51 protein-coding genes and 4 pseudogenes (1 of these 55 cut by a window edge) are annotated in these 57205 nt (G+C 60.6%); 37 read left to right on the top strand and 18 right to left on the bottom strand.

All coding sequences use genetic code 11. The features are described 5' to 3' along the window. Positions 1–129, top strand: partial view of a nuclear transport factor 2 family protein gene (locus tag K7H91_RS22055; RefSeq protein WP_230722356.1) — the 3' end only. The gene continues 237 nt to the left of window position 1, outside the view; only the last 129 of its 366 coding nucleotides appear in the window; its start codon lies beyond the left edge, outside the window; it ends in the stop codon at positions 127–129. A gap of 139 nt (positions 130–268) precedes the next feature. Here the strand turns inward: K7H91_RS22055 and K7H91_RS22050 are convergent, their stop codons facing one another. After that, positions 269–1189 carry a LysR family transcriptional regulator gene (locus K7H91_RS22050; protein WP_230722355.1) on the bottom strand — a complete coding sequence of 307 codons (921 nt, stop codon included), beginning with the start codon at positions 1187–1189 and terminating at the stop codon, positions 269–271. A 170-nt stretch (positions 1190–1359) separates the two neighbouring features. On the opposite strand from K7H91_RS22050, the gene K7H91_RS22045 reads away from it, so the two are divergent. The 4 genes from K7H91_RS22045 to K7H91_RS22030 are packed head-to-tail and all read left to right on the top strand — an operon-like array spanning position 1360 to position 5388. Continuing rightward, on the top strand, positions 1360–2406 hold the full coding sequence (locus K7H91_RS22045) for a glutamate cyclase domain-containing protein (RefSeq protein ID WP_230722354.1): 1047 nt from the start codon (positions 1360–1362) through the stop codon (positions 2404–2406). A gap of 60 nt (positions 2407–2466) precedes the next feature. Further along, the gene (locus tag K7H91_RS22040; protein WP_230722353.1) at positions 2467–3549 is read left to right on the top strand and encodes a TRAP transporter substrate-binding protein; all 1083 of its coding nucleotides are present in this window, start codon (positions 2467–2469) and stop codon (positions 3547–3549) included. 5 nt (positions 3550–3554) lie between these two features. Continuing rightward, entirely contained in the window at positions 3555–4106 is a 552-nt protein-coding gene (locus tag K7H91_RS22035; protein WP_230722352.1) for a TRAP transporter small permease subunit, read from the top strand. A 1-nt stretch (position 4107) separates the two neighbouring features. Further along, positions 4108–5388 carry a TRAP transporter large permease gene (locus tag K7H91_RS22030; RefSeq protein ID WP_230722351.1) on the top strand — a complete coding sequence of 427 codons (1281 nt, stop codon included), beginning with the start codon at positions 4108–4110 and terminating at the stop codon, positions 5386–5388. A gap of 236 nt (positions 5389–5624) precedes the next feature. Here K7H91_RS22030 and K7H91_RS22025 read toward each other — a convergent pair whose 3' ends face one another. Further along, a complete protein-coding gene (locus tag K7H91_RS22025; protein WP_230722350.1) occupies positions 5625–6830 on the bottom strand; it encodes an MFS transporter in 1206 nt (401 codons plus the stop codon). 88 nt (positions 6831–6918) lie between these two features. Between K7H91_RS22025 and K7H91_RS22020 the strand changes: the two genes are divergently transcribed. Further along, a complete protein-coding gene (locus tag K7H91_RS22020; RefSeq protein WP_230722349.1) occupies positions 6919–7668 on the top strand; it encodes an AraC family transcriptional regulator in 750 nt (249 codons plus the stop codon). Positions 7669–7976: 308 nt separating this feature from the next. Continuing rightward, a complete protein-coding gene (locus K7H91_RS22015; RefSeq protein WP_330166035.1) occupies positions 7977–8369 on the top strand; it encodes a VOC family protein in 393 nt (130 codons plus the stop codon). Between the two features lie 244 nt (positions 8370–8613). Here K7H91_RS22015 and K7H91_RS22010 read toward each other — a convergent pair whose 3' ends face one another. Together K7H91_RS22010 and K7H91_RS22005 are read right to left on the bottom strand one after the other, a co-directional pair. Further along, positions 8614–9585 carry a ketopantoate reductase family protein gene (locus K7H91_RS22010; RefSeq protein ID WP_111791488.1) on the bottom strand — a complete coding sequence of 324 codons (972 nt, stop codon included), beginning with the start codon at positions 9583–9585 and terminating at the stop codon, positions 8614–8616. A 222-nt stretch (positions 9586–9807) separates the two neighbouring features. Then, a pseudogene (locus K7H91_RS22005) lies at positions 9808–10491 on the bottom strand (IS6 family transposase); the annotation flags it as partial. Between the two features lie 57 nt (positions 10492–10548). Between K7H91_RS22005 and K7H91_RS22000 the strand changes: the two are divergent. Beyond that, positions 10549–10833, top strand: a pseudogene (locus K7H91_RS22000) (transposase domain-containing protein); the annotation flags it as partial. Between the two features lie 261 nt (positions 10834–11094). Here the strand turns inward: K7H91_RS22000 and K7H91_RS21995 are convergent. Then, complete coding sequence (locus tag K7H91_RS21995; RefSeq protein WP_230722347.1) at positions 11095–12012, bottom strand: LysR family transcriptional regulator; 918 nt, start codon at positions 12010–12012, stop codon at positions 11095–11097. Between the two features lie 93 nt (positions 12013–12105). On the opposite strand from K7H91_RS21995, the gene K7H91_RS21990 reads away from it, so the two are divergent. From K7H91_RS21990 to K7H91_RS21965, 6 genes and pseudogenes are all read left to right on the top strand, one after another. Beyond that, positions 12106–12987: a carbohydrate ABC transporter permease gene (locus tag K7H91_RS21990; protein ID WP_230722346.1), complete on the top strand. Its 882-nt coding sequence runs from the start codon at positions 12106–12108 to the stop codon at positions 12985–12987. A gap of 1 nt (position 12988) precedes the next feature. Further along, positions 12989–13810, top strand: coding sequence for a carbohydrate ABC transporter permease (locus K7H91_RS21985; RefSeq protein ID WP_230722345.1), 822 nt, complete (start codon positions 12989–12991; stop codon positions 13808–13810). A gap of 80 nt (positions 13811–13890) precedes the next feature. After that, positions 13891–15204 carry an ABC transporter substrate-binding protein gene (locus K7H91_RS21980; protein ID WP_230722344.1) on the top strand — a complete coding sequence of 438 codons (1314 nt, stop codon included), beginning with the start codon at positions 13891–13893 and terminating at the stop codon, positions 15202–15204. Between the two features lie 77 nt (positions 15205–15281). After that, the gene (locus K7H91_RS21975; protein WP_230722343.1) at positions 15282–16769 is read left to right on the top strand and encodes a sulfatase; all 1488 of its coding nucleotides are present in this window, start codon (positions 15282–15284) and stop codon (positions 16767–16769) included. A gap of 25 nt (positions 16770–16794) precedes the next feature. Further along, positions 16795–17814, top strand: coding sequence for an ABC transporter ATP-binding protein (locus tag K7H91_RS21970; protein ID WP_230722342.1), 1020 nt, complete (start codon positions 16795–16797; stop codon positions 17812–17814). Positions 17815–17920: 106 nt separating this feature from the next. Then, positions 17921–18038: pseudogene (locus K7H91_RS21965) on the top strand (IS6 family transposase); the annotation flags it as partial. A 33-nt stretch (positions 18039–18071) separates the two neighbouring features. Here the strand turns inward: K7H91_RS21965 and K7H91_RS21960 are convergent. Both K7H91_RS21960 and K7H91_RS21955 read right to left on the bottom strand, forming a co-directional pair. Beyond that, positions 18072–19121 (bottom strand): LacI family DNA-binding transcriptional regulator, encoded by a 1050-nt coding sequence (locus K7H91_RS21960; RefSeq protein WP_230722341.1) that lies wholly within the window; start codon positions 19119–19121, stop codon positions 18072–18074. A gap of 22 nt (positions 19122–19143) precedes the next feature. Beyond that, positions 19144–19449 carry a hypothetical protein gene (locus K7H91_RS21955; protein ID WP_230722340.1) on the bottom strand — a complete coding sequence of 102 codons (306 nt, stop codon included), beginning with the start codon at positions 19447–19449 and terminating at the stop codon, positions 19144–19146. Between the two features lie 100 nt (positions 19450–19549). Between K7H91_RS21955 and K7H91_RS21950 the strand changes: the two genes are divergently transcribed. The 7 genes from K7H91_RS21950 to K7H91_RS21920 all read left to right on the top strand — a co-directional run bounded on the left by K7H91_RS21950 (position 19550) and on the right by K7H91_RS21920 (position 26781). Beyond that, positions 19550–20635 carry a sugar ABC transporter substrate-binding protein gene (locus K7H91_RS21950; protein ID WP_230722339.1) on the top strand — a complete coding sequence of 362 codons (1086 nt, stop codon included), beginning with the start codon at positions 19550–19552 and terminating at the stop codon, positions 20633–20635. Positions 20636–20718: 83 nt separating this feature from the next. After that, positions 20719–21726 carry an ABC transporter permease gene (locus tag K7H91_RS21945; protein WP_230722338.1) on the top strand — a complete coding sequence of 336 codons (1008 nt, stop codon included), beginning with the start codon at positions 20719–20721 and terminating at the stop codon, positions 21724–21726. Beyond that, complete coding sequence (locus K7H91_RS21940; protein WP_230722337.1) at positions 21723–23228, top strand: sugar ABC transporter ATP-binding protein; 1506 nt, start codon at positions 21723–21725, stop codon at positions 23226–23228. The genes K7H91_RS21945 and K7H91_RS21940 overlap by 4 nt, the downstream gene beginning before the upstream one ends. Further along, positions 23225–24172 carry an ABC transporter permease gene (locus K7H91_RS21935; protein WP_230722336.1) on the top strand — a complete coding sequence of 316 codons (948 nt, stop codon included), beginning with the start codon at positions 23225–23227 and terminating at the stop codon, positions 24170–24172. The genes K7H91_RS21940 and K7H91_RS21935 overlap by 4 nt, the downstream gene beginning before the upstream one ends. A 24-nt stretch (positions 24173–24196) precedes the next feature. Next, positions 24197–24973: an SDR family NAD(P)-dependent oxidoreductase gene (locus K7H91_RS21930; protein WP_230722335.1), complete on the top strand. Its 777-nt coding sequence runs from the start codon at positions 24197–24199 to the stop codon at positions 24971–24973. A gap of 46 nt (positions 24974–25019) precedes the next feature. Continuing rightward, on the top strand, positions 25020–26069 hold the full coding sequence (locus K7H91_RS21925) for an NAD(P)-dependent alcohol dehydrogenase (RefSeq protein ID WP_230722334.1): 1050 nt from the start codon (positions 25020–25022) through the stop codon (positions 26067–26069). A gap of 76 nt (positions 26070–26145) precedes the next feature. Further along, complete coding sequence (locus K7H91_RS21920; RefSeq protein ID WP_230722333.1) at positions 26146–26781, top strand: nucleoside triphosphate hydrolase; 636 nt, start codon at positions 26146–26148, stop codon at positions 26779–26781. 94 nt (positions 26782–26875) lie between these two features. Here the strand turns inward: K7H91_RS21920 and K7H91_RS21915 are convergent, their stop codons facing one another. Then, complete coding sequence (locus tag K7H91_RS21915; RefSeq protein WP_230722332.1) at positions 26876–27628, bottom strand: SDR family NAD(P)-dependent oxidoreductase; 753 nt, start codon at positions 27626–27628, stop codon at positions 26876–26878. 34 nt (positions 27629–27662) lie between these two features. Then, positions 27663–29183 carry a xylulokinase gene (locus K7H91_RS21910; protein WP_230722331.1) on the bottom strand — a complete coding sequence of 507 codons (1521 nt, stop codon included), beginning with the start codon at positions 29181–29183 and terminating at the stop codon, positions 27663–27665. Between the two features lie 226 nt (positions 29184–29409). Here K7H91_RS21910 and K7H91_RS21905 point away from each other — a divergent pair, with 226 nt between their 5' ends. From K7H91_RS21905 to K7H91_RS21855, 11 genes are all read left to right on the top strand, one after another. After that, positions 29410–30036: a glucose-6-phosphate isomerase gene (locus K7H91_RS21905; protein ID WP_230722330.1), complete on the top strand. Its 627-nt coding sequence runs from the start codon at positions 29410–29412 to the stop codon at positions 30034–30036. 93 nt (positions 30037–30129) lie between these two features. Further along, positions 30130–30774 carry a bifunctional 4-hydroxy-2-oxoglutarate aldolase/2-dehydro-3-deoxy-phosphogluconate aldolase gene (locus K7H91_RS21900; protein WP_230722329.1) on the top strand — a complete coding sequence of 215 codons (645 nt, stop codon included), beginning with the start codon at positions 30130–30132 and terminating at the stop codon, positions 30772–30774. Continuing rightward, entirely contained in the window at positions 30771–31724 is a 954-nt protein-coding gene (locus K7H91_RS21895) for a shikimate dehydrogenase family protein (RefSeq protein WP_230722328.1), read from the top strand. Before K7H91_RS21900 ends, K7H91_RS21895 begins: the two co-directional genes overlap by 4 nt. After that, positions 31721–32653 carry an NAD(P)-dependent oxidoreductase gene (locus K7H91_RS21890; protein ID WP_230722327.1) on the top strand — a complete coding sequence of 311 codons (933 nt, stop codon included), beginning with the start codon at positions 31721–31723 and terminating at the stop codon, positions 32651–32653. The genes K7H91_RS21895 and K7H91_RS21890 overlap by 4 nt, the downstream gene beginning before the upstream one ends. After that, positions 32643–33506: an MBL fold metallo-hydrolase gene (locus K7H91_RS21885; protein WP_230722326.1), complete on the top strand. Its 864-nt coding sequence runs from the start codon at positions 32643–32645 to the stop codon at positions 33504–33506. The genes K7H91_RS21890 and K7H91_RS21885 overlap by 11 nt, the downstream gene beginning before the upstream one ends. Then, positions 33478–34353, top strand: a complete 876-nt coding sequence (locus K7H91_RS21880; protein WP_230722325.1) for a MurR/RpiR family transcriptional regulator — start codon at positions 33478–33480, stop codon at positions 34351–34353. The genes K7H91_RS21885 and K7H91_RS21880 overlap by 29 nt, the downstream gene beginning before the upstream one ends. 140 nt (positions 34354–34493) lie before the next feature. Continuing rightward, positions 34494–35465 (top strand): substrate-binding domain-containing protein, encoded by a 972-nt coding sequence (locus tag K7H91_RS21875; RefSeq protein WP_230722324.1) that lies wholly within the window; start codon positions 34494–34496, stop codon positions 35463–35465. A gap of 51 nt (positions 35466–35516) precedes the next feature. Further along, a complete protein-coding gene (locus K7H91_RS21870) occupies positions 35517–37031 on the top strand; it encodes a sugar ABC transporter ATP-binding protein (RefSeq protein WP_230722323.1) in 1515 nt (504 codons plus the stop codon). A 7-nt stretch (positions 37032–37038) separates the two neighbouring features. Next, positions 37039–38001, top strand: coding sequence for an ABC transporter permease (locus K7H91_RS21865; protein ID WP_419197511.1), 963 nt, complete (start codon positions 37039–37041; stop codon positions 37999–38001). Positions 38002–38012: 11 nt separating this feature from the next. After that, positions 38013–38780 carry an SDR family NAD(P)-dependent oxidoreductase gene (locus K7H91_RS21860; protein WP_230722321.1) on the top strand — a complete coding sequence of 256 codons (768 nt, stop codon included), beginning with the start codon at positions 38013–38015 and terminating at the stop codon, positions 38778–38780. Continuing rightward, entirely contained in the window at positions 38767–39843 is a 1077-nt protein-coding gene (locus tag K7H91_RS21855; RefSeq protein WP_230722320.1) for a glycerol dehydrogenase, read from the top strand. The genes K7H91_RS21860 and K7H91_RS21855 overlap by 14 nt, the downstream gene beginning before the upstream one ends. A gap of 442 nt (positions 39844–40285) precedes the next feature. Here K7H91_RS21855 and K7H91_RS21850 read toward each other — a convergent pair whose 3' ends face one another. From K7H91_RS21850 to K7H91_RS21820, 7 genes are all read right to left on the bottom strand, one after another. Next, a complete protein-coding gene (locus K7H91_RS21850; RefSeq protein WP_230722319.1) occupies positions 40286–43126 on the bottom strand; it encodes an NHLP bacteriocin export ABC transporter permease/ATPase subunit in 2841 nt (946 codons plus the stop codon). Between the two features lie 12 nt (positions 43127–43138). Further along, a complete protein-coding gene (locus K7H91_RS21845) occupies positions 43139–45325 on the bottom strand; it encodes an NHLP family bacteriocin export ABC transporter peptidase/permease/ATPase subunit (RefSeq protein WP_230722318.1) in 2187 nt (728 codons plus the stop codon). 16 nt (positions 45326–45341) lie between these two features. Beyond that, positions 45342–46619 (bottom strand): NHLP bacteriocin system secretion protein, encoded by a 1278-nt coding sequence (locus tag K7H91_RS21840; protein WP_230722317.1) that lies wholly within the window; start codon positions 46617–46619, stop codon positions 45342–45344. A 435-nt stretch (positions 46620–47054) separates the two neighbouring features. Beyond that, positions 47055–47495, bottom strand: coding sequence for a hypothetical protein (locus K7H91_RS21835; protein ID WP_157624480.1), 441 nt, complete (start codon positions 47493–47495; stop codon positions 47055–47057). A gap of 263 nt (positions 47496–47758) precedes the next feature. Then, the gene (locus K7H91_RS21830) at positions 47759–48187 is read right to left on the bottom strand and encodes a hypothetical protein (protein WP_230722316.1); all 429 of its coding nucleotides are present in this window, start codon (positions 48185–48187) and stop codon (positions 47759–47761) included. 152 nt (positions 48188–48339) lie between these two features. Further along, positions 48340–48660 carry a hypothetical protein gene (locus tag K7H91_RS21825; RefSeq protein ID WP_230722315.1) on the bottom strand — a complete coding sequence of 107 codons (321 nt, stop codon included), beginning with the start codon at positions 48658–48660 and terminating at the stop codon, positions 48340–48342. Between the two features lie 483 nt (positions 48661–49143). Then, positions 49144–51213 carry a sensor histidine kinase gene (locus K7H91_RS21820; RefSeq protein WP_230722314.1) on the bottom strand — a complete coding sequence of 690 codons (2070 nt, stop codon included), beginning with the start codon at positions 51211–51213 and terminating at the stop codon, positions 49144–49146. Between the two features lie 67 nt (positions 51214–51280). Between K7H91_RS21820 and K7H91_RS21815 the strand changes: the two genes are divergently transcribed. After that, a complete protein-coding gene (locus K7H91_RS21815) occupies positions 51281–52039 on the top strand; it encodes a response regulator transcription factor (RefSeq protein WP_230722313.1) in 759 nt (252 codons plus the stop codon). A 143-nt stretch (positions 52040–52182) separates the two neighbouring features. Next, the gene (locus tag K7H91_RS21810; protein WP_230722312.1) at positions 52183–52566 is read left to right on the top strand and encodes a hypothetical protein; all 384 of its coding nucleotides are present in this window, start codon (positions 52183–52185) and stop codon (positions 52564–52566) included. A gap of 9 nt (positions 52567–52575) precedes the next feature. On the opposite strand, the gene K7H91_RS21805 is transcribed toward K7H91_RS21810, so the two are convergent. After that, positions 52576–53571 carry an alpha/beta fold hydrolase gene (locus tag K7H91_RS21805; RefSeq protein ID WP_230722311.1) on the bottom strand — a complete coding sequence of 332 codons (996 nt, stop codon included), beginning with the start codon at positions 53569–53571 and terminating at the stop codon, positions 52576–52578. Positions 53572–53636: 65 nt separating this feature from the next. Here K7H91_RS21805 and K7H91_RS21800 point away from each other — a divergent pair, with 65 nt between their 5' ends. Beyond that, entirely contained in the window at positions 53637–54230 is a 594-nt protein-coding gene (locus K7H91_RS21800) for a cupin domain-containing protein (RefSeq protein ID WP_230722310.1), read from the top strand. A 118-nt stretch (positions 54231–54348) separates the two neighbouring features. Then, the gene (locus K7H91_RS21795; protein WP_230722309.1) at positions 54349–55128 is read left to right on the top strand and encodes an aminotransferase class IV; all 780 of its coding nucleotides are present in this window, start codon (positions 54349–54351) and stop codon (positions 55126–55128) included. Between the two features lie 150 nt (positions 55129–55278). Here K7H91_RS21795 and K7H91_RS21790 read toward each other — a convergent pair whose 3' ends face one another. Further along, positions 55279–56187 (bottom strand): DMT family transporter, encoded by a 909-nt coding sequence (locus tag K7H91_RS21790; RefSeq protein WP_230722308.1) that lies wholly within the window; start codon positions 56185–56187, stop codon positions 55279–55281. A 169-nt stretch (positions 56188–56356) separates the two neighbouring features. Here K7H91_RS21790 and K7H91_RS21785 point away from each other — a divergent pair. Next, positions 56357–56731, top strand: a pseudogene (locus K7H91_RS21785) (IS66 family transposase zinc-finger binding domain-containing protein); the annotation flags it as partial. Between the last annotated feature and the right edge of the window lie 474 nt (positions 56732–57205).

The raw sequence follows: 57205 nt of genomic DNA, 5'->3' as shown, positions 1-57205 counted from the left end.
CCGGTAGTCAGCCACGAACGGGTGGATGACATCCAGTTTCGAGACGGAACGAAAGCCGAAGGCAAGTTCATTGCCATCTTCACGCTCCGCGATGGCAGGATCGTCGATTTTATCGACTTTGAGTCCTGATAGAACGGCCTCTCAGCGATCCTGATATTGCAGCTCGGACTGCGTGCGTGGTCGTGGCGCTGCCGTGACGTATCTGCCCCATAGTGCTTCCTTCCATTCCATGGAAAACATCGCACCATCAAACTCTGGGATCAAACGCCTAATTCCGGAACAGATTTTCGACGTCTGCGATCTGATCTTTGACGACGTCGAAGAACACTTGTGAAAACAGCTCCGCTCCCTGTGTCTTGGCAATCGGCGGAAAGATAGCGGAGAAGCGAAACTCGATCTCCGGCGCGAACGGCTTCACAGCGATCTTTTCCAGGTCGATCGCCATGACGGAGAAGATATCGGCGACAGAAATGCCGAGCCCGGCGGAAACGTAGCTTGGAACGGTGTTGGAATAGAGCGTCTGCACCGTCCTGCCGGGTTGAATGCCCGCAGCCTCCATCGCGGCTTCGATCTGCATCCGAAGCAGGCTGCTCACGCCGAGCGAAATGAACGGCTGCCTGGCGAGGTCCTCGACGGTGACAATGTCCTTTGCCACCAGTTCATGCTCTCTCGGCAGCAGGCAGATCGCTGATGAAACGGGCATCTCCAGATGGTCGATATCCGTGCGCTCCGGCGGCACGCGACACAGGCCCACCGAAAATTCGTCGCGCTGCAGGGCGTCCAGGATATGCACCGAATTATCGGAATGGATGAAGAAATCGGTTTCGTGCTGCCTGACCCGAAACCGCCTGATGGCCTCGGGCAAGGCACCGGACGAAAGCGTCGACATGGCGGCAATCCTCAACCGTCCATCCTGCTGCTCGCGCATTTGCCGGGCATTGTCGCGAATGCGCTCCATGGCATCAAAGTATTTTTCCACCTCGCGGAACAGCGCGACGGCTTCGGTGGTCGGGCGGACGCTCGACCATTTGCGGGCGAACAGGGTGATACCGAGATCGGCTTCCAGGTCGCGCACCAACCGGGTCACAGCCGGCTGGCTGATGTGCAGGATGCGGCCAGCGGCCGTCATGCTGCCGCTGAGCATCACGGCGCGAAAGGCCAGCATCTGGCGGTGATTGAGCGATCGCAACCTCGTCTCCTTGAACCGGAAATGGCCCCAATGCAGGCAAACATGAATGAACGTTTTCAGCAATGGCATAACATTTCCTGATGCTGTATTCCAAAATTCGATTCGCCACACCGCGCAGCGCTTCACTACGATCAGCGCAAAGTACTGCTGAACAATAAGAAGGAAGCACTGTGCCGGATATCATTGGTGAATATGTCGACCGCCTGGTGACTGTCGAAATGCGCAACCGCGGCATGAACCACAATATCATTGCGCCGATCTACAACGAGGCGCGACGCGAGGGCGGCGGTCGTCCGATCACCGCGCGCGCTGCCGAGGCACTCGTCGAGCATGTCGGTGAAGGCGATGTCGTGCTGATCGTGACCGGCGCGGGTTATATGCCCGAAGTGCCCCATGGCGAAAGCGACGGCCCGCCCGGCGCCGTTTCGCTTGCCCGCGCGCTGTATTGGGGGCTGAAGGCCGTGCCGGTCTATGTTTCGGAAGTCTGTCACGCCCCGCCAATCAAGGCCTCGTCAGAGGCGGCGGGTCTAATGGTGCGTGACTATGATCTGGCCAAGGGCCGCCGGATGGGGGCAGCGCAGGTGACGGCGCCGGAGGACCAGGCAGAGATCGACGGCTGGGCGAGCGAGCTTCTTGCAAAGATGCAGCCGAAGGCGATCATCGCGATCGAGCGACTGGGCCCGAACGAAAGCGGCATCGTGCATTATTCGACGGGCGTGGCGCCCAAGAACTGCGTCAACATCGCGCCGTTGTTCGATCAGGCCGCGGCCCAGAATGTGCTGAGCATCGGCATCGGCGACAATGGCAATGAGATCGGCTTCGGCCGTATCCATTCCTTCATGCAGGACTTTCATCCCTATGGTCGCGAAACCCAGACTGACGAGCCGGGCGGCGCGATCACGGTGACGGCGACGGATATCTTCCTGCCCGCCTCGATCTCGAACTGGGGCGCCTACGGCGTCGCGGCGATGCTGGGCTTCCTGTTGAAGGACAAGGAACTGGTTCAGGACCCCAAGACCGAAGAACGCGTGATCCGCGCCTGCCTCGATGCCGGCGGCTGGGAAATGCGCTACTGCACCTCGCGTTTCATCGTCGACGGCGCGGAAGGCGAAAGCTCGATGGCCATCGTTCAATTGCTGCGCGACATGGTGCGGCTCAATATTGCTCCACCTGACCGTGGGCTGTCCCACGGCAAGATGAAAGAAGCGGCGCGATAAGCCGCCAAATCGGCCTTGCTTCGGCGAGGCCGCCCTCAGACCAACAGAGAGAGAACCCACATGCATACATCCCACAAGTTTGTCGCCGCCGCAGCCATTGTCGGGCTGCTGCCTCTTGCAGGCTTTGCACAGGATCTGCCGAAAACGGAACTGTCTGTCATCGGTTCGCCCGTCAACTCGCCGAACTGGACCAATGTTCTGCAGCCGTTCTGGAATGAAACCATTCCTGCCGACAGCAACGGTCAGGTCACTGCCGACGCCGTCAGCATGACCGACCTGGGCGTCAAGGGCCCCGAGTTGATGCGGCTTGCCGCCTCTGGCGTTGCCGATATCATTGCGGGCAGCACGACGCTGATTTCCGGCGAACTGGCCGAAAACGACTCGATCGACCTTGCCGGGCTGGCACAGGATATCGACACGTTGCAGCAGGTCATCGAAGTCTACCGCCCGGTGCTTGAGGAACGTTATCGCGAACGCCTGGACGTGGTGCCGCTCGGCTTCTGGCCGACGGGCGCGCAGGTGCTGTGGTGCGCCACTCCGGTTACGAGCCTGGATGACCTGACCGGCAAGAAGGTTCGCGTGTTTTCGACCACGACCTCATCGCTGACGGCCGCGCTCGGCGCCACACCCGTGACCATGGCCTTCAACGAAGTCGTGCCCGCCTTGCAGCGCGGCGTGATCGATTGCGCCTTTACCGGCTCCAATTCCGGCAATAACGCCAAGTGGACCGATGTCGCGACCCACCTTGTCGACCTCACGGTCGGCTGGGGCGTCAACTTCATCGTCGCCAATTCCGCGACATGGGATGGACTTGACCCCGCCGTGCAGGAATTCCTGCGCTCGGAGATCCGCGAGAAACTCGAACCTGCCGGCTGGGAGATGGCCCGTGTCGCGACCCAGCAGGGCATCTGGTGCTCGGTCGGCGATGACCGCTGCGAGCCCGAGGCGACCGCGCCGCGCAACCTGACCAAATCCGATCTGACGCTGGTCGAACTCACCGCCGCCGAAAACGAACGTCTTCGCGCGATTGTCGCTGAAAATGTGATGCCCGAATTCACGCAGGCTTGCGGCGCCGATTGCGTTCAGCGCTGGAACGAAACGGTCGGCGAGGTCGTCGACATCGAGCTCGAGCCGGCGAGGTAAGGGGATTGGAAAACACCCTTATCTCTCGCAAACTGGCACGTCTCGCCCGTTTCGCGGCCATCGGCAGCGGCTTGCTGCTGCTGGGGTCCGCAGGGTTGATGACGGCAGAAATCCTGGCGCGGAGGCTGTTTCACCACAGCCTCGTCGGCGTCGACGAACTGGCCGGCTACGCCTTTGCCATTGCCATGGCCTGGGGTTTTGCGCAGGCGCTGTTCATGCGCGCCCATATCCGCGTCGATCTGGTCTATCTCCGCATGCCGGCCGGGGTGCAGCGCTTGCTGGACGTGCTGGCGCTGGCCGCCTTTGCCGGAATCATCGGCATTGTCGTTTTTCATGCCTGGGGCACGCTGGCGGAATCGCTGCGCCTTGGCGCGCGCGCCAGCACCCCGCTCGCCACGCCGCTATGGATACCGCAGGCGCTATGGCTGGCGGGGCTGATCTTCTTTCTGATCTGTCTGATCGCGCTGCTGTTTGATCTCGTGCGTGCCCTGGTGCGCGGCGAAAAGGCGCTTGCGGCCGAACTGGGCGCGTCGGAATCGGCGCTGCGGAGACTTTGACATGGGCATAGCGTTAATTCTTCTGTTCCTGCTGATCGCCCTCGGCTTGCCGATTGCCGCGGTTCTTGGTTGGCTGGCGGTGCTGCTGGACTGGCTACTGACGCCGCTGCCGCTGCAGCGCGCCTTCGGGGAGATCGCATGGTCGCACAGCATCGAATTCACCCTGATCGCGATTCCCATGTTCATCATGATGGGCGAGATCCTGCTGCGCTCCGGGATCGCCGACCGGATGTATAGCGGCGTTTCGGCCTGGCTCGGCTGGCTGCCGGGCGGGCTGATGCACGCCAATATCGGTGCCAGCGCGCTGTTTGCCGCGACATCGGGATCGAGCGTCGCCACGGCCGCGACCATCGGCACCACAGCGATGCCGCAGGTCGATCGCCACGGCTACAGCGAGCGCCTGTTTCTGGGCAGCCTGGCGGCCGGCGGCACGCTGGGTATTCTGATCCCGCCTTCGATCAACATGATCATCTACGGCTTTCTGACGGATACCTCCGTGCCGCGGCTGTTCATGGCGGGTCTGGTCCCCGGCATCGTGCTGGCGTTGATCTTTTCGCTGACCATTCTGGTTTTGTGCGTCGTCAAGCCGTCGCTGGATGGCGACCGTGCGCCCATCACGGCCAGGGCCTTGCTGCACAGCCTATCCGATCTCGCCCCACCGCTCGGGCTCTTTGCCGTGGTGATCGGGTCTATCTATGCAGGCTGGGCGACGCCGACCGAGGCCGCGTCGATCGGCGTGATTGCCTCGTTGGTGCTGACGGCGCTTTCCAGAAGGTTGAGTTGGTCGATGATGGTCGAGGTGTTCATCGGCACGGTTCGCACCTCGTCGATGATGATCCTGATCACGCTGCTGGCCTTCCTGCTGAACTTCGTCATCGGCGCAACCGGCATGGCGGGCACGGTGAATGATCTTGTTCGCGGGTTGAACTGGAGCCCGCTGGCCACGATGCTGCTCATCCTCGCGGTCTATCTGGTGCTCGGCATGTTCATGGATACGCTGGCGATGATCGTGCTGACCATCCCGATCGTCACGCCGATCGTCGTTGGCCTTGGCTATGACCCGATCTGGTTCGGGGTGATGATGGTGCTGGTCGCCGAGACCTCGGTGCTGACGCCGCCCATCGGCATGCTGTGCTATGTCGTGCATGGCGTGCGGGGAAGGGGTGATTTGACCGACGTCTTCATCGGAGTCACTCCCTTCATTATTGCGCTGATGGCAATGATCGCCCTGATGCTGGCCGCGCCCCAACTTGCCCTGTGGTTGCCCAATCTGTTGTTTTAGCACGGTTTCGGTTGTGTCGTTCGCAGGGGCCGGCTGCGAACGGCCAACAAAAGGTCATTGATCGAACATCGGCTTTCTGGAACTCTCAACCAGGATCGGACAGTCAGCAGACGGCCCCATTTCTGCCGGTCCGCAAAGCGCCGCCTATTCGGTCATGAGACTGGATTTGGCGAACGCGGAAAAGCCGACATTAATTGGAGCAACGCTTGCTCTTATAGCCAGGAAACCTACAGACGTCACCCCGCGTCGGGCCTGGAATTGCGGAGTAGAACCGTCAGGACACCGGCCAGTGGCAGCCAGGCCGACCAGACGAAGATGGCGTGGACGCTGGTGGCGTCTGCCAGCCAGCCGAATACGGCAGAGGCGAGGCCGCCGACACCGAAAGCCGTGCCGTAGAACAGGCCGGAGATCATTCCTATACGTGCCGGCACAAGACTTTGGGCGTGAACAATGATCGCGGGAAAGGCCGAGGCAATGACCGCAGCCGCCGTGATTGCGGCCACTATCGCCCCGACCTGCCCCAAATAGGGAAAAGCCAGTGCGAAGGGCGCTGCCCCCCAAAACGAAAAGGCTATGACGCGAGCCGTACCGAGCCGATCGCTGAAGGCGCCACCTATAAGGCCTCCCCCCGCAACCGCCGCATGAAAGCCAAACAGGACGATAAGTCCCTTCGAAGCCGGAAAGCCGAGTGCCGCCTCCAGATAGAAAACCAGGAAGCTACTGAAGCAAACGATATAAATGTATTTCGCGCAGACGAGAGCAAAGAGAAGCGCGAGTTGACCTGCCGGATGCGCGACGGATGATGTTTGCTGACCGGCAGGGACGCGGAAAGGTCGCGTCGCTGCATGAGTTATCTGATCCGGCTCGGCTGCAGTGATCCATACTGTCAGAAATACGCCGATCAAGGCAACGAGCAGGAACCATGTGATCGAGCCCTGACCATAGGGGAGTACGATCGCCGCTGTCAGCAATGGTCCCGCCATGGTGCCGAGACTGCCACCGAGCTGGAAGAGTGATTGGCCCAGGCCAACTTTTTCGCGTGCCCATTTGCGCGCAAGCCGAGCCGCTTCGGGATGAAAGACCGCAGACCCGAGGCCGAGGAACAGGCTGGAAATCAGGAGATGGATGTAACTCCCGGCCAACCCGAGCATGAGGATGCCAACGCCGCTCAGCGCCATTCCGAAAGCGAGGCTCCATCGCTGCGCACGACGATCCGTCAGCGCGCCGACAATCGGTTGAAGTACCGAAGCTGTGACCTGATAAGTCAGGCTGAGCATGCCGATCTGCAGAAAGTCGAGGGAAAGCTCCGTGCGCAATAGCGGATAGCTTGCGATCAGCAAAGCCTGCATCAGATCGTTCAGAAAGTGAGAGGTGGCGATACCGGAAAACCGGAGCTGGCCTTCATCATGTCTCCGTACGGAGACCGTGGTTTGACTGGACATTGGAAACTCCCGTTGGTTCCCAGTGTTCTTGCCCGTGCCCGTTTTGCAATGATATCTATCATGAGCCAAAAAACATCGCGAGTGAGCCATGACCGAAGACATTACCGGACCAGAGGATATTATTGCTCTCGGACGGCGATATGCCGATGGCAGCCATTTGGAAGAGCATCGTCATGAACGCTCGCAACTCCTCTACGGACTGACTGGAACCGCGATCGTGACCACACAGTCTGGCCTGTGGATGATGCCACCCGATGCAGCGCTCTGGATTCCGGATGAGACACCACACGAAGTCACGATGGTTGGCGAGGTGAATATGCGCAGTCTCTACCTGAAGCCCGCGCTCTTGCCTCAGATGCCTCGACATTGCGTTGTTCTTGAAGTGGGAACGCTTCTCAGGGCCTTACTTGATGCGCTTGCGGAGACGAACGGGACTGGAGATAACAGGCGCAGACTGATGTCTGCATTGGTATTGCTGGAAATCGCAAGCCAGCCGATTGTTCCTCTGACGCTTCCATTGCCGCCGGCCGGCCCGTTGAGGAACCACTGCATGGCTTTCAGCGCTGCGCCGAATGTCCACGCAAAACTAGACGACTGGTGTGCAGCCCTGAATATGAGCAGGCGCAATTTCACCCGGGTGTTTCGCGCAGGCACCGGCCTGAGCTTCGTGGAATGGCGTAGCAGGGCTTGTGTACTGGCAGCCATTTCCCGGCTATCAGCAGGTCACCAGGTGACCCGCATTGCATTCGACCTCGGCTATGACAGTTCCGCCTCATTCGCTGTAATGTTTCGCCGTGCAACAGGCGGCGTCCCATCCCGCTACAGGCAAAAGCAATAAGGAGCCGAATCGGCGTGGGCAGTCCCAATCACATTAGCTGATCAGGATAGCGAAAGCCGAGGACCAACTTAGCGCGGATATGCGCCCCCATATAGGACGTTCGGGGCTCTCGCGGTCAGACGTCTGCTTATGAGCCCAAACCGGTCATCTGCCCTCGGCGAAATGGTTGTGAATCCTGAATTTGGCGGCCTCTCGTCCGATGCCAGTGGTTCGGCAAAGTTTGCGGTATGGTGGAGAGGTGATTCAGATAGAGCGAGGAGCCAAGATGTCCGCAGATATCATCGTCGAACTTTCTTTGTTTGTTGAACATGGGCGGGAGAGAGGCCGCTAATTTCTATGCCGCCGCCTTTGGTGCGCAGGAAGAGAACACCAATGACATCGATGGCGCTCTGGCGGCTGTCGAAATGCGGTTCGGGAACCTGCCTGTGTGGGTCGCCGGCTCTAATCCCAATCGCGAAAAGTCTCCATCCTACGGTGGCCCTTTCTTTCCGAAAGAACCAGGGGCGGTCAGCACGATTTTCCAGCTCATGGTTGGCAACATTGAAGGTGTAATGCAGCGCGCCCTTTCAGCCGGAGCTGTGATCCGAGACGAAATCCAGACTGACGTGATAGGCCGCCGCGTGGCCTCGGTCTTCGATCCGTTCGGCCACATTTGGGCGCTCGTGGAGCGTAAGGCCGAGGGCATGTCACTCGCAGCTTAAATCTATCGCAAATGTCTGTCGCGAAACTTCGACTTTTGAGAGCGAGTTTCGCGACGAAAATTCCCTTTACTTTTCAGGGCTGGAGGATTTGTTTGATATGTTAGGATATTTGCGACGCTTTTTGCGTTAGGAGCAGCCGGTGGAACAGGTCCGTTCGATCACATAATGAAGCCGCTCTTGCACCTTCTGTCATTGGGTGCCTTCGACCACCGGCTGCACACAGATGTTGATCAAACCCGATACTCTAAGCGAGAGACAGCGCCCGCTTGACCTCGTCCAGCGGAATCGTTCCGGGCCGCAGTTTTTCTCGTACCATGCGGGCAGCGAGTTCGCAGAACCAGGTATTGGCAGGAGTGGGGACACCATGCAGCCGCCCCAGTAGAACGACTTCACCGTTGAGATAATCGGTCTCGATAGATCCCGTGGAGCGGGCAAGGCTTTGCATGGAGGAGCTCCCCGCACGGCTGAAACCTGCGATCGATGCCATCTTCATCAGCCTTCCACGGTTGGGATCGGTTTCACCGACGCTCTGCCATTGCACGCCCGAAGCGGCGAAAACCACCTCTGCCTCTTCGCGGAGAAGGTCGACGATTGGCGCGATATCGCCCTGGTCGGCGCATGCGGCCTCGACGATGTTGTGAAGGTTTAAGAGCAGCTTTCCATATTTGTTCTTCATCACGTCCGGAACCACAAAGGCTGGCAGGCCTGACGCCGTGAGCGCCTGCGCGACGGCTTCATCGACACTGTCGAAACCTTGCGGATACCGGCCAAGATAGAAATAGCCGGAGTGAGGTGATCCGAAGGCGAGGATCTCGCCAGGCGTGACATAGTCCGCCGGCAGTATGACGCTCACGCCATGTACATTGGCAAAACGCCGCAAAGCGGTGCGTTCGTTCTCGACACCGTTCTGGAAGCAGAAGATCGACTGGTCCTGAAGGCCAGCCGCCGCGAGTTGCTCGATCACTGCACCCATGTGTTGGGTCTTCGTACAGACCAGCACCACATCGTCAGGAAGAAGCGCGATCGCGCTCGGCGATTCCACGCATTCGAAGTGACAGGTCTCGGTTCCCCTGGGAGTCCGCAATGTCAGCCCCTTCGCTTTGATCGCCTTTAGCTGCTCGCCGCGCGCGATCCCGATGACCTTCTGACTGGCCGAAGCAAGCGAGACCGCAATCGTGCCGCCGATGGCACCCACACCATGAATTATGAAGCGCATTTTCAAACACCTTGTGCAAGCGATCCGGACAGGCCCGGTTCCATCTTGTAATTTTAAAAGACTTGGGAGGAAGACAACGAACGTCCAGATAATATTTGCGATTCCGGCCGCATTAAAGATCGACAGCGCTTCGCCAGACCAACCCTTCGATGGTGATGTCAGGTTAACGGAGGCGAGTTGGGATTCGACCGGCTCGAAGTGATCATGCGGCGATCCCGGCCATGCCTTCCAATGTGCGAGCGCCCTGAGACGATGCAGGTGGACGTCGATGGCGGTCTTTTTCAGGTGGGTTGGGACGAAGAGATTTCGGACTGCGGAGAAGACGCTGGTGAAACGTTGCACTGCGCCTGCCGAACGGAACCGCTGCATCACCCGCTCCCGTTTTCGCAGCGGCAGGTGCGAGTTTTCGGCTCGATTGTTCAGCCCCTTGTGCGATCGATGCTCGACCGCCGGCATGATCTGGCGCCTCGCAGCACCATAGGAGCCAAGCTTGTCTGTGACGATGCGCTTGGGTACGCCTCCCTGCTTCGACATCAGCCGGGTCAAAAGACGCTTGGCAGCCTTGGTGTTCCGGCGTACCTGGACGATCTCGTCGAGCACATAGCCGTCCTGGTCGACGGCCCGCCAGAGCCAGTGTTTGCGGCCGCCGATTGTCACCACGACCTCGTCCAGATGCCATACATCCGTTGGGTTCGGCGCTTTGCGACGCAGACGGCGAGCATAGACTGGCCCGAACTTCTTTGCCCAGCAGCGGATCGTCTCATAGGAAACGATGATACCGCGCTCCAACAGCATCTCCTCTACCAGACGCAGGCTCAGTGGAAACCGGAAATACAGCCAGACCGCATGGGCGATCACAGATGATGGGAAACGATGGCGCTTGTAGCTGACAGGACTTTGGCTCATGACCGCTAGATATCTGCAAATCTTTCAGCTGCGGTTAACCTGACATCACCGACTGCGCGCCGCGCCATCTTTGAGCGCTTGCTGACCGATGGCCGCGTCGAGCTCGACTCGAACATCGTTGAACGGGCAACCCGGCCGCAGGCCATAACGCGGAAGAATTCACTGTTTGCCGGCAGCGACGGCGGCGGAAGAAGCTGGGCAACGATCGCCACGCTGCTGCAGACGGCAAAAATGAACAATGTCGATCCGAATAGCTGGCTTACCCAGACCCTCGAGCGCATCGCCAACGGTTGGCCAAGCAGTGGAATCGAAGCGCTTATGCCGTGGAATTACCACGCCTGAACGGGCTCGGTTTGCCGCTTACACCTGACTTAGCTCGCCGCAAATTCCTGCTGGCCGGGGAATATACCTAACTCATGAGCGGAAAAGCCTAGGGTGTCACTCTGCCCCCAGCCGAAACCGACCCCAATTACAGATTCCCATCCTAAGCAGCAGCAAAAGAACTTGGGCGTCTACATCGACCGAGTTCATCTGCAAGCAGCGGGCTCGAGCCAAAAAATCAACCTAAACCCAACCATCAAAAACTGGAACTTAACCTCTGAGTTAATAGTGCTTCTGTAACGGTCCGGTGAAGTGGTCTGAAACAGTCTCGATAAACTGCTTCTCGCACCAGTTCTTGAACAGCTTGGCCGCCTGCCCGAGCTCAACCTCCGCCAGTGTGTGCAGACCCGATATATGGCGGTATGTTTCAGGGTCGGGACATAGCATCGTCACCCCATGGCGCGCGAACAGAGCGGCATTTATCTCGGATGTTGACATCAGCAGTTCCGTCTGCCTGATAAGCTCCAGGGAGCTCAGCGTCGTGTTTGTGCTGAGGGCATAGCGCCGGCCGATGCTTTGCCATCTGGCCGGATCGTGATCGTATTCGAACTTATGTTTCAGCCAACCACAGGACAGAAGCTCCTCGGCCGTAGGCGAGCGCCCCAGCGCGCGCAGCGGGTGCTTCTGCGATGCGTAGACGATATAAGGCGCTTCCATCATCGGCTTGAACCGCAGCTTTCCGGTCGCCTCGTGGCGCGGCAACAATATGCCATAAGATAGCTCGTAATTTCCGGCCGAAAGCCCGGCCATGCGCTCGTCGCTGCCGACGATGTCAAGTCTGACGTCGATCTCAGGATGGGCCCTGGTAAACGCGGCGACAATGGCGGGCAAGATCGCGTTACCCCAAGAGTCGCCGGCGCATATGCTGAGCGAAAGTGAGCCGCCGACCCCTTCATAATCGATTCTCTCTTCCGCGCTATGCAACAAGTTCAATGCACGACTTGCATGGTCGTAAAGAATACGACCGGCGCCGGTCAGTTCCATCTTTCCGTTCCGCCGGACAAAGAGTGTGGTGCGAAAACGCCGCTCAAGCAGAAAAATTGACCGAGAAAGGGCTGGTTGCGACAGATTCAGAGTCTCAGCCGCACGCGAGACGTTGCCGATATCGGCTACTGCGAGGAATCTCAAAAATTCATTCATGGAGCCCACTATGCAAATTTGTAATGATGCATCTGAAATGGATATTGGACCTGACGTGGTCGTTGCGTCAAGTTTCGAGCAAGGGAGGAAAAGATGACTACACGTGGATTTAACGGTTACGGTGCCTATGTCGCCCCGACGTTCCTGCTTCTGGGGACGATCACGGTCGTGCCGCTGATCATCACCTTCATTATCAGCCTGTTCTATCTGGACGTCACCTCAGGCGCGGCGCCCGAATATCAGGGCTTCTATAATTACATCTCCCTGTTTTCCGACTCGCGATTTCTCAATTCGCTCAAGGTAACGGCGGCGCTGATTTTCATTCCGGTCGCCCTGCAGATTTTGTTCGGTCTGACGCTTGCCATCGCGCTGCGCGAAAAGCTGACGGGTACGCGCTGGATGCGGCTGCTGTTCCTGCTGCCTGCTGTGATTCCGCCGGCGGTCAGCGGCCTGGTCTGGAAGCTCTTCGTCATTCCCGGCGCCGGCGGACTGAGCTATCTGGCGGCGCTCACCGGCGCGAGCCTGGAGGCGGATCTGCTCAGCATGCCGCTCACGGCGCTTGGGGTGGTGATCGCGGCCTCAACCTGGGTCGGCACGCCCTTCGTGGCATTGTTGCTCCTGTCCGGCCTCGAAACCATCAGCAAGGATCAATACGAATCCGCCACGATCGACGGCGCGACATGGATGCAGTGCCATCGTTTCATTTCGGTGCCGACAATCATGCCGATCATCAGAACCGTCATGGTGTTCCGCATTCTCGAGGCGCTCGCGATTTTCCCGATCATTTTCGTGCTGACCGGGGGCGGACCTGCCGGGGCGACATCACCGATCAACTTCTACGCCTATGTCACCGGCTTCGATTATTTGCAGATCGACTACGCGGCCTCGATCATCGTGATGTTCTTTCTGGTCATGATGACGCTGTGCACGCCGTTCCTGGTGCAGATCGCCAAATCCACTTCGAAAGGCGCCTGATATGCATCTGAGCCGCCCCGAAAAGATCTTCTGCTACGCAGTTACCTATATCTTCGCCCTGTTCCTGCTGGCGCCGGTGATCTGGATGCTGTCGACATCGTTCAAGTCGCAGCTCGAGATTTTCAGCCAGCCCCCGCGTCTGATCGCCTCGCTTACCCTTGCCAATTATGCGGCGGTGTTGACCGACCAGGCCTTCACGCATGCATTCATGAACTCTATCATCGTCTCCTCCGGCACGGTGCTGATATCGATCCTGTTCGCGGTGCCGGCAGCCTACGGCCTGTCTCATCTGACCGGCGGACGGCGTGCGGGGCTGCTGTCCTGGGTTCTGATCGTTCGCGCCGCGCCGGGGATGATCTACGTCATCCCATACTACATGGCCTACAGCCAGGTGGGGCTGATCGACACATATTCCGGTCTGATCCTGATCAATTCGGTTTTCACCATCCCTCTCGCGATCTGGATCGTGATCCCGTTCTTCGATGCGGTGCCGCGCGAGATCGAGGAGGCCGGCATCGTCGACGGCGCCAACCGTTTTCAGGTGCTGACCAGGATTGCGATCCCGCTGGCGGCGCCCGGCATCGCATCGACCGCGATCCTTGTGTTCATCTTCGCTTGGAACGAGTTCCTGTTCGCCCTGATCCTGACGCGGGTCGAGGCGCGAACCGCAGCCGTCTCCATCCTCAATTACATGGCTTACGAGGGGACCGAGTGGGGCAAGGTTGCCGCAGCGGGCACGCTGATACTGCTGCCTGTTCTGTGCTTCGCCGTGCTCATTCGCAAATATCTCGTCCAGACCACGGCCGGAGGCGTGAAGGGATGAGGGCGCAATCGCGCAGGAGGAAGAGTGACCATCGCTCGACTGAGAGCATTTTTCATCATTATCCAAAAGGGAGGACTATCATGAAACAGCTAACAGCAATTGCAGCCATTGCCGTATTGGCGGCCAGCGCCGGAGGGGCCGCAGCGCAGGACAAGCCATTCGAAGGCGTCACCCTGCGCGTTCTGGGCACCCAGCAGCCCTGGGAAATCGAGCTGCAGAAGCGTGCCGCGGAATTCACCGAAATGACGGGGGCGGAAGTCCAGTTCGATCTTTTTTCGCTGACGCAGGGCATTCAGAAGGTCACGGTCGAGTTGTCGTCGCGCTCGCCGGCCTATGACCTGGTATTCGTGGAAGCCTCCGAGGTCGTGCGCTTTGCGCCGGCAGGGCTGCTAGAGCCGCTGAACCCCTACATTGAGGCTGCCGGCGATGTCGATATCGACGACTTCCTGCCGGCCACCATCGAAGCCAATACCATTGACGGCGAAATCTATGCATTGCCCCATTTCGCGGCAACGCAGATGCTCTACTGGCGTCCGGATATCTTCGAGGAGGCCGGGCTGGACGGTCCGCCCGAGACATTCGCGGAAATGATGGAGCAGTGCCGGACGATCGAGGAGAAGGTGGACATCACCTGCACCGCCATGCGCGGCAAACCCTCGACCTCGGAAAACATCTGGTACTGGACCCAGATCCTCAAGGGCATGGGCGGCTCCTATGTCACCTCATGGCCGGACGACCTGACCCCCGCGATCAACTCGCCCGAGGCCATCGAGGCGGCTGAATATTATGCCGAACTGATGAACGAGCATGCGATACCCGGATCGGTCTCCGCCAGCTATGACGAGGTTGTCATCGCCATGCAGCAGGGCAATATCGCCATGACGATCGAGGGCGCGCCGCTTGCGGGCCGCATCCTCGATCCCGAATTGTCCAAGGTATCGGGCAAGCTCGGTTTTGCCGTTCCTCCGGGCGGTCCGGCAGGCACTTTCGCGCCGTTCACCAGCCAGGCCTATGGCGTCAACGCCGCCTCGCGCAATAAGGAAGCCGCCGCGGCCTTCCTGATCTGGGCGACCGGCACTGACAATATGCTCGATATCGCCAGCAACTCGTCCTTCGTTGCGGTTACCCGCAATTCGGTGTGGGAAGACCCAGCCTTCATCGAGAGCCACGGCTACGACTTCGGCGCTGGCAGCTTCACGCAGGCCTATCGGGATACGCTCGCGGCGGCCGATCCGTTCTACCGATTGCCGATCGCCGAATTCCGTCCCGCGGCCGATCGTGTCGGCATCGCGCTGCAGGAAGTCGTCACCGGCCAATCCAGTGCCGAAGACGCGCTCAATGCCGCCAATAGTGACATGGAACGGACCTTCCGACGGGCGCGCCTGCTGCCCTGATAGGGCCTTCGCCAGATCCAGAATCCAAATGCAACTTTCTTCCCCGCCGCTGGCGGGGAACCAAGGAGAGACCGTTCATGACACAACCAAATATCCTCTGGATCTGCACCGACCAGCAGCGCTGGGACACGATCTCGGCGCTTGGCTTCAAGGGACTGCGGACGCCGAATATCGACAGTCTCGGGAAGGATGGCGTCGCTTTCCGCAATACCTACACGCAAAGCCCGATCTGCACGCCGAGCCGCGCAACCTTTCTGACCGGCATGTATCCCGCAGCTCACAAGGTGCAGCGCAATGGCTGCGATGCCTTTCCTGACGGGCTGGAACTGTTGCCGCACGTGTTCCGCGATGCCGGCTATCACACCGGACTTATCGGCAAGCTGCATCTTGCCGCGGCCCAGAACCGAATCGAAAAACGCGCCGATGACGGCTATGAAGAGTTTTACTGGAGCCAGTATCCTTACCCCGAAAAGCACGCCACGCCGGAGGTAAAGAAGGCTCATGATTATCACAACTGGCTGATCGAGCGGGGCGTCGATCCCGATGAAGCCTACTCGTTCGTCGGCGAGGCGCTGACAGAGGGCGTGCCGAGCGAGTATCACCAGACCACCTGGGCGGGCGAGCGTGCACGCCGGTTCATCAACGCCCACAAGGACAAGCCCTGGTTCCTGTCGATCAACCTGTTCGATCCGCATCCACCGTTCGATCCGCCGGCCGAATATGTCGACCGCATCGATCCGGCCGCCGTGCCGATGCCGGCGTTCCGCGAGAGCGACCTGGAGCACCACAAGCGGTTCCGCGACGTGGATCAGCAGACAGTGAACCCGGTCGATCCGCGCATCGTTCCGCAAACCGGTGCCGGTACCGCGGTGCCGGAAGGGCGCGAAAGCCACGACACGCCGCCCGACAGCTATGATGCTCGCAAGATCAAGGTCGCCTATTTCGCGATGATCGAACTGATCGACGACATGGTGGGCGCGCTTCTCCGGACGCTTAAGGAAACCGGGCAGGACCGCGATACGCTGGTTCTGTTCATGTCCGACCACGGTGAGATGCTGGGCGACCACGGACTCCTCTACAAGGGATGCCGCTTTTACGAGGGGCTGGTGCATGTGCCGATGTTGATTTCGTGGCCTGGACGCACGGTTGCAGGCATTTCGGATGCGCTGGTTGAACTGGTTGATCTGCCTGCGACCCTCTGCGATGCGGCTAAAGTACCGCGGATGTATCAGGATCAGGGCAAGTCGTTGTTCCCGCTGCTGACCGGGAAAGCGCCGCTCAATACCCACAAGGATCGCGTTCTGAGCGAATTCTGGGATGCGATCAGCTTCCCGGGCAGTCGCGGATCGCGCGGGAGCATGTATTTCGACGGGCGCTATAAGCTGAACATCTATCACGATGTCGGTGAGGGCGAGCTTTTCGACCTTGAGACGGACCCCGACGAGTTTGTTGACCTGTGGAACGATCCTGATCACGCGGCACTTCGGGCCCGCCTGACCGAACGGGCTTTCTCCGAGATGATGCTCGTCACCGGGATCGGGCCCGAGCGCGTCGCCGATTTCTGAATACGGGTCAGAGGGAGCAGTTTCCATGTCACATGTCAGTCTCAAAAACGCGAAGAAGGCGTTCGGAGCAAGCGTGGTCATCCCCGATCTCTCACTTGAGATCGAGGACGGATCTTTCACAGTGCTTATCGGGCCGTCCGGCTGTGGCAAGTCCACACTGCTCAGGATGGTTGCAGGCTTGGAAAAGTTTAGCGAAGGCCGGCTTGAAATCGGTGGCCGTGATGTGACGGAGCTGGCGCCTTCTAAACGCGGCATCGCCATGGTGTTCCAATCTTATGCGCTCTATCCGCACATGACCGTGCGCGACAATGTCAGCTTCGGGCTGCGCCTGGCCAAGACCCCGAAAGCCGAAATCGATGAAAAGGTGGCGCGCGCGGCGCGTATCCTGCAGCTTGAGCCGCTTCTGGACCGTAAACCTGCCGAACTTTCGGGCGGACAGCGCCAGCGGGTCGCGATCGGGCGGTCGATCGTGCGCGATCCTGATATCTTTCTATTCGACGAGCCGCTATCCAATCTCGACGCCGCGCTGCGCAGCCAGATGCGCGTCGAACTGATGGAATTGCATCGCGAGATCGATGCGACCATGATCTATGTGACACATGATCAGGTCGAGGCAATGACCATGGCCGACCAGATCGTGGTGATGAACGCCGGCAGTATCGAACAGGTCGGCAGTCCGCTCGACCTTTACGATCGCCCGGCGACACCGTTCGTTGCCGGTTTCATCGGATCGCCCAGGATCAATTTTTTCCAAGACGAACAGGCTAAAGAGGCAGGTGGCGACCTTCTGGGCGTGCGTCCCGAAGACCTGCGCATCGTGACAGGACAAGGGCGATGGCACGGCAAGGTTCGTCTCCTGGAGCAGCTCGGGTCCGACACCCTGGTCCACGTTGTGCTGGATGACGGAAACGACGCGGTGGTGCGCACAGACCGGGCTGGTCCCGAACTGCGCGACCAGGAGGTTTCGCTGGATGCCGATCCCGCAAGCTTTCACGTTTTCTGTAATGGCGTTCGCATGGAGGCTCTGTTGCAAAAAATCGATTGAAGGCCGAAAGACGGGTGTTGTCACATTAACTTTGCCTAGCCGAGAAGGGCCTGGTGGGAATCGTCAACTTCACGGAATGTGGTACTTGGTGCGCGAATTACGGGTTATGACAGACCGTGATCCACGATTTCGCCGCATCGCTTCCCCCTGAAGTCATTGCCCACGCTGTGTGGCTCTATTTCCGGTTTCCTCTTAGCCTACGAATGGTCGAGGACTGCTGGCTGCTGGACGATCCATTCCACGACGAGTCCGCTGGATCAATTGCGCCTTGAGTTGATACCGCCTGTGAGCGGCGGTAGCAACAGGCCCGAAGCGGATGAAGAGCGTACGACCAGTTCTCCGAGAACCGGAAACTCGCCGGATTCTGGCATGGGCACATCGGAATACAAATTTTCGAGTATCGAGATCGCGCAGGCGACCATATTTTCCTCGTCCTGGCGCATGGTGGAAAGGTCGTAGGGCGCCCACGTGGCCTGCGGAATATCGTCGAAACCGACAATCCGCAATGTCGCCGGAGCGTGAAGCGTCGGCGTTTTCCAGAGCGCATCGATCGCGCCCATGGCGATCAGATCGTCTCCGCAGAATACGCCGTCCGGCGGGTTCTCGCTGGCGAACACCCGGAGGGCCTGGCGCGCGCCGCCCGCGAAGCTGAATTCGTCATTCGATATCACCGGATTGAAGCCTTGCTTCTGAGCCTCTTCGGCAAAGCCGCGGCAGCGATCGGCATTGGCCGGGTTGTTGGTCGGTCCGCCCATGTAGCCGAGCCGGGATGCGCCCTGCTCAATCAGATGTCGGGCCACCTGCCTGCCGGCCAGAACATTGTCACAGCTTATGGTGTAGAGGCCCTTGCGGCGCAGATGGGTGTTGAACGAGATCACCGGCACGCCGAGATCTGTCAGTTGCCGCGAGGCGGCCTCCGTCATCACCGAAAGCGCCGAGACCACGGCATCGACGCGATAACCGGAAAGACGTGGCACGACGGCATCAAGCGCATCGTCGCTATCGACGTGGCACAGCATCACCTGACAGCCGATTTCCTGCAGTCGTTCGGTAAAATGTTCCAGCACGCGGGAATAGAAGGGGTTGTGCAACCCGCCAAAAACGAGCGCCACAATCTTGGATTGCTGGGTCAGCATGATCCGGGGGAGAAGGTTGGGTCTGTAACCGAGTTCCTCGGCCGCCGCCTCCACCCGGGCCCGAACCTCGTTCGAGACATGGATGTCGCCGCGAAACGTCCGGGAGACCGTCGATTGCGAAACGCCGGCACGCCTGGCAACATCGGTCGATGATGCGTATCGTTTCCGCAAATGGGTTCTCCTCAAATTGGGTTCAGTCGCGTTGGTTGGCAGCGGAGGACGCTCGCAACGCTTGCGCCTCCGGTGACCCGCGACCCCTGTCTACCGTACCTGCATATCCGAACGCCAACAGCGTTTGCAACTGATCCGTAACCGCCCCGTGCCGGTGGCGGATGCTTCCGGGACCACGAATGAAGCGCGCCTCGGTGGCAGATGGCATGCTGTGGCTGTTGATCATCCGTTTCGCGTCGTATTCCAGATATTCGCCACGTGATGCCGACCGTTTGCCGACATCCAGAAGCGGCGGCATCAAGCCGTACTTGCTTACTTTGCCTGCCAAAAATCGACTCCCGGAAATTTCCCGTTGACGCTTATAAATGACTATGCATAGTTAGTCATGCACAATGAATAGCAAGTCAAGTGCCATTTGGGAGGATATCATGACACCGCTTTCTCGTCTCGCGCCGACTCGTCGCGCATTCTTGGGCTCGCTCGCATCGGCGGGCGTGCTGGCCACGGTTCCGTTCGCACGCCAGGTTTTCGCGCAAGGCGCTGAAAAGCCGCTTCTGGTAAATTCCATCCGTTCGCTTTCCAATCCCTATCATGCTGCTTGGAATGCCGGCGGCGAAGCCTATGCCAAATCCGTCGGCCTCGACTATGTGACGCTCGTCACCGAGGGCGACAGTGAAAAGGGCGTGGCCGACATCCGCGGCATCCTGGCACGCACAGGCGGCAACGCGGTGGTCAATGTCGACCCCAATGATGCTGCCGACGCGCGCCCGATCGTCGAAGCCTGCGTCGATGCCGGTGCCCACGTCTTTACCCAGTGGAACAAGCCTGCTGATCTGCACCCGTGGGATGTCGGGCCCAATTACGTGGCCCATATGAGCTTCAACGGCGAACAGTATGGCCGTGTGACTGCGGAGAAGGTCATTGAGGCCATGGGCGGCAAGGGCGGCCTGCTGGCGCTTGGCGGCATCCTGTCGAACACGGTCGCGATCCAGCGTCGCGCCGGCCTCGAGGAAGCGGTCAAGGCCGCGCCCGACGTCGAGCTCCTCGACTACCAGGTCGGCGACTGGCAGGCTTCCAAGGCCTATGACATCGTCAATACTTGGCTGACGCGCTTCCCCTCGAAGTTCCAGGGGATCTGGTGCGCCAATGACGACATGGCCATCGGCGCGCTCGAAGCGCTGCGCATGAACGCGATGTCCGGCCAGGTCGCGATTTCGGGCATCGACGGCATCGAGACCGCGGTGCAGGCGGTGGTTGATGGAGAACTGGTGACGACGGTCTCCTGGGACCCCTTCTGGCAGGGCTCCTATGGCCTTGCGCTCCCGCTCATGGCCCGCCTCGGCAAGGTTGACGTCGAGACGCTCGGCAAGGACAAGCGCGAATTCTACGCCGAGGGCGTGGTGGTCGACGACGGCAACGCCGCCGAGTTCTTCGAGGCCAATTTCGTCGCAGAACCCGAGCTTGATGTGGACGATCTCTGGTCCCGTTACGCCGGGCCTATCGAGCAGTCCTGACATCTGCTCGATGCCGCGTCCGCCCTTGTCGGGCGCGGCTCTCTTTTCTCACTTAAGAATTTCAGGTTCAGGGAGTTCTCTGTATGGCTACCGAAGCCGCTGGACAGGCGAGGCCTTTGTGGCGCCGGCTGGGATGGCCGCATTCCAGTTCGCCGCTCGCGCGTCTGGCTCCGACCTTCATCGCCCTGATCGTCGCGGTCGCCGCGATCTCGATCTACAATCCGCTGTTCCTGAGTGGCGCCAATATGGGGCGTCTGGCAACACTCTCCGCCATACCGGTGCTGCTTTCCGTGGGTGCGACATTCGTCATCCTGATGGGCAGCATCGACCTTTCGGTGCAGGGCGTGATCGCGCTTTCGGCGACCATCGCGGCGATGGTTCTGCGGTTCGACCCCGGACCTTTCGGTAGCGTGATGGCTGTTTTGGCGGCAGTCTTCGTCGGGTTCGCGACCGGAGCGGTTTCAGGTCTTCTCCATACGCTCCTGCGCATTCCTTCCTTCATGGTCACGCTCGGCATGTGGTTCGTCTCCGCGGGACTTGCGACGCTGCTCCTCGGCGGCGGAACCATTGCGGTTCGCAATGCCGATATCCGCACGCTGATCGTGACCCGTATTCTCGGCCTTCCGCTGTCCGTCTGGATCACGATCCTGATCATCGCGCTTGCCGCTCTGGTGCAGGCGCGCACCCGGTTCGGCCGGCATGTGATGGCGATCGGTGGCAATGAGGCGATTGCGGTGATGGCCGGGCTGCCCATCCTGCGCACCCGGGCAATGGTGTTCGCGATCGCCGGCGCGTTCTATGGCCTGGCGGCAGCCCTTGCGGTAGCCCAGCTCGGCCAGGGCAATGTCGATATCGGCGAGGGCCGTCTGTTCACCACGATCACGGCCGTCGTGCTCGGCGGTACCAGCCTCAGCGGCGGCGTCGGCGGGGTCTTGAACTCTGTCCTCGGCGTCTTGCTCGTCACGGTTCTAAGCAATGGCATGATCCTTCTCGGCGTGCCGCCCTATCTGCAGCAGGCCGTACTCGGCGCGCTGATCATCATCGCTGTCGCATCGTCGACCGCGCGCAAGCGGGAGGGAATCTGCAAATGACCATCCGCCTTGAAAACATTACCAAAACCTACGGTCCTGTCACCGCGATCGCCCGCGCCAGCATCGAGATCCGCCCCGGCGAGGTCATCGGTCTGGTCGGCGAGAATGGTGCCGGCAAATCGACGCTGATGCGCATTCTGTCCGGCGGCGCGCGGCCGACATCGGGCGATTACACGATTGACGGCAAGCCGGTACAGTTTTCCGGCCCGCTCGATGCCAATGCCGCGGGCATTGCCATGGTCTATCAGGAGCAGTCGCTGATCCTGACGCTGTCGGTGGCCGAAAACATCTATCTCGGCCAGGAATGGCGGTTCATGAAATATGGCCTGGTTGACCACGCCGCCATGCGCAAGGCAGCCCAGCGCAACCTTGAAAAGGTCGAGCTCGATATCAATCCGGCGATGATTGCAGGCGAGCTGAGTTTCGCCCAGCGCCAGATGGTGGAGCTTGCCAAGGCGCTGACCCTTGAGGAGCGCAATACGGAGCGGCTGGTGATTCTGCTCGATGAGCCGACATCCGTGCTGGAACAGGCCGAAATCGACGTGCTGTTCGCCCGCATCCGCGCGCTCAAAAGCCGGGCAAGCTTCATCTTCGTCTCGCACCGGCTGGATGAGGTTCTGGAGATATCGGACCGCATCTATGTCATGAAGGATGCCGAGGTGGTGGCCGAAATACCGGTGGGCGAAGCGCACGAGACCAAACTGCACGAGATCATGGTCGGCCGTGCCCTCGAGCACAATTTCTACCTTGAGGACAGGCAGTTCCCACCGCGCGAAACGGTTGCGCTCGAGCTGAAGAAGCTTGGCCGTGGCAAGGAATTCCAAGACATCGACCTTACGCTGCATGAGGGCGAGGTGCTGGGAATTGCCGGCGTCATCGGTTCAGGCCGTGAGGCGCTGGTGCGTTCCGTGTTCGGCATGGAACGCGCGGAGACCGGCGAGATATGGGTCCAGGGCAGAAAGGTCGATGTTACCGACCCGTCCGTGGCTGTGAAGCTCGGCATCGGTTTCGTGCCGTCCGAGCGCGCGACCGAAGGCATGGTACCCATGCTGCCGATCTCGGAAAATATCTCCCTTGCCAATCTCGACAGCGTGGTCGGCTCGCTCGGGCTGAACCGAGCGAAGGAAACCGGGCTTGCGAGGCGCTGGATCGAGCGGCTCAACATTCGCGCGCCGGGACCGGAAGCGCCGATCCGCTCGCTTTCCGGCGGCAACCAGCAGAAGGTCGTGATCGCGAAATGGCTGAATGCGCGATCGCGCATTCTCATCCTCGATCATCCGACGCGCGGCGTCGATGTCGGGGCCAAGCACGAGGTCTTCAGCCTCATCCGTGATCTGTGCGAGGAAGGCTTCGCGATCCTGCTTCTGGCGGACACGCTGGCCGAGACCATCGGCCTGTCGCATCGCGTTATGGTGATGCGCGACGGCCGGATGCAGGCGGAGATCGCGGCGCCTGCCGACGACAAACCCTCCCAGACACGCATTGTGGAGCATATGGTATGAGCATCCTGTCTCGACGGCAACTTCTTGCCGCAGCGCCGACGCTGTTCCTCATCATTATGACAGTGCTGATCATCATAACTTCGCCGGGCTTTTTCCGCGGCAGCACAATTCTGGTGATCCTGGCGGATTCGGTGGTTCTGTTTACTTTGGCGGCAGGGCTTTCCTTCGTCATCCTGTTGGGATCGATCGACCTCTCGGTGCCCGCCGTCGCCTCCCTTGGCGGTGTGATCGTGGCGTTGACGATCCCATCCCTGTCCTATGCCGCGTTCCCGGTTGCTATCCTTGCCGGGGCTGCGGCGGGGCTGATGTCGGGCGTCGTGCATGTGGTCCTGCGCGTGCCGTCCTTCATCGCGACGCTTGCCACTGGCGGCGTTGTGTCCGGCCTGGCGTTGTTCATTTCCTCGTCGCGCACGGTGACGATCGCGGGCGAATACCGCTACGTGCTGACGCCGGTTATCGGCACCACCTTCGGCATTCCGAACATCATCCTGATCGGCGCGGTGATTGGGCTGATCGGGGTCTATATTCAGCGTTACACCAAGTTCGGCCGGGCGATCCGGGCAATCGGCGCCAATGAAAGTGCTGTGCGCGCCTCCGGCATCCATGTCGGCCGCAGTAAGCTCATCGCATTCACCATCGCCGGCGCCTTCGCAGCCGCCGGCGGCGCATTGCTTGCAGCGCGAATGACCAGTGGCAATCCGTCGGGCGCCGAACAGCTTCTTCTGCCGGCAATCGCGGCCGTTCTGGTGGGCGGGACCGCGATCACGGGCGGCACTGGCGGCGTCGCGCACACGGTGATCGGCACGCTGATCGTCATCGTCATGCGCATCGGCATGACCTTTATGGGCGTTGACGCCTTCGCGCAGCAAATCTTGTTCGGCACGGTTCTTATCTGCGCGATCGCGCTGACCCTCAATCGTGGCCTTCTTCAGGTCGTCAAATAGCATTCAAGCATTCTGGAGTAAGAAATGAATCTCAATCTCAAGGGCAAGGTCGCCGTCATCACCGGCGCTTCGGCGGGCATCGGACTTGCCGTGGCAGAAGGGCTGGCCGCCGAGGGCGTACGCGTCCTGGTCAACGGCCGTCGGGCTGACAAGGTGCAGGAAGCTTGCGAGCGGATAGGCGAACTGGCAATTCCCGCCGTCGGCGATGTCGCGACGGAAGAAGGCGTTGCGGCCGTGGTTGCCGTCGCTGAAGAAGCCGGCGGCGCCGATATTCTGATCAACAATGCCGGAACCGGCTCCAACGAAACCATCATGGAAGCCCCCGACGAGAAGTGGCAGGCTTATTGGGATCTCCACGTCATGGCGGCGATCCGGCTTTCGCGCGGTCTGGTGCCGCAGATGGAGAAGAAGGGCGGCGGCATCGTGCTCAACACCGGATCGATCTGCGCCGTCCAGCCGCTCTGGTACGAGCCGATCTATAACGTGACCAAGGCCGCGCTGATGATGTTCTCGCGCACGCTCGCAACCGAGGTGGTCGGCAAGAATATCCGCGTCAACTGCGTCAATCCTGGCTTGGTGCAGACGCCCGACTGGGAAAAGACCGCGCGCGAACTGACGGCGGACAAGGGCGGTGACTGGCAGGCCTATCTTCAGGAGGTTGCCGACGAGCACGCTCCGATCAAGCGGTTCTGCTCGCCCGCGGAGCTTGCCGATTTCTACGTCTTCCTGTGCTCCGATCGCGCGAGCTACTCCGTCGGCTCGACCTATTATGTCGATGGCGGCATGAAGATGACGGTCTAGCGCGGCGCGCGCCAACCGCTTCTGGAAACCGCGACTGGAGGAAAACATGCGTGCACTTGTTCTTGAACGAAAGGGCGAACTTGCCCTTCGCGATATTGATCTGCCGAACGAGCCTGGCCCGGACGATGTCCGGATCGCGGTTCACACCGTGGGCGTCTGCGGCAGCGATGTTCACTATTATACCCATGGCCGCATAGGCGATTATATCGTGCGCGAACCGATGGTGCTGGGGCATGAGGGCTCGGGCACCGTGGTCGAAGTCGGCGCGAATGTGAAGAACCTCAAGGTCGGCGACCGGGTCTGCATGGAGCCGGGCATCCCGGATCTTTCCTCGCGCGCTTCCAAGCTCGGCATCTACAACGTCGACCCTTCGGTCCGATTTTGGGCGACGCCGCCCGATCACGGCATTCTGGCGCCCTACACGGTTCATCCCGCAGCCTTCACCTATCGACTTGCCGACAATGTAAACTTTGCCGAAGGCGCGCTCGTCGAGCCCTTTGCCATCGGCATGCAGGCGGCAGCCCGCGCGCGGATTAAGCCGGGCGACGTCGCCGTCGTCATCGGATCGGGAACGATCGGGATCATGGTCGCGCTTGCAGCTCTTGCCGGCGGCTGCGCCAAGGTCATCATCTCGGATATTTCCGACGCCAAGCTGGCGATCGCAGCCGGCTATCCCGGCATCGCGCCGGTCAACGTGGCCAACGAGGACCTCGCCGCTTTCGTCTCGGCCCAGACGGATGGTTGGGGCGCCGATGTCGTGTTCGAGGCGTCGGGCAATCCGCGCGTCTACGACGACATGATCAAGGCCGTCCGTCCCGGCGGGGCGCTGGTGCTCGTCGGCCTGCCGCCGGACCGCGTGCCTTTCAATGTGAACAACGCCATCGCCAAGGAAATCCGGGTCGAAACCGTGTTCCGCTATGCCAATGTGTTCGACCGGGCGCTTGAGCTGATTGCTTCCGGCAAGGTCGATCTGAAACCTCTCGTCTCGACAACCTATCCCTTCGAAGAGAGCATCGCCGCCTTCGAGCGCGCCGCCGAGGGGCGTCCAGCGGACATCAAGATCCAGATCATTGTCGATAAGGGCGCGACGGGTTAAGGGTGTTTCGCTGTCGGGCGCATCGGGCTGATGTCCGCGAGAATGCGCGGCATGAAATGCGTCGCGGGAGGGACCATTGCCGAAGACGATAACCAGGGTCGAGGACCTTCTCGATGCGCTTGCCGCCTTGCAAGGAGGCGCGCGCCGTCTCGTCGCGATCGCCGGGGCGCCGGGCAGCGGTAAATCCACACTGGCCGAAGACCTCGTTGAGCACCTCAATCGGCAGCTGCCGGGTTCGGCCGCTGTCATCCCGATGGACGGGTTCCACCTTGACGACGGATTGTTGAAAGCGCGGGAAACTCTGTCTCGCAAGGGCGCGCCCTATACCTTTGATGTCGGCGGTCTGGGGGTGATGCTTCGCCGCCTCAGCGCCAATGAAGAGGACGAGGTCATCGTTCCGCTGTTCGACCGCAACCTGGAGATTTCCCGGGCAGGGGCGCGCGCCGTTCCCAATTCGATTCCGCTGTTGGTGGTGGAGGGCAATTATCTGCTGCTTGACGCGCCCGGCTGGCGTGATCTCCGCGATATTTTTGACCTTACCATCAGTCTCGATGTTCCGTTTGACGTTCTGGAACGCCGGCTTTTGCAGCGCTGGACGGACATGGGCTTTACGCCGGAGGCCGCCCACGCCAAGGCGCATCAAAACGACCTCCCCAATGCGAAGACGGTCATCGAGAGCAGCCGTGCCGCGGATATCGTGTTTCAAACGTAGGTATTCGGGATATTCGCCGGATGCATCAAGCATGGGAGGTCTATCGGGTCCGCATTCCTGCGAAATGCGGACCCGATCTTTTCTCAACTGTGCTCTAGAATGTCCCGGTATGAAATCCGCCGTCGACGGGTAGCGTCACGCCGGTGACGAAGGCGGCGGCGTCGCTGCACAGGAACACGATCGGACCGACGAGATCCTCGGCTTCGCCCCAGCGCTTCAGCGCCGCGCGGTCGGCGATGACCTTTTCGGACGGCGGATTGCTCCAGAGCGCCCTGGTCATGTCTGTACGGTGGTAGCCGGGCGCAACCGCGTTGACGCGAATGCCGTCAGGGCCGAAGCGGTGCGCAAGCGCCCGCGCCAGTCCCATGATGCCGGTCTTGGAAGCGGTATAGGCCGGCACCTCGACATCGGCGAGATAGCTCAGCATGGAAGCGACGAGGATCACCGATCCCTTGCTCGCCTTGAGTTTCGGCAGCGCCGCCATTGTCAGGCCGAATGCGGAGGTCATGTTGACGTCGACCACCTCGTCAAACGTCTCAGCCTCCCATTCCGCTTCCGGCCGGGCGATGCCCTGGGCATTGATCAGGATATCGATCGTTTCCTGCGCGGCCATGAAGGCGGCAACCGCCGCCCGGTCCTTCACGTCGAGCTGCGCGAACGTGATGTCCGGGGCAGAGGCCTTCGCCGCCTTAAGGCGCGCGGATGAGGACCCGCACGCTGTCACCGAGGCGCCAAGGGCGGCGAAACCCTGCGCGATCGCAAGGCCGATGCCGCTGGTGCCGCCGGCGACGATGACATGTTTGCCGGCGAGAAATTCCGGAGCGAATGGTTGCAGGTGGGCGTCCATCTGTTTTGCCTTTCCGCGCGAAAACGCGCATTCATCAATTCATCAGAGCGTCGAGATCGTCATAGATGTGCTGAGCATTGTCATAGAGTCGATTGTAGATCGGCATCATCCGGTCGTAGAGGTCGCGTTCGGCAGGATCCGGCATGATCTCGCCGGTATAGCGGATCATTTTCGCCGCCGCCTCGCCAAGGCCGCCTTCATTCCCGCTTCCGGCGGCCATCAGCACAGCCGCGCCCATAACGCCGCATTCGAGTTCCTCGGGCACGAGATAGGGCACGTCGTACATGCTGGCCTTGATCTGCAGCCAGAGCGCGTTCTTCGCGCCGCCGCTGGCCGCGACGATACGGTCCGGCTTGCCGCCGAGGTCTTCGATCCGTTCCAGCTTCTGGCGCACGGAAAAGGCGACGCCCTCAAGCACCGCGCGGTGCAGCTCTGCCAGCCCGTGCTCGGCCTTGAGCCCGAAGAACTGGGCGCGGGAGTTGCGTTTTCTCGCAAACCGCTCGCCGCTGAGATAGGGCAGGAAGAACAGGCCGTTCGCGCCTGCCTCCGCCTTCTCGGCGTCTTCGGCGACGCTGGCATAGCTGCGTTCATTGTTGTGGAAGGCCCGTCTGGCCCAGCGCACGGCATCTCCGCCGGCATCGAGCAGGGTCATCGCGCCCCAGGTTCCGTCCGCGCTGATGACATTCGAGATTTCGGGATCGAGCAGCGGCTTGTCGATGGTCACGGTGATGATTGACGACGTACCGGTGACATCCGAGCCCATGCCCGGTCCGATAACGCCCGATCCCAGAAGCGCCATCGGGTAATCGCCGGCCCCCACGAGGACGGGAATGTCTGGGGAAAGGCCAAGCTCTGCCGCGACATCGGGCAGCAGCGGGCCGAGCACGTCCGAAGGCGTCAGCAATTCGGGCAGGAGCGCACGGGGAACGCCCGTCATCGCGCAGAGCTCGTCCGACCATTGCCGGGACCGCCAGTCCATCAGGAAGCTCAGCGAGGCCTCGGTGATATCCTGGGCGCGTCTGCCGGTGAGGCGGAAATTGATCCAGTCCTTCGGCATCAGCAACGTCGCGCTTCTGGCAAAGGCCTCGGGGTCGTTCTTAGCGATCCACGCTAGCTTGAAGGCGGGCCATGCGGGCGCGGGCAGGTTGGCGGCAAGCGCCAGCGCCTTCTCGTTACTGATCGTTTTCGCGAAGGCCTCGACGAGCGCGACGTTGCGCTTGTCGTTCCAAAGCAGCGCCGCCTCACGGGTCAGATTGCCGTCATCATCAATCAGTACCGAGCCGTGCATCTGTCCGCAGGCGCAGATGGCGGCAACGCGGTCGGCGGCGTTATCGACCTTCTCCAGCACCTCGCCGATCGTCGCGCAGGTGCCTTCCCACCAGTCAGCGGGGCGTTGTTCGGACCAGCCGAAGCGCGGCACGATCTGTTCGTGCTCCTTATGGCTGAAGGCGAGGATGCGACCGGTCCTGTCCACCAGCGCACTGCGAAGCCCGCCGGTGCCGACGTCGATTGCAAGATAGAGATCGCGCATTGATTCCTCATAGAGATCGCGCATTGATTCCTCCGAAGGTCGGCCCTGACGCGTGCCCGGCCGGCTCTTTTATATGCTTTGGAGCATGCGGCAGCTAGGCCGCAGTTTCAAGCCGAAAATGTAATTAAACTACATTTGTGCGACGAATATCGTAGAAAATTTACGAGAAATGGCGATGTTTTGCCCTTTTACCCCTTTCATCGGCAGCAAATTTGGTTCTATATGTAGCTTAACTACCTTGAGGAGTGACATGTATCAGACCCCGACGTCGCACGTCATCGACCCGCTGAGCGGCGTGATGACAGGTGCCACCGGCCGCTATGAAAAGAAGCTGTCGGAGCTTTCCGGAATCTATCTCGACACCGCCGCCTATGAGGCCGAATGCGCACGGCGCGGCGATGATGTCGTCTACACCGTTCACGAGGCGCGGCCTCGCCAGGATCATGGCGATCTTATCTTCGGTACGACCTTTATGGAACCGGGACGGATCGGCAATGAGTTCTTCGTCACGCGCGGCCATATTCACGCCGTCGCCAACCGACCGGAGACCTATTATGGCGAAAGCGGATCGGGGTTGATGCTGCTGGAATCGCCCGAGGGAGAAACGAAAATCCTGCCGCTCGATCCTTGCGTCCTCGTCTATGTGCCGCCTATGTGGATCCATCGCACCGTCAATATCGGCACCGAACCGCTGGTGCTGAGCTTCTGCTATCCCTGCGATTCCGGCCAGGACTACGGCATCATCGCCAAGTCCGGCGGCATGGAGACGCGTATCGTCGCCGATGGCGATGGCTGGAAGGCGATCCGCAACCCCAACTACCGGCCGAGAACCGAAGCAGAAGTGCGCCGCATCCTTGCGACCGCCGACCAGCAATGAGGCAGCCCCGGCAGGGAGACCCCTGCCGGTATTGCGCAAATCAGACTGCATTCCCTTCCGCTGAAGAAGTGGAAGGTACGAACGGGAGAAATCATGGATATTTTCGAAACCCTCTCGGGCTATGGCGTTGTGCCGGTGATTGCGATCGATGATGCCAAGGATGCATTGCCGCTCGCTGATGCCCTGATTGCCGGTGGGTTGCCGGTCGCCGAAATTACCTTTCGCACCGATGCCGCGCGTGCGGCGATCGCCGCCATCGCGAAGGCGCGGCCCGACATGTATCTCGGCGCGGGCACTGTTATCACGGAAGAGCAGGTGAATGCCGCCAGCGACGCCGGCGCCAAGTTTGCGCTCTCTCCCGGGATCGATGCCGACATCCTGGCCCACGCGAAACGCCGAGGTCTGCCCTTCGCCCCCGGCATCATGACGCCGAGCGAATTGCAACTGGCGCTGAAGGCCGGTTGCCGCATGGTCAAGTTCTTTCCGGCAACGCCCGCCGGCGGGCCGAACATGCTGAAGAACATCGCCGCGCCCTACAAACACACAGGCATCGGTTTCAATCCGACCGGCGGGGTGAGCCTTTCCAATCTCGGCGATTGGCTGGCGCTCGGCGAAGTGCGCGCCGTTGGCGGGACCTGGATTGCCACCAAGGCTGACATCGCCGCCGGCAACTGGAACACGATCACCGAAAACGCCCGGGCGGCAGTGGCCAGCGTCAAGGAACTGAGAAAAGCATGATCGAGCTCAAGCCAGCTACGCGGCCGACCTTTTACTTCATCGGCGTCACCACGGGGAAATCTTCGATCATGAAGGTTTTTCCGAAATGGGCGCGTCATCTCGGGATCGACGCCGACATTGCGGGTATCGACCTCGTCCCGCATGACAGCGTCGAGAATTATCGCGCCGTGGTCGATTTCATCAAGAATGATCCGCTTTCGCTCGGCGCGCTGGTCACGACCCACAAGCTCGACCTTTATGCCGCAGCCAGAGACATGTTTGACGAGATCGGGCCTCATGCCCGGCTGATGAGCGAGACAAGCTGCCTTTCCAAGCGCGACGGCAAGCTGATATGCGATGCCAAGGATCCGATCTCCTCCGGCCTCGCCCTCGATGGCTTCCTGCCGCCGGATCATTTCGCCAGAACCGGCGCTGCTGTGTTTTCGATGGGCGCTGGCGGTTCGACGATCGCGTTGACCTGGCACCTGATGCAGCGCGCACGCGGCGAAAACCGTCCCTCTCGGATCATCGTCTCCAACCGCTCGGCCGCGCGCCTCGACCATATCCGCGAGATTCACGAGGAAATCGATACCGGGGTTGTCTGCGAATATCACCTTGCGCCGGAGCCTGCGGCAAACGACGCGATCCTTGCAGCGCTTCCCGCCGGCAGTCTCGTCATCAACGCCACGGGACTTGGCAAGGATGCACCGGGCTCGCCGCTTTCCGATGCCGCGCAGTTTCCGCAAAACGGAATTGTCTGGGAACTCAATTATCGCGGCGACCTGATCTTTCTCGACCAGGCAAATGCGGAGCGGGATGGGAAGAAGCTGCAGATCGAGGATGGCTGGACCTATTTCATCCACGGCTGGACGCAGGTGATCGCCGAGGTTTTCGATATCGAGATACCGGTCTCCGGCCCCTCTTTCGAAGAAATTTCGCGCATTGCGGCGGAGGCGACAGGGCGGTCATGAGCGGACGCATTCTGATCACGCCCCGGTCGCTGTCGAAGGGCGATCATCCGGAGCTTACCCCGCTCACGCGGGCAGGCTTTGAACTCGTCTGCCCGACTCCGGGCAAGATGCCGGGAGAGGCTGATCTGATCGAAAACATTGCCGGCTGCGTTGGCTGGCTTGCTGGCGTCGAGGCGGTTTCGCCCGCCGTCATCGAAGCGGCGCGCGATCTTCGGGTCATCAGCCGCAACGGCACCGGGGTCGATAATTTGCCGATGCCGGAAATCGAGGCGAGGGGCATCGCCGTCCAGCGCGCCGCCGGCGCAAATGCCCGCGGCGTTGCAGAATTGGCGCTGGCCTTTGCGCTTGCCGGGCTCAGGGATCTCGTTCCCACGCATATGGGCGTGGCGGCGGGTCACTGGCCGCGCCGGATCGGACGCGAAATTCATGGGGCCGAAGTTGCCGTGGTCGGTCTTGGCGCGATCGGCGTCGCGTTTGCGGAGTTCTGCCTCGCGCTTGGCGCCAATGTGCGCGGTTACGATCCCTTTGCGCCGGACGATCGTCTCGTCCATCCGGCCTTTCGACGCTGCGATCTCAACGCGGCGCTTCTCGACGCCGAGATCGTCAGTCTGCATGTTCCCGCGCAGGCGGAGCCGATCATTGGCGCTGGCGAGATCGAACGGCTTGCGCCGGGCGTGGTCATCGTCAATACCGCGCGTGAGAAGCTGATAGCGCCCGATGCCATGATGGCCGCACTCGAAAGCGGGCAGGTTGCCGCCTATGCCACCGATGCCTTCGACCGCGAGCCGCCGGAGCTGACGCCGCTTCTGCGCCATCCCCGGGTGATGCTGACGAGCCATATCGGCGGCTTTACGGTGGAATCGGTCGCGCGCGCGACGCAGGGCGCGGTCGCCGGACTTCTGGAGGTTCTGGTTCATCATGAGGCTTGAAGCGGTTTCGGGATTTCCGCAGAGAGGATCGCCGGGGCTTTTCTGGCTCGGCCAGGCGGGGTTCTGGATCGAGACCGGCGCACACCGGGTCCTGATCGATCCCTATCTTTCGGATTCCCTGGCGATGAAATATGCCGGCGCCAAGAATGATCACAAGCGCATGGCTGCGCCGCCGATCCTTGTGGAGGACCTGCCGCGCCCGGATCTGGTGTTGGTTACCCACGCCCATACCGATCATATGGATCCCGGAACGCTCGCGCCGCTCGCCGCACGCTTTCCCGACCTTGCCTTCGTTGTTCCGGCGGCGCGCGCAAGCGTTGCCCGCGAGCGGATAGGCGAGGGGGCCAATCTCGTGCCGGTCGATGCCGGCGAGGTGTTCGAGCCGCTGCCAGGGTTGGAACTGACCGTCTTCCCCGCCGCGCACGAAGCCCTGGAGCGTGACGAAGCGGGGCGTCATGTCTTCCTTGGTTACGGCATCGCTTCCGGGCGGCTCAGGATTTACCATTCGGGCGACAGCATTCCGTTCGAGGGGCTCGACGCCGCCCTTGCCGCCTTCGCGCCTGATATTGCGCTGCTGCCGGTGAACGGCCGCGATGCCAGGCGCCTGGCTGCTGGCATTCCGGGCAACTTCCACCTGGACGAGGCGGTTGCGCTTGCCCGCCATACCCCCTACCTCGTGCCGCATCATTTTGGTATGTTCGCGTTCAACACGCTCGATCCGCAGAAAATCGACGCGGCCGCGCGGGTGACGCCTCGCCCCGCCATCGTGAAGCCCGCCCTTGGGAAGACGCTCCGGATCGTGCCCGGCCACGAAGGAGCACGCCATGGATCAGAGGGCATCCCACACGGATGACAACCTGCTGGAGTTGATCGTCCGCGCCAAACCCGGACTGCGGAAGTCAGACAGCAGGGTTGCCGATATCGTCCTCGATCGTCCTGCCGAGGCGGTGAACATGACGCTCGCCAACCTTGCCGAAGCGGCAGGCGTCAGCGAGCCGACCGTCATTCGCTTCTGCACGGCGATCGGGTGCAAGGGATATCGCGACATGCGCGCCTGGCTTGCCCGTTCGCTCGCCTTCGCCCGCACCACCTCGCATACGGCGATATCGTCGGAGGACGATCTGGCGACCATCATCACCAAGGTGTTCGACTACAATCTTTCCAATCTGAACTGGGCGCAGGGCCGGCTGAAAGCCGAGCATGTCGAAGCAGCGGTGAAGCTGCTCTCGGACGCCAGGAGAATCGAGTTCTTCGGCGTCGGTGCTTCCGGTATCGTCGCGCTGGACGCGCAGCAGAAATTTCCGCTGTTTGGCTGTCCCTGCGGCGCGCCGACTGATGCCCACCAGATGTTCATGACCGCCGACATGCTGGGTGCCGGCGATGTCGCGGTTGCTATTTCCAACACCGGTAACACCCGTGAGGTTCGCGAGGCGCTGATGGTTGCGCGCGCGCGGGGCGCAAGCACGATCGCGCTCACGGGGCACGAAACCTCCATGCTCGAGCATTGCGACGTCGTGCTCATGGTCGAAACGCTTGAAAATACAGACCTCTACACGCCCACAGTATCAAGGCTTTCCCACCTCGTCGTCATCGACATCCTGGCAACCGCGGTCAGCCTGCGGCGCGATGGCGCGCATCATGAGCGCCTGCGTCAGATGAAGGCCACCCTTGCGCGGCTTCGGAGCGGCAGAATCGATTGATTTGGTAGTTTTACTAGCCAATTTGCCCATAATTTCCTCGAATATGTAGCGCATCCGCTTGACGATGCCGAATTTATGTAATTTAACTACATATATGGGAGCGCCGTGAGGACGGGGCCCTTTATGTCAGGAGGAAATCAATGAAGACGTTCAATCTCGCTCTTTTGGCGACTGCGGCCATGGCTGCGCTTGCCGGTTCCGCACAGGCGCAGGACGACTGCCTGATCGGCATTTCGATGAAGACGCTCGGCGCGCCCTACTTTGCCGCCCAGGAGCAGTATGCTCGTGAATATGCCGAGGAAATCGGCTGCAAGACCGTGTCGGCCGATGCCGGCGATGACCTCAACAAGCAGGTTGCCGATGTCGAGGATATGGTCGCGCAGGGCGTTGATGCACTGATCATCAATGTGCGCGACAGCCAGGGCCTTGTACCTGCCGTTAACGCCGCCGCCGCCGCCGGCGTCAAAGTGATCGCGATCGACTCCACCATCGATCCGTCGGCCAATATCGTCACCCTGGTGCAGTCGTCCAATACCCAGAACGGCCAGCTCGTCGGCCAGTGGCTCGCCGACCAGACCAAGGGCGAGGACCTGAAGATCGCGTTACTTTCCGGCGATCAGGGCAATGAAGTCGGCCAGGAGCGTCGTCTCGGCGTGCTCGCCGGCCTGATTGAAGGCCAACTGCGCAATGGCGGCAAGGCGAGCTTCGAAATCGTCGGCCAGGGCTGGGGCAACTGGGGCAATGAGGGTGGCCTCACCGCCATGGAAGACATCCTGACGGCCAATCCGGACGTCAATGTCGTGCTCGGCGAAAACGATTCCATGCTGCTTGGCGCCCGCAATGCCCTGCGCGCCCAGGGGCTGGAAAACGATGTGCTGCTGGTTGCGGCCGCCGACGGCCAGCGCGAGGCGCTCGAACTGATCAAGGAAGGCGAATATGGCGCCACCGGCCTCAACAGCCCGCGCGTCGTCGCCACCACCGCCGTCGATATCGCCAAGCAGGCCATTGACGGTTCGCTGGATGAAAATACGCCGAAGGTGACCTATACCACGCCGGCCGCCATCACCCAGGACAATGTCGACCAGTATTACGACGAAAACTCGGTATTCTGAGTTCGCTCCGGAGGGCGGTCTCCGCCCTCCGGCCACGTGAAGGGGAAAGTGATGACGGATGTCGTTGCGCTCAACGGTATTCACAAACACTTCGGCGGACTGAAGGCGCTCGAGGGGGTGGACTTCACGCTCCGGACGGGCGAGATTCACGCGTTGCTGGGTGAAAACGGAGCGGGAAAATCCACGCTCATCCGCGTTCTGGGCGGTGAGCACATACCGACCCATGGCGAGATCGCGATTGATGGCGAGACGGTTCACTTCAGCCGTCCGCAGGATGCCATCGAAAAAGGCATCACCATCATCCACCAGGAGATGGCGCTTGCGGGCGACCTCACAGTCGCCGAGAACATTTTTCTGGGCGAGCTTCCGGGCTTCATCCGGTGGGGCGATATCAACAAACGGGCGGCGAAGCTGATCGCCGATCTCGGGTTTGATATCAGGCCGGATGCCCGGGCCGGGTCGCTCTCGGTTGCCCATCAGCAGATCGTCGAGATCGCCAAGGCGCTGTCGAAGAAGGCACGCGTCATGGTTTTCGATGAACCGACGGCCGTGCTTTCGGTGCAGGATGCACAGCGTCTGCTTGCCATTATCGGAGAACTGCGCGACCGCGGCGTTTCGATCATATACATTTCCCACCGGCTCGATGAGGTCATGCAGATTTCCGATCGGATGACCGTTCTGAAGGATGGCGCAAGCGTCGCGACCGTCGAGCGCGGCGATGTCGATACCGACGGGCTGATCCGCATGATGGTGGGCCGCCCGCTGTCCGATCTTTTCGGCGCCGATGTTGAGCGCCCGGTGGGCGAGGAGATCCTGCGCGTCGAAGGCCTCGGCCGGACTGGCGCTGTCTCCGACGCGAATTTCTCCGTTCACGCCGGCGAAATTGTCGGCATTGGCGGCCTTGTGGGCGCCGGCCGCACCGAACTGGTTCGGCTGATCTATGGCGCCGACCGGCACGATAGCGGCGCAATCTACATGAAGGGCAAGCGCCTCCGGCTCGGCCAGCCGAAGGACGCGGTTGCCGCCGGCATCGGGCTTGCGCCGGAAAGCCGCAAGGATCAGGGCGTGCTGCTCGACATGGCGATCCGGGTCAACGCCACGATGGCGCGGCTGTCGCCGCTCACCACGGCGCTTGGGATCATCCGCCGCAAGGCGGAGCGTGATACGGTGCTGGAACTCGCCCGCCGCATCCGCCTCAAATCCGACGGCCCGGATGCGCCGGTTTCCAGCCTGTCGGGCGGCAATCAGCAAAAGGTCGTGCTGGCCAAATGGTTTCACGCCGATGTGGAATTGCTGATCTTCGACGAGCCAACGCGCGGCGTCGATGTCGGCGCCAAATCCGAAATCTACGCGTTGATCAAGCAACTCGCCGCCGAAGGCCGGGCGGTGCTGGTGGTATCCTCGGAGCACCACGAACTGTTCGGACTTTGCGATCGCATCCTGGTGATGCGCGAAGGCGTGATGACCGGTGAATTGTTCCCGGACGACTTTTCAGAAGAAAACCTCCTCAAACTCGCGATGTCGGGCGCTGCTCAAGGTGTCGCGCCTGCCCAAACGACCGTGTGAGCCGATGATACAAGAAAAAACCTCTCCCATTGCCCGGTTCTCGGCGCTTCTCCACAGCATCGGCCCCGCGCTGATGCTGGTCGTGCTGCTGATCTTTGCGACATCGATGTCCGACGTCTTTCTCAGCCAGCGCAACCTTTTCAACGTGTTGCGCCAGGTCTCCGGCATCGGTCTGATCTCGGTCGGCATGCTGTTTGTGATCCTGACCCGCGGCATCGACCTTTCTGTCGGTTCGGTGGCGGCCTTGGGCAGCGTGACATCGGCCATCATCGTGCAGCAATACGGAACGGGCGCGGCAATCGGCATGGTGATCATCGTTGGCGCCGCCTGCGGCCTGTTATCCGGCCTGCTGGTCGCCCTCCTGCGCCTGCCGCCCTTCGTTACCACGCTTGCGGTCATGACGATCGCGCGCGGCGCGGCGCTGATCGCGTCGAACGGCCAGCCGATCCGCATGGGCTCGGCAGGCGACTTGATCACCGGCTTCGGCGTCGGCAGCCTTGCCGGCGTTCCCTATCCGGTAATCCTGATGGTGGCTGTGTTCGTGATCGCGGGGCTGGTGCTGACCTATACCCGCTTCGGCCGCATGGTCAAAGCGGTTGGCTCCAACGCGGAGGCCGTTCGTCTGTCGGGCATTTCGATCGCGCGCTATGAGGTTTCGGTCTACGTCATTTCCGGTATTCTGGCGGCGCTGGCGGGCGTCATCTCCTCCAGCCGCACCGGAATCGGCTCGGCCACCATTTCGGTCGGCGCGGAGCTTGATGCGATCGCCGCCGTGGTGATCGGCGGCGCAAGCCTGCTTGGCGGACGCGGCGGGGCAATCAACACCTTCATCGGTGTATGCATCCTCGGCGTGATCTCGAACCTCATGAACCTTGCCCATGTGCCCGGCTATCACCAGCAGGTCTTCATGGGCGTCATCATCATCATCGCCATGCTTCTGCAGTATGGCACAGCAGCCCTTCGCCGTTGAGAGTAACCGAAATGTATATGGATCGTTTTTCATTGAAGGGCCGCAGGGCCCTCGTCACTGGGGCCGCGCGCGGCATCGGTGCCGCTATCGCCGAGGCTCTGGCCGAGGCCGGCGCCCATGTGATCCTGACCGATCTTGGCTCCGCCGCGGAGCCGATGGCGAAAACGCTTTCGGAGAAGGGCTTTTCAGCCGAGGCAATGGCGCTTGATGTTGCCGATCCGCGCGCCGTGGATGCCGCGGCTCAGGCCGTGGCGGCATCCGGTGGTCTCGACATCCTGGTCAACAATGCCGGGATCGCGATTTCCAACGAGCCCGCAGAAACCATGTCGGACGAGACCTGGAACAAGGTCATCGACGTCAATCTCAACGGCCTGTTTTGGTGCTGCCGCGCCTTTGGGCGCGAGATGCTGGAGAACAAGAAGGGCTCGATCGTCAATGTTGGGTCGATGTCGGCCGTAATCGTCAATCGTCCGCAGGAACAGGCAAACTACAATGCCTCGAAGGCCGGCGTTCATCACCTGACGCGCTCGCTGGCGGCCGAATGGGGCGCGCGCGGCGTTCGTGTCAACGCGGTCGCCCCGACCTATATCGAGACCGAAATGAACGCCTATGTCTATGAGGACGAAGTGATGTATCGGCACTGGATCGGCGGCACGCCGATGGGCCGGATGGGCCGCCCCGACGAAGTGGCCTCCGTCGTTCTTTTTCTGGCGAGCGATGCCGCAAGCCTGATGACCGGTTCAATCGTATTGGCGGATGGTGGCTATGTCTGCTGGTAACGTGCTCAAAGGTATCCGCTTTCCCGGCCGCTATATCCAGGGACCGGGCGCGCTGGAACGTCTCGATCGAGAGATCGAGGGTTTTGCGCCGCATGCGTTGATCCTGCTGGATGCCGGCGTCTATGACCGGTTCGCTCCCGAACTGCGGTCGCATCTTGCCAAAGGGCGGGCCACGCTTGTCCGCTTCGCCGGCGAGTGCTCGCTGGATGCGATTGCCGAGGCAGGGGCGCAGGCGCGGGAGGTTTCGGCCGGCGTCATCGTCGGCATGGGCGGCGGCAAGGCGCTTGATACCGCCAAGTCGGTCGCCGACGATCTGTCGTTGCCGGTGATGATCGTGCCCACGATCGCCGCCTCGGATGCGCCCTGTTCCGCACTTTCGGTGGTCTACAATCCCGATGGCTCGGTTTCTCATGACCGCTTCCTGCCGCGCAATCCCGATCTGGTTCTGGTGGATACCGCGATCATCGCCAAGGCGCCGCCGCGCTTTCTTGCGGCAGGTATCGCTGATGCGCTGGCGACCTGGTACGAGGCCGCTTCCTGCGAAAGGAGCGGCGCCAACAATTGCCTCGGTCTGCCTGGGATTTCGCTTGCCTACACCATCGCCGCGACCTGCCGCGAGACGATCATGACCTGTGGGGTGGAGGCGCTGGCGGATTGCGCGCGCGGCGAGGTCAGCCCGGCGCTTGAGAGCATTGTCGAGGCCAATATCCTATTGTCCGGGCTGGGCTTCGAATCCGGCGGCGTGGCCACCGCCCATGCTGTCCATCATGGCCTGAGCCAGCTCGATGAGGTCCACCACTACCTGCATGGCGAGAAGGTTGCGATCGGCATTTTGACGGGACTTCTAATGCAAGGAGACATGGATGAGTATGACCGCGTGCGGACATTCATGCTGCGGGCAGGTCTGCCGACGCACCTTGCCGAGATCGGCATCGCGGACGTGACGCCCGAAAAGTTGTCTATCATTGCCGAGCGCGCCTGCCGACCGGGAGAGATCATCTATAACGAACCGGGGCCGGTGACGCGAGAGATGGTCATCCGTGCGCTGGAGCAGCTTGTTTAAATCACGGACAGTGTCGTGCAATGCCCCATTCTCTCGACTCTCGCACAGCCGAGCTCAGTGTCCCTCGCCTTCAAACGATACTGATTGACGGTTGACCGCTACTCCCGGATACCGTCGCGGAGGGATTCTACACTAAGTCTTTGTTTCGCTGACATACTGACGACCAATATTTTGACCGGTCGGTTGTTCGTACCCGTTCAAGACCGCACATTCTTTCCAGTTAATATACGCCGCCTGACTGATCTCCAACCCTGCAGCAGATCTCGGCCACGGCACGCCGTGATCGCCCTGCTTCAGAATAAACGCTTTCTTGTCGTCCGAGAATCTTCGTTGTCTTAACCTCTTCCTCTCGTGCTTCCAAACGGGAAATCACAGCGGAAAAGCCCAATACCAAACGATCCAGTCTTCAAGCGCACAACAAAAGAAATCCACTTGGCGCTAGTCAAACCAACTGACGGTTGGCCAGCGCGGTGAAAGCGCCATCCTGCGCGAGCAGTTCGTCATAGCTCCCGCTCTCGACGATCCGGCCGTTTTCGAGAACATAAATGCGGTCGGCATGGCGGATTGTTGAAAGCCGATGCGCTATGATGATGCGCGTCGCCTTCATGCGTTCCAGCGCGGCGCTGACCTCGGCCTGGGTGACATTGTCGAGCGCGCTGGTCGCCTCGTCGAACAGAACGATGCGCGGCTTGCGCACCAGGGCGCGCGCGATCAGCAGCCTTTGCTTCTGCCCGCCCGAAAAGGTTGCCGCCCCTTCGCCGACCGGCGTCTGCAGGCCCATCGGCATCGCCCTGATATCCCGCTCGAGGCCGGAATCCCTGACGGCCTGCCAGATATCGGCCTCGGTGTAGATGCCGTTGGCGGTGATGTTGTCGCGAATGCTGCCGGTCAGGAGCTTGCCATCCTGAAGGACCACGCCAATCTGCCGGCGCAGCGCGGCGGGATCGAGCTTTTCGAGATCATGGCCGTCATAGGCAACGCCGCCCTTCTGGGGCGTCGCGAAGCCCAGCAGCAAGCGCAGCAGCGTCGACTTGCCGCTGCCCGACGGCCCCACGACCGCCACGAACTCGCCGGGCCGGATATCCATGCTCACATCGTCGAGGATCGGCCGGCCGGCCGCCTCATAGGCGAAGCTGGCATGGGCGATGACGATCCGGCCGCTCAACTCGCCGGGGTCGATTTTAGCGCCGGAAACCTCCGGCTCGCCCGCCAGAATGGGCTCGGTGCGTTCATAGAGCGGCTTCAGCGACATCAGCGTGACGAACGCGCCGGCAAAGCCGGAGAGCCCGCCGTAAAACTGCCCGAAGGCCGTGTTGAACGCGATGAAGGTACCGGTCGATACGTCCTCGACATAGAAGGCGAACACCGCCAGCGCGACGATATGGAAGACGATGAGGACCCCGCTCGTCAACAGCCCCTCGCTGTAGGACAGCACGTTGGAGCGCAGCCGGAAATGCATGTCGCGGGCAAAGCGCTCGGTCCAGTCGGCAAACGCAAGCCGTTCCGCACCGTTCACCTTCAGCGTGGCAATGCCGGACACGAACTGGAAGGTTCTGGCGGACAGTTTTCCGCGCAGTTCGTATTGTTCGCGCTGGTATAGCAGTTGCAGATAGGCAAAAGCCGAACTGATCAGAATGACGAACACCACGAAGCCCACGGCAATGCCGGCTAGCATGGGCTGATAATAGACCATCATAGCCAGGCTCACGGTGGAGAACAAGCCGCTGAACAGCACCGAAAGGGTCGAGCCGCTGAGCGCCCGGCTGAGGGCGTTGATCCCGGATGCCCGGTTCGCCAGATCACCGACCTCGTATTGCTGGAAGAAGGAGGCCGGCAGGCGCAGCAGCCGGTCCCAGACCGCGCTCTGCACCACCGCGTCGATCCGGCCGCGCATCCGCAATTGCGTCAACGCCCGCGCCGTACCGAAGCCGAGCGTGGCAAACGCCGCCGCCACCAGAACGATGGTGACCTGGCGCAACTGGTCGTATTCGGCCTTCGGGATGATCGTATCGAAGATATGGCCGGACACCAGCGGCGTGAGCAGCGCCAGCAGCGCCGCGCAGGCCGACGCGATCAGGATGGTGGCGAAGGCACGGACATTGTTGCGGAACACGAAGCCGAGCAGCATGCGCGACGTCACCTTGCCGTCCGGCAGCGGCCGATAGAAGATATAGGCTTCCGGCGCGAGCGTTTCGGCAAACTGCCTGCCGACCTTGCGCTCGCGGCCCTCGGGATCGATATGGCGATAACCGAAGCGGCCGGGGATGAGGCAGGCGGGTTCGCCGCTTTCGGTGAATGCCAGGAACGCGCCGTGATCGCCGCGCCACCATTCCTCTGGCAGCCGCGCGCGCCTGGAGCGCACATGGTTGGCCCGGGCGATCGCCGCGATCGCCTCGCCGCGCTCCCCTTTAACAAGAGACCGTTGGGCCTTCAGCCGGATACCATCCGCCGCCGCCACGCGGGCCGCGCAGCGCGCCAGCGCATCGGGCTCCAGCGTGCCCGCTGGCTGTTTCGCCCGGTGATCGAGAAGCGCCGCCACCTCGCCGGAGGCGGCCTTCAGGCGCAGCTCCGCCGCCTGGTCGCGGCGCGAGACGTCGTCCCGGCCGTCGAGGCGATTTGTGGCCAGCGTCGTTGCGATGCCTGCGAGCGCGACGCGCAACGCTTCCGCGCGCCCGCGTTGCAGCCATCCCGCCTCGGCAAGGGCTGCGCTATCATGGACCCGCGCCGTGACCGGGGCCTGCGCCTGGACCCAGAAATCCGCCGTCAACGGCGCCAGACCCGGCCCGAGCTCGCGCCCGTCGCCTGACTTGAGAACGCCATCCGTCTCAAGCCAGAGCAATGCGCCGGCGGCGCAGACCGCCGCTCCTTCCGGTATCGAGACATGCTGCCCGGCGCGCAACGGCGCGATGCCGCGCGGCGGCAGCGCGGATGGGCACGCTGCCAGCAGGCGGCCGATCCAGGCGTCGATGCCCGCGCCGGACGGCCCTTCTTCGGTGGCGGCGAGGCGGCAACCGGGTGCCGGGACAACGATGATATCGGGCGCGCCGCCGTCCCAGACGACATCGGCCAGCCCGGTGAATGCGTCGCCGCCTGCAAGGCGCATGAGATGATGCAGCGGCCCGTAGATCTGCGTATCGGGGTCGACCGCGAATACGTCGGCAGCGCCCTCTTCGACAACGAAGACGCCATCAACCTCATTGAGCGGGATGGCACGTGGCATCCGGGCGGCGTCGCGGGCCTTGCGAAGCGCCGGTGGCAGGTCTGTTTGCGGGCTGTCGGTCATCCGGTCTGCTTCTCAGTGAGCGGCCACAAGGCGGGCATAGTGCCCGTCCGGCTCAGCTATCAATCGATCATGCGTGCCGCGCTGGACGATCCGGCCCTGATCGAGAACGATGATCTCGTCGCTGTCGCGGATGGTCGAGAGCCGCTGGGCGACGATCAGGCAGGCGCAGCCGCGCCGTCTAAGGTTCATGTCGACGGTCTGCTCGGTAACGGGGTCGAGCGCCGACGTCGCCTCGTCCATGATCAGCACCGACGGATCGCGCGCCAGAGCGCGGGCAATCTCGAGCCGTTGGCGCTCGCCGCCGCTCAGGTTGCGCCCTGCTTCCGACAAGGCGGCATCGATCCCCTGCTCGCGCACCAGCGGCAATTGATCGAGGCAGGCATCGGCGACCGCGCGGCTGATCGCGGGTTCGGGGATCGATGTATCCCAGAGCGTGATATTGTCCCGCAATGTCCCGCTGAAGACATTGATATCCTGGCTGACCACGCCGAGAGACGAGGTCAGCGTCAGACGGTCGATCTGTTGCAGGGGGATGTCATCGAAGAATATCTCGCCCTGCCATGGCCGGTAAAGCCCGGCAACCAGCTTGCCGACGGTCGACTTTCCCGAGCCGCTGGCGCCGACGAGCGCGATCCGCATGCCCGGTTGCAACAGCAGCGAAAAGTCGTCGAGCAACGGCTTTTCAAGCCGGCTGTATCCGAAGGTGACATTGCGAAGCCCGACCTTGCCGACAAGTCTGGCTGCGGCGGTGACGGACTGCGGCCGCGGCACCACTTCCGGCTCGGCGGAACCGTAATTGATGACATCGTCGAGACGGTTGAGATCAACCTGCGTCGTCTGCAATGACGAACCCAGTCCCACGAGCCCCGAAATCGGCCCGTTGAAACTGCCGACCAGAACCTGAAACGCGACAAGGTCGCCAACGGTCAGCCGACCGTCCAGAACGAACAGGGCGCCGAGGCTAAGAATCGCGATATGCCCCAGCGCTGAAAGAGTTCCCGGCAGCAGGCCGAGCAGGTTGTTTTGCCGCCCGATGGTCTGCGACAGCGAGACGAGCTGGGCCTGAAGGCCGCCCCAGCGGGAAAACAAATCATCCTCGAGCCCGGCGGCCTTGACCGTCTCGATCGCCGACAGGCCGCTCATGATCGCCGAGGCCTGCTCCGCCCCGTTCTTGGCCAGTAGATGGCGCGCATTCTCCAGCCGCAGCCAGACGACCCGCGCCATGATCAGGTTGATGAAGGCCATGGTGACGACGAGCGAGGCCAGCGGCACGCTGTAGGAAAACATCAGAGCGCCATAGACGACGATCGAGATCATGCCGACGATGCTGAACGCCAGCGGACCGGAGATCATCGACGCCACCCGGCCGGCGGAACCAAGCCGGCTCGAAATATCCCCGGCAAAACGCTGGCTGAAAAAGTCCATCGGCAGATGCAGCAGACGCCACAGCACCTTGCGCGTCATGTCGATGCTGACCCTGGCGGAAAACCGCATCAGGTAGTGCTTCTGCAGCCAGCTCAGAAGCAGGCTCAACCCGCCGGCCACGACATAGGCCGCAAGCAGCGGCCTGACCCAGTCCTCCTGTCCTCCCACAAGGAAGCCATCGACATAGATCTTGCTGAGCGCCGGTATCACGATGCCGGGAATGACCATCAGGAGCGTTACCAGCAATATGAAGGCGAATGGTCCTGCCGTCCCGCGCGAAAGCTGCCTCAACTCGCGCAGCACCGATGGTTTCTCGCCGCCGGTCGTAAAATCCGGCCCGGGCTCGACGGTCACCACGATGCCCGTGAAATCCCTATCCATCTCCGACCAGGCGACGCGCCTGCGCCCCTGCGCCGGGTCATTGATCTGGGCGCCCTTGCGGTCGATCTTTTCCAGCACGACGAAGTGATTGAAACGCCAGAAGATGATGGCCGGCAGCGTCACCTCGCGCAGTCGCTCCAGTCCGACCTTGAACCCCTTGGCCTCACAGCCGAAGCGTCTGGCGGCCTCGATGAGGCTCCAGGCGTTCGAGCCATTCCGCGACACACCGCATTCGAGCCTCATCCTTTCAAGTGCGACCCATCGTCCGTGATGGGCTAGCACCATGGCGAGACAGGCAGCGCCGCATTCGACCGCCTCCATCTGCAGGATGGTCGGCGTCTTTGCACTGCGAAAGATCCTTCCCGGTCTCAGCGCCGAAAACAGCTTCGTCATGCCCGCGCTCCGCCGATCATTGATCGAGACCGAGGACATGGCGGATAGCCGGGATCACCAGAACGATCGGCGGCACCTGTTCCACGGCGACATCTGCGTCGGCCAGGGTACCTGTACGGACCTCCATATTCGGACCGTGCCCCGAGGTCCATTTCAAGCCGGAGGGCGAGGCCGCGTCCTTCTCAAGCTGAACGCCGAAGGCGATCGGGGGTTCATTGCCGGCAAGTGCCTTGGCCAGCGTTTCGTTGCCAAGCTGACGCGCGACGGCGGTGTCGCTTTGCGGATCTTCGCTGACCCAGACGACCTTTCCGCGGATGGTACCGAAACGTGACGCCTCGACGGTCGAGGGCGAAACATTGACCTCCATGCCCGCCAGAATTTTCTTGCCGTGCAGCGGATTGGCGAAAAACACCCCTTCGATATCGGTGTTGACGGGCTGGACCGTCACGATGGGCGATCCCGGCTGGACAAAGGAGCCGATGCTGGCGTCGACTGCGATGACCTGTCCGGCCATGTCGGAGAGCACCTTTCCGCCGCTATCAAGCGTGTCTTCGAGATCGGCCAGGTTTTCCTGGGCCTTCAGCAACCGGTCGCTCATCGCCTGAAACGCTGTGGTCTTCTGGTTTTCAAGCTCAAGCCGCTTGGCCGCAAGTTGCTCCTTGTCGAATTTGTTCCCATCCAGATTCGCGGATGCCTCAATGAATGCGTCCCGGGCCTGTTCGAGCCTCAGCGGCGTTATCGCGCCATCGCTGCTGGCCTGTTCGAAGCCTTCGAGAATTTTTTTGCGGCTCTCGAGCTGCTGTTCGTCCCATGCGATCTGGCGCTCCAGATCCTGTTCCTTCTGCTTGAGGTCGGCCAGCTGTTGCGGCAGCAGGTTGTTCCAGTAGGTTTCCAGAAGATCCTGCTCGGTCTTCAGCGAACGCAGCGTGCGCTCCGCCTCGCGCTTGTCTTCGGCCACCGAGACGATCTCGATGGATGCCAGAAGCTCGCCTTTTTCAACCGTATCGCCTAGCTGAACCGGCAGCGAGCGCAATATGCCCGAGTGGGTCGCAACGAAATCGCGGGTCTCCCCATAGGCCGGGCCGAGAATGCCCTTGCCTTGCACAAAGGTCGTCACCGTTCCGAAAATGCTCCAGTAAATCGCGCCGCAGAAGACGAGCGCGATTGCGATCGCCACAACCCAGCCGCTCGGGCCGACGACACGCATCAGGCTGTCGGTGCTTTCAGGGGTCTGAAGATGTTTGAGAGCGGATTCGCGATAGACCTGTTTGCGGGGCTCTTCGGAATTGGACATGAACTTGGCGCACTTTCGATATTCTTGGAGCACGATGTTACGGTGCTCGATTTCCACGTCCGAAAAACCGCCCAGCCTGCATTTCGCTGCGTTCAGAACTAATCCGTCGCTCGCGGAGCGGGATCCGCTCCTGCGAATGTTGGCGTTCGAGAAAACTGCCGAGAACGATCTCTAGAGTCTTGCTGGCTGGCAGCCCAGTACCGCTTGTTAGATCTTTAGTCACCTACCAGGGTGGTCGCCCTTAACGTCTGTCTTCACCATCGCCAATTAAGTCGCTCCCGGCGACTTCCATTCTGGAAGTCTACGCTAGTCAGGCCCTCCATTCGCTCCTGGGCACTTTTCACTGGAGGAACGTCTCTTTCAGAAAAGCGGCAGCTTCTTCAGCCGTAAGCAGCTTTCGCCCAAGTCGCCTAAGCCGGCGACCTGAGTGGCGATTTAGTCATAGTCGGGATCATCCCTCAAGACATCCGCGACCCGCTTGGCCGCCCTTAAAAATCCCGCCTTCTCGGCATCGGCTTCCGCACCGGCACTAATCGCTTCAGCGATAGCGCCACCTGCTGCGACGCCTACTGCCATCGACCCCGCAATTGCGATCCCCTTGGCGATATCAGGATGCGCTTCAGCCTCGCTCTTGGTCCAGTTATATGCGGAAGAAGCGGCGCTACCGACATCGTCCGCCCCTGTTTTAATTCCGTCCCAAACATCGCCAAAGACGCCGCCACCAGCAACGACTTGCAGCTCCTCTTGATTGAGCTCATCCATGTTCGTTTCGTCCGACTTGGCTGGACAAATGCCGTTTGCAGAAGCTTTCATAAGACAACCTTCCGTCAGATTGGATTTATTAAGAAAGGAAACACACGACCCGACATTCTTCACGCAACCCCATTTCCGGCCTCGATCATCATCCGACGTGGAGCGGCGATACTCAAACCGCTCGACGCAATCACCGGCCTATATGGCTTGGACCGACGGCGGTCAGCTTGTTGAAAGCCTGTTCGGACACCTCATCGCCGGCGACATACTTCATTTCCCTGAGCAAGTTTCCTAAGTTCCATTTTTTCGAGCTTAGGACCCCTCTATTTCCGACCTTCGTCGGCTTACCCTTCGGCGACGATGGTCCAACGCGACCAGCTGTGCGGTCAGTCGGATTCGTCGAACATATCGCGCATGTTGTCTTTAAAGGAAAGTCCGTTGGGCTTCAGCGCCACGTCGGCCGCCGCATCTTCGCCTGCGTCTGCAAGCAAATATGCGACACCGCCGACAGCCGCAATGCCAACAGCCCCAACCCCAGCAGCAACGTAAGGATGCTTCTCGGCTTCGTTCTTAACCCATTTGCCCGCCGTCGCAGCCGCATGACCGACATCTTCGGCACCCTGTTCAAGATCACTCAAGGCATCACCGAAAAAACCTCCGCCAGAGACACTTTGGAGGTTCTCCGGGCCGAGCTCCTGGAGCTCGGTATCGTCGGTCTCCGGACCGGCCAGTTTTTTACCTTCGTTTGTCATCATAACTCCTTCATAGAAAAGTGTCGCATTGCTTGCCACGTGATCGCCTTTGCCGTCGTTCATCGAGCAGCGATCTATCAGAAGCCCACTGGGGTTTTCTTCTCATGGTCGGCGATTGAATCCCCGATATCCTCCACAGAATCACTAACAAATCCAATTGCTTAATGGCAATGTCGGCAAGCGTGACGGAATTATCAATGGTCAGCTTTATCTCATCAGCACCAGTCCGCAGAGGCGTCCCATATACCCTTGGCGACATCCTCGACGCCGGTCTCAAGCGCCGATCCGGCCTTGGACGCTGCATCGCCAACCCATTCCGCGCCTTTAGCGACATCCGAGGCGCCGGCTTCGACCACATTTTTGGTTGCGTCGACGGCATTTTCGATGCCGCTGGCGATGCTCTGCGTCACATCATCGCCGGGGCCGATCAAGCCGGCCAGGACGCCGCCGGTCGCCCCCTGCAATTCCTCGGCGCCCAGCTCCGTGATTTCGGTGTCGTCGGCATCGATTGGAGATTTCATGTTCTCTTTTGGCATTTCGTTCTCCTTCAGCTTGATCTGTTCCAAATCGCTTTGTCGGCATTTTCGAGATCGCTCTTGGCGGTCATCGCGGCTTTCTTCACCATCCTGTTGTACAAAAGGTAAAGCCGCATCCGCGCCTCTGTACGATCGGGAGCGCAGCGCTTCCGAGACAGCATCCTTAACTCATACGGTGGCGTTCTTTGCGTTATGCAGTTCTTTCGCTTGCCACGCTTTTGTCGCCAGTCAGCAGAAAAGTTCGCGATCGATATCCAATGCGTTGAATGTAATATAAATCAGAGAAACTATCAAATAAGAAACGCATAATGAAGTAAATTTAATTAGTTACATTTTGTTTCAAAGTAACATTATGTAACAATCCGGATATGCTCGCTGCCGTTCTCCAGGGTGGACGTGGCCGACGGTCTATGTCTGGAAGGTCATTCCGCGCTTATCCACATGCAGCGGGTAATGTCTCCCCGACGAGCAGGGACGAGCCGGTTATATGGACCCGCGTTGCGCTCGCGGGAGCAAGATCGTAACTCTCGTGCCCATGCTCTCGATGCTTTCAATCTCGAGCCTGCCGCCATGGGCGGCGGCAATGCGCGTTACGAGCGACAGACCAAGGCCCGTGCCTTCGATCTTGGCCGTGTTCGAACCGCGAATCCTTTCTTTGGAAACGGATTCGATCTCACTCGCAGGAATTCCGATTCCTTCGTCTTTGACAGAGAAGGCCACGAGCGGTCCGTCAACCGCGACTGACAGCGTCACCGGCTTTTCTCCAGTCGGCGTCGAGTATTTCACGGCGTTTTCCAAGAGATTTATCAATGCCAGGCTGAGCATGTGGCTATCCACATCGATCTCCACGTCCTGCTCTTCCGGTGGTATGTCAATCTGGAAGGCCGCGCCCGGCATCAATTCTCTGGCGCGACGGCCGATATCGGAGATCATCGGGCCAATGCGGATAGCGCAAAACTGCGGTTCAAGCGCGGAGCCCTGAATGCGGCTTCGTCCAAGATTGATCTCCAGCACTTCAACGAGGCGGGCAATTCCGCGGCGGATCCGCTTTATCCTTTGGCGATTGGGTTCGTCGTCCGCGGCCAGGCTGAGCTCGATCGTATCGACGCTTGAACGGATCGAAGCGAGTGGCGTGCGATACTGGTGGGAAATAACCTCCATGAAGCGAACCTGGTTCTTCTTATGCTCCATCTCGGCCGCGAGCGCGGCCTCGGCGGTCTGCTTGGCCTCCGCCAGTTCTCTGGTGCGCTCGCGCGCGATTTCTATCGCGCGCTGTTCAGCGTTCCGGGCAGACAGAAGCGCCTCTTCCTGCAGCGCGGCATTGAGCCGATTGGCCATTCTCAGACGCCAACTGAGCATCAGGGTCAGCAGCATCGCTTCCAGCAGACAAGCGATGGCATAGCCCTTCGACGCCAATTCCGGCAGGCCGGGCACATTGGAATAGTAAAGGAGCATAAGCGTAAGCCCCATCCACAGCGATACGAAAGCGGCGGCGCGCAGATAGGAGGCCCAGTCGCCGCGCCGGATCGTCCAGAGACTATAGCCGGCTGTGATCGTCACGAAGATCTGGATCAGAAGGTTTCGCAGCGGCGCGAAATGAAGATTGAGCCCAAAGAAAATGGCAATCGTGCAAACAAGGCCGGCCACGGCAACGAAGGCGCATGTCCAGAGCATCCAGCTTCTCCGGCCACGCAGATCGAAAACGCGCCAAGTTGTCAGCGCTCCCGCCGTCAGCCCGAAGGAAGAGAAGAACGCCAGGAAAATGTCGTTGCCGGTTCCGCCGGCGGGGAACAGAAGCAGCCGCGAATATCCCAGACTGCCTATGTGATATGCGGCCGCGCTCAGCGTACTGAGGGCGAGCAAGGGATAAATAGGATCCCGATCGAACTGGAACAGGATCAACTGGGTGATCAGCAGAAGACACATGCTGCCCAGCACGATGCCGCCCACAATACTCACGAAGGCATCCTCCACCACATAGGCTTCAGGGCGGTACAGTCTGACATTGAGAAGTAGGGTGACGTTCGGCGAGGCGACTCTTATGTAGGCGATCTTCGGGCGTCCGGCTATGAACGACAGCGGAACCACTTCGTCCAGCCCGGAATATCCGTTGGTCGAGAGCGGCCGATGCGCGCCGAGCGCGATATGGGTGAAGTCGTTCACGCCAAGATCCGGCGCCATGTCGGCAAGATAAACATCAATCATATCGACGAAGTTTGGCGACAGCGCCATCAGTGCGGGCATCGTCTGCTCGGGTGTCATCAGGATTTTCAGCCAGACGACGTCGCGGCTGTAACGCGCGCCTATCCCGTCACGGGCAGACGGCGTGAAGCGGATGGCTTCACCGTCGGCCAGAATGTCCGCAAGAGTAAGCTCGGCAGTTTCGTCGACGAAGGTCGAGACGTGCAAATCGGGCACGTCGCCGGAACCGGCGTCCATTGCCCAAGACAATCCGCCGGCTGCAACAAAGAGCGCCATCGTCAGTATCGGAACGGTGCTCAACCACTCCAGGCACGGAAAGTGCATCCAGAAACGGCGGAGGCGTCTGGACATCGCGAATGCTCTCCTTGATTATCGTCGCTTACGAAGGAAGCGCATTCAGAAACCCGATCAGACAGCAATGACGGAAGATGTTCAAACTATCAAGCATGCCGATGGGCAACTCAAGGCAATAGTCCGCATACTACTGGTTGAAGACGACGACGATTTGCGCCAGAGCCTTGCCGAATACTTGAAGCTGAGCGGCTATGATGTGACCGAGGCATCCAGCGGACTGGAATTTTACAGGGCGCTGCGCAACGCAACCTTCGAAGTGGCCATCATCGATGTGAATCTCCCCGATTGCAGCGGCTTCGAACTCGTGAGTGATCTTGCCGGCGAAGCAGAGGGCCGAGGCATCATCCTCCTCACCGCGCGCACAGGCCGCGATGATCGCGTCCGGGGTTATCAGCAAGGTGCCGATCTTTACCTCACCAAGCCTGTCGATGGCCTTGAGCTTGTGCTGGCGATCCGCAATCTGGTCCGCCGCTTGCCGGAGCCGCGAAAGGCGGGGGACGATGCTGATGTCGCACAATCCATCAATCAGACCTGGCGGCTTGACCGTCTCAACTATGTACTGACGTCTCCCGCCGACATCGGAATCGATCTGACCGGACGCGAAATGCAACTTATGGCGCTTCTCGTCGAGGCCAAGGGAGATCCGGTCAGCCGGAGCAAACTGGCGTCCGAGTTTGGCTATGACGACAAACCCGAAACGCGCAGCATTGATGCGATCGTTCACAGGCTGAAGCAGAAGGCCGCTTCCGCCAACGTCGACCTGCCGATCAAGTCCATCCGCTCGATCGGCATCAGCTTTGCTGCGACGACCGAAGTCGTGTGATGCTCTTTCATTCACCGCGTGAGCGCTTCGAGCGAGCCCGCGTCATCTCAACCTCAAACCTTGCTTTAGAGCGGTTCTGTGTTTGACGGAAAACGGATCGACGCCTTTACGAAATCGCAACGCTCGCACGTCTGCGAGATCAATTGCGTTCCGGCGATATATGGGTTGAGGGCAGCCGTTCGTTCCGACCGCTTGACGAGCGTCTGATCGAAAGAGCCAAGTTCGAAAACTTTAAAAAAGAAGGCAAGCTCGGCCTTGGTGTGCAGGGAGATGGTGTTACGTGGCTTGTTGAAATCCAGGAGATGCTGGACTTCAATCTCAAACGTCTTGCCCACCGCCCCCGCAATGGGAAATTGGAAGGCGCCAGACTTGAAGCGGGCAACTTGGTTGTGACGCCGCGGGCGAGCGATACGCGCTGCCACAGCCCGGTGATGACCGCTTCCTTCATGTCCCCGGCGCCGAAATGCGCGCAGGTTTCCGCCCAGAGTTTTCCCAGCCGCTTCTGTCTGCGTGGCTTGCGGCCTTGATCGTTATCGTCATGTCGTTGTCCCGGGCGTTGCTTCATTGAGCAGTCGGCCGGGCGCATCGCGCGGGATCTCCCCTTCGCGCAGCCAATCAAGCGCGAGCGGCCATAGACTGTCCTTGAACCGGTCATGGAAGAAAGCGAAATGTCCGATGGATGATACGCCAATGTCGGCTGGAGCAATGCGCCAATGATACCGGCGGCTGGACGTGAAATAGGCGAGCAGTCGGTTGAGGGCCGCAGGCGTGCCGTGCGGATCGTCTTCAAGGCCAATCGCGAGCATAGGCGCTGTCACCCTGGCGAAGCGTCTTTGCAGGTTTATAGATTCCCGCTCCCCACCGATGAAACGATCCTGCCGCACGGTGTGCTCGAACCGGGCCTTCATTCGGCTCCAGTCCCGGACCACGCCCGTGGGCGTGTCCTCCATCCAGCCAAGCCGTTTGGCCGGAAAGTAGCCGAACATCCGTGTCAAAAGCGGCATGACGATGTGCCACTTGATAAACATGCGCCGGCGTTCGGCCTCGTCGTAATCCCGCCAATAGGCGAATTGGGATCCGACGGTAAGAATGCGTCCGATCCGCCAATTCGAGGGCGCAAGCCCGATCGCAAAGCCGCCGATCGAATGGCCCACGACATGGATTTCCTGCCCCGGAAAGGTGCGTTCAGCGTATGCGAGCGCTGCCTCCAGATCGTGCGCGCCCCAATCCACCCAGTCGGCACGGTATCCGCGCAAGGATTTCGGCCGGGATTCGCCGATCCCCCGGTAATCGAAGGTGAGTACGTCGAGCCCGTTGAGAAACAGGTAGTCGGCGAAGCGCGCATAGTAGCTGCACCTTACAGACGTCGCGGCGCTGATGATCACGATCGGGCGCGCGGCCGCAGCACCGCCGTGTCGCCATAGAAACCCGCCGAGAAGCTGGCCATCATCCGTTTCCAGGCGCACAGGCAAGGCCTGGCCTGCCGCCCCTCGGACGTTGGCGATGTCTGTCTCATGTCCGGGGTTGATCACGCTCGCGCCCCTCGATTGTTGCTTTCAGATATCCGTTTTTGCTTCGCCAGAATGGAGATTGTCGAATGAGCATCCCTCCATATGGCGTGAGAAGCACTCATTTGTTCTCATCTTCGATTGCAGGTTCTTTTGCTGAAAAGCTTGAAATCAGCCAAGGAAAGTCGATGAATCCAATCGTTCGCCTTCGAGAACTGCCGCTTCAGACACAATCGCATGGTGGAGCTTATGAAGTGCACATGGCTGCCGTCGCAGCGCCGTCTGGCGCGAAGCGGCTTGGCGCTCGCTACGTTGAAATGCCCCCGGGCAAGAAGGCTTGGCCCTTTCATTGCCACCATGCAAATGACGAGCTCTTTGTCATTCTGGCGGGGGCCGGTGTGCTGCGATATGGCGAGGAAGAACATGGGGTGTGCGCCGGCGATGTCGTCGTTTGCCCCGCCGGTGGCGTTGACACAGCTCATCAACTACGGGCGGCAGGCTCTGAACCGCTGCGTTATCTGGCGATCAGCACCATGAATGAACCCGACGTCCTGGAATATCCCGATAGCGACAAGGTGACGGTATTCGCGGGCTCCGCGCCGGGTGGCGAGAAAGCCGCCCGGCGCCTGGAACTGACGGTGAAGAAAAATGCCGCAATCGGCTATTGGGAGGGAGAAGAATGAAGCTCCGCCGAAACGAGAGAAGTGAACTTTTCGCCATTCCCGCGGTCTGGGCTCTGACGCTTCTCACGACCACCGCTTTACTGCCCACATCAGCGCTTGCGATGGAGCTGGCGGGGCCGTGTTCGAAGGAATTCGGGCCTATGACGGATGTATATTCCTGTCCAACGCGCATTTCTCCCGCTTCCAGCGTTCTGCAGAGATCGTCGGGTACACGCTTCCCTATTCGAGCCGTGAGCTCGTCAAGGCATGTGAAGCCGTTCTCTGGGCCAACGAATTGAAGGATGCCTATATCCGTCCCATTGCCTGGCGCGGCAGCGAGAGCGTGACGGTGGCCGCCCGCAACGCCACTATCCACGTTGCGATTGCCGCCTGGGATTGGCCGCCGCCGACCGCCGAGGGAAGGAGCACGACGGGTATTCGCCTTCAGCTCTCCTCCTGGAGGCGTCCGCGTGTCGATACGGCGCCGACGGCCTCCAAATGCTCCGGTCTCTACATGATCGGCACGCTCGCGCGGCATGCCGCAAATGACGAGGGTTTCGACGATGCCCTGTTGCTCGACGTCGACGGAGATGTTGCCGAAACGACCGCGACGAACATAATACTGGTCGAGGGTCGCAAGCTCGTGTCCCCGGTAGCAGACTGTTTTCTCGACAGCATCACCAAACGCCATGTCTTCGCTCTCGCGGAGAAGGCCGGCCTGGAACTCGAGGAGCGAAAAGTCTCGCTGGAGGAGTTGTGCGCGGCTGATGAAGTCTTCGTTGTCGGCACGTCGATCGAGATCCAGCCCGTCGTCGAACTCAAGGGGCCAGCGATTGGGGCCCAATGGAGCGTTGGCCCGCTTACCCAACGCCTCATCGACAACTTTCAGAACTCGGTTCGCCAAAAATGTCCCGCATAGGCGGACACCCTTGCCGAAAGGGCCGGGTTTCGATGCGGACGTCATGTTGTTTGTCTCGGAGCAGAACATTTTCGTGATTGCCGATAGTATTTGACGTTACACATTGCTGAAAGTCTTGAGCAGGTGTTTCCCGCGATCAGACGCGTCGCTTCATGAGCGGGACCGGCGCAGGGACGGCCAAAAATACCAAACCACTGCCGCCACTACGATAGAACCACCTGCTATCGCCCATTTTCCTGGATTTTCGGCAAAGGCCAGCCAAACCCAGAGCGGACCGAGGACGACATCCAGAAGCGCGATCAAAGCCGACTCCGACGAAGCGACATGACGTCCACCCGCGAGGAACAGCAGGAATGCGAGCGCGGTCGTGAGAAGGGCCAGCATGAATATCAATGCAAGCGCACCGTACCCCGGAAGCTGGCCGGATGAGAATGGGAATGCCGCAATCGCACACAACGCTGCCCCCGCGGCATTCACGTGAATGAGATTCAGGGCTCGATTGCGGCGTGTGACGATGAGAAGCGCCCCAAAGCTCAGCGTCATTGCGAAGGCCAGCAAGTTACCCTTGATATCGCTCGCCCCCAGTGCCGTCCCCGCAACGAGCACGATCCCGATAATAGATACCGTGCTCGCCATCAACAGGCGTCGCGAGGCTGCTTCCCGACCGACCGCGAAGGCCAATGCGGCTGTCACGAAGGGAAGTGTCGCGTAGATGATCAAAACGTTTGCTACCGTCGTCATCGTGAGTGCGGCGACATAGCAGAACATTGCGGTGGCGGAGAAGTAGGCGGCCAGGCAGAAGCGCCAGTCGAAACGCACCGCTTCCGCCGGCCTTGCGATGGCGATGGCAACAAGGCAAAGGCAGGCGAAGAGAGAACGCCATAGGATCAGATCCCAAAGCCCAAGATCAATTGTGCGTACGAACAGGCCAGCAAGGCTCCAAAGCACGGTTCCTGCGCCAACCAGTATCAGACCGTAGACGCGCCGTTCCCCACTCTGTTCCTCTGACCGCCGCATCTCAGACAGATCGCCAGCCCAAGCCGGCGCAGAACGCAGCAAGGAGCATCCGCCCTTTGCTAGTGTCGAGGCGTTGCTGCGCAAAGCTGATGAACTGCCATGGCGGATGATTGTCTCGTCATTGTTGTTGGGGTCAATTGACGATAGGACTGTATGGCCCGGTGTCTGCCAGCAATGTCTGCGCTTGTGCGGCATGTAACGAGACACCCCGCTGCCGCGCATCGATGCTGTCATCAACATTGAGAGCCATGAATGCTCCTGCTGCGGCAATGGCCTGCACCGGATCGGCGAAGACATCGGGGAGAAGCTCAACATCGTGCCGGTGCAGTTCCGCGTGTTCGTGGTGCTCCGTCCCAAATACGCCACTCGTGCGGGGCAGGAAGTCGGCGTCCAAGTTCCGGCTCCTGTGGCTGCGCGAAGGCGATATTCCAACCAAGGTGACCGTCGCTCAGGTGCTGGTCTCAAATACACTGTCCATTTGCCGCTCAGGCAGGCTCAATTACACAAGCGACAGGGGATCGATCTTGAACGCTCGACACGAGCCGCCTGGGGTGGTCGCGCAGCTTGGCACGGGCGTCCGGTTCACTAAAGGCTGTTCGAGCATCTCAAGGACGCCGAAAGCAATAGGCGCCTGAGGGCCGTTATGCAACTCGGTGCCGAATCGGACTAAAGACCGGGTCTGTCCAGGTCTTCCGCAGGTATCTCGTCTGTCGAGACAGAGGGGTGCCCGGTTGAGCCGACAACCGTCCTCTTGATTAGCTTAAGAAAGTTTTCGAAAATCTTTCTTGCTGGAGTTTGACGGAGGTCAGGATTCAGGAAGTTCTGGAGCCGTCCGCTGATATTTGGATTAGAGGGTTGGAAGCCTCTGGGGGAGAAATGGATCTCGCCCCGTTCCGCTGCAGAGAGCGTTTCCTCCATCGCAACCTCAAGCTCATCAAATGCGGAGACCCTGGCGGTCAAGTCTTCCTCTCGCCGTCGGATTTCCTCTTCGCGAAGCAAAAGCCGCGCTTCTCGTGCTTTAAGAGGCCGATTTAAAAGTTATTGAGTGATATCAGAAGGA

It is taken from the genome of Martelella mediterranea (assembly GCF_021021415.1).
Lineage (GTDB): Bacteria > Pseudomonadota > Alphaproteobacteria > Rhizobiales > Rhizobiaceae > Martelella > Martelella mediterranea_C.
This window is presented reverse-complemented; position numbering and strand designations above follow the sequence as displayed.

What these genes read in the sequence shown, in the direction of transcription:
- K7H91_RS22040 (WP_230722353.1), top strand. Translation starts at nt 2,467, where the DNA reads ATGCATACATCCCACAAGTTTGTCGCCGCCGCAGCCATTGTCGGGCTG.
- K7H91_RS22030 (WP_230722351.1), top strand. Translation starts at nt 4,108, where the DNA reads ATGGGCATAGCGTTAATTCTTCTGTTCCTGCTGATCGCCCTCGGCTTG.
- K7H91_RS22025 (WP_230722350.1), bottom strand. Translation starts at nt 6,830, where the DNA reads ATGTCCAGTCAAACCACGGTCTCCGTACGGAGACATGATGAAGGCCAG.
- K7H91_RS22020 (WP_230722349.1), top strand. Translation starts at nt 6,919, where the DNA reads ATGACCGAAGACATTACCGGACCAGAGGATATTATTGCTCTCGGACGG.
- K7H91_RS22015 (WP_330166035.1), top strand. Translation starts at nt 7,977, where the DNA reads ATGGGCGGGAGAGAGGCCGCTAATTTCTATGCCGCCGCCTTTGGTGCG.
- K7H91_RS22010 (WP_111791488.1), bottom strand. Translation starts at nt 9,585, where the DNA reads ATGCGCTTCATAATTCATGGTGTGGGTGCCATCGGCGGCACGATTGCG.
- K7H91_RS21995 (WP_230722347.1), bottom strand. Translation starts at nt 12,012, where the DNA reads ATGAATGAATTTTTGAGATTCCTCGCAGTAGCCGATATCGGCAACGTC.
- K7H91_RS21990 (WP_230722346.1), top strand. Translation starts at nt 12,106, where the DNA reads ATGACTACACGTGGATTTAACGGTTACGGTGCCTATGTCGCCCCGACG.
- K7H91_RS21985 (WP_230722345.1), top strand. Translation starts at nt 12,989, where the DNA reads ATGCATCTGAGCCGCCCCGAAAAGATCTTCTGCTACGCAGTTACCTAT.
- K7H91_RS21980 (WP_230722344.1), top strand. Translation starts at nt 13,891, where the DNA reads ATGAAACAGCTAACAGCAATTGCAGCCATTGCCGTATTGGCGGCCAGC.
- K7H91_RS21975 (WP_230722343.1), top strand. Translation starts at nt 15,282, where the DNA reads ATGACACAACCAAATATCCTCTGGATCTGCACCGACCAGCAGCGCTGG.
- K7H91_RS21970 (WP_230722342.1), top strand. Translation starts at nt 16,795, where the DNA reads ATGTCACATGTCAGTCTCAAAAACGCGAAGAAGGCGTTCGGAGCAAGC.
- K7H91_RS21950 (WP_230722339.1), top strand. Translation starts at nt 19,550, where the DNA reads ATGACACCGCTTTCTCGTCTCGCGCCGACTCGTCGCGCATTCTTGGGC.
- K7H91_RS21945 (WP_230722338.1), top strand. Translation starts at nt 20,719, where the DNA reads ATGGCTACCGAAGCCGCTGGACAGGCGAGGCCTTTGTGGCGCCGGCTG.
- K7H91_RS21940 (WP_230722337.1), top strand. Translation starts at nt 21,723, where the DNA reads ATGACCATCCGCCTTGAAAACATTACCAAAACCTACGGTCCTGTCACC.
- K7H91_RS21935 (WP_230722336.1), top strand. Translation starts at nt 23,225, where the DNA reads ATGAGCATCCTGTCTCGACGGCAACTTCTTGCCGCAGCGCCGACGCTG.
- K7H91_RS21930 (WP_230722335.1), top strand. Translation starts at nt 24,197, where the DNA reads ATGAATCTCAATCTCAAGGGCAAGGTCGCCGTCATCACCGGCGCTTCG.
- K7H91_RS21925 (WP_230722334.1), top strand. Translation starts at nt 25,020, where the DNA reads ATGCGTGCACTTGTTCTTGAACGAAAGGGCGAACTTGCCCTTCGCGAT.
- K7H91_RS21915 (WP_230722332.1), bottom strand. Translation starts at nt 27,628, where the DNA reads ATGGACGCCCACCTGCAACCATTCGCTCCGGAATTTCTCGCCGGCAAA.
- K7H91_RS21910 (WP_230722331.1), bottom strand. Translation starts at nt 29,183, where the DNA reads ATGCGCGATCTCTATGAGGAATCAATGCGCGATCTCTATCTTGCAATC.
- K7H91_RS21905 (WP_230722330.1), top strand. Translation starts at nt 29,410, where the DNA reads ATGTATCAGACCCCGACGTCGCACGTCATCGACCCGCTGAGCGGCGTG.
- K7H91_RS21900 (WP_230722329.1), top strand. Translation starts at nt 30,130, where the DNA reads ATGGATATTTTCGAAACCCTCTCGGGCTATGGCGTTGTGCCGGTGATT.
- K7H91_RS21895 (WP_230722328.1), top strand. Translation starts at nt 30,771, where the DNA reads ATGATCGAGCTCAAGCCAGCTACGCGGCCGACCTTTTACTTCATCGGC.
- K7H91_RS21890 (WP_230722327.1), top strand. Translation starts at nt 31,721, where the DNA reads ATGAGCGGACGCATTCTGATCACGCCCCGGTCGCTGTCGAAGGGCGAT.
- K7H91_RS21885 (WP_230722326.1), top strand. Translation starts at nt 32,643, where the DNA reads ATGAGGCTTGAAGCGGTTTCGGGATTTCCGCAGAGAGGATCGCCGGGG.
- K7H91_RS21880 (WP_230722325.1), top strand. Translation starts at nt 33,478, where the DNA reads ATGGATCAGAGGGCATCCCACACGGATGACAACCTGCTGGAGTTGATC.
- K7H91_RS21875 (WP_230722324.1), top strand. Translation starts at nt 34,494, where the DNA reads ATGAAGACGTTCAATCTCGCTCTTTTGGCGACTGCGGCCATGGCTGCG.
- K7H91_RS21870 (WP_230722323.1), top strand. Translation starts at nt 35,517, where the DNA reads ATGACGGATGTCGTTGCGCTCAACGGTATTCACAAACACTTCGGCGGA.
- K7H91_RS21860 (WP_230722321.1), top strand. Translation starts at nt 38,013, where the DNA reads ATGTATATGGATCGTTTTTCATTGAAGGGCCGCAGGGCCCTCGTCACT.
- K7H91_RS21855 (WP_230722320.1), top strand. Translation starts at nt 38,767, where the DNA reads ATGTCTGCTGGTAACGTGCTCAAAGGTATCCGCTTTCCCGGCCGCTAT.
- K7H91_RS21850 (WP_230722319.1), bottom strand. Translation starts at nt 43,126, where the DNA reads ATGACCGACAGCCCGCAAACAGACCTGCCACCGGCGCTTCGCAAGGCC.
- K7H91_RS21845 (WP_230722318.1), bottom strand. Translation starts at nt 45,325, where the DNA reads ATGACGAAGCTGTTTTCGGCGCTGAGACCGGGAAGGATCTTTCGCAGT.
- K7H91_RS21840 (WP_230722317.1), bottom strand. Translation starts at nt 46,619, where the DNA reads ATGTCCAATTCCGAAGAGCCCCGCAAACAGGTCTATCGCGAATCCGCT.
- K7H91_RS21830 (WP_230722316.1), bottom strand. Translation starts at nt 48,187, where the DNA reads ATGAACGACGGCAAAGGCGATCACGTGGCAAGCAATGCGACACTTTTC.
- K7H91_RS21825 (WP_230722315.1), bottom strand. Translation starts at nt 48,660, where the DNA reads ATGCCAAAAGAGAACATGAAATCTCCAATCGATGCCGACGACACCGAA.
- K7H91_RS21820 (WP_230722314.1), bottom strand. Translation starts at nt 51,213, where the DNA reads ATGTCCAGACGCCTCCGCCGTTTCTGGATGCACTTTCCGTGCCTGGAG.
- K7H91_RS21815 (WP_230722313.1), top strand. Translation starts at nt 51,281, where the DNA reads ATGACGGAAGATGTTCAAACTATCAAGCATGCCGATGGGCAACTCAAG.
- K7H91_RS21800 (WP_230722310.1), top strand. Translation starts at nt 53,637, where the DNA reads ATGAGCATCCCTCCATATGGCGTGAGAAGCACTCATTTGTTCTCATCT.